The following is a 45,528-nucleotide window of genomic DNA, read 5'->3' as shown; positions in this document are numbered from 1 at the left end:
TCGCTTCTCCAACAGGTAGGGAACGTAATCGCTTCTCCGGGGGAACCCCTTGTATCGAGGTGAAGGGCCCGGACGGGGACGAACTGCACCACGGGACGCCGAACGCGCCCGTGACGAGCCCTTCCCAAGGCCCTGAAGCCCTCAGTGCCCTGCCTGGCCCATGTACGGGTAGGTCCAGTCCAGGTCGGGGTTCATGTTCTCCTTGATGTAGCGGCCGCTGACCCAGCGCTGGAGGGCGAGCGGGGAGCCGGTCTTGTCGTTGGTGCCCGACGCCCGGCCGCCGCCGAAGGACTGCTTGCCCATGAGCGCGCCGGTCGGCTTGTCGTTGACGTAGGTCATCCCTGCCGCGTCGCGCAGGACGCTGAGGGCCTCGGAGATCGCCTTCCGCTCGGTGGCGAAGACGGAGCACGTCAGGGCGTAGGGGCTGGTGGTGTCGGCGAGGGTGAGGATCGAATTCCAGTCGGTGCCGGCGTCGTCGTAGACGTGGATGGTCAGGAACGGGCCGAAGAACTCCTGCGACATGGTGAAAGCCGTGGGGTCGTCGGTGACGAACACCGTCGGGTCGACGAACCAGCCGGTCTCGCGGCGGACGTTCCCGCCGGCCAGCAGGCGGTGGCTGTCGAGGTTCTTGGCCCGGTCGATGGCCTGTTCCAGGCGCTTGGCGGACGTTTCGTCGATGACCGCGCCGAGGAACGTCTCGTGCGCGGTGACGTCTCCGACCCGCAGGTTCGCGACGGTGTCCGTGAGGGGGCCCTCCAGCTTCCGCCACAGGCTGCGGGGGATGTAGGCGCGGGAGGCGGCGGAGCACTTCTGGCCCTGGTACTCGAACGCGCCGCGTACCAGGGCGACCAGGAGGGCTTCCGGATCGGCCGACGGGTGGGCGACGATCGCGTTCTTGCCGCCGGTCTCGCCGACCAGCCGGGGGTAGCCACGGTAGGTGTCCAGGTGCTGGGCCGCGGTCTTCCACAGGCTGCGGAAGACGGCGGTGGAGCCGGTGAAGCTCACCCCGGCGAGGTGCTCACTGGCCAGGGCCTGGGAGGCGATGGACTGCCCGTCGCCGTGGACGAGGTTGATGACGCCGGGCGGCAGGCCGGCCTCCTCGAAGACCCGCATGACGACGTCGCTGCTCAGGGCCGACTTCTCCGACGCCTTCCAGACCACCGTGTTGCCCATGAGAGCGGGTGTGGAGGGGAGGTTGCCGGCGATGGCCGTGAAGTTGAACGGGGTGATCGCCAGGACGAATCCCTCCAACCCCCGGTGGTCCATGATGTTCCACTGGCCCGGGTCCGAGGTGGGCTGCTGGTCGTAGATGGCGGCCGCGGAGTGGGCGTTGTAGCGGAAGAAGTCCGCGAGTTCGCAGGCCGCGTCGATCTCGGCCTGGTGGAAGGTCTTGGACTGGCCCAGCATGGTGGTGGCCACCAGCTCGTCGCGGTACTTGCCGGTCACCAGGTCGGCCGCGCGCAGGAAGATCGCCGCCCGCTCCCACCAAGGCGTCCTCGACCAGTCGTCGCGCGCGGCGAGCGAGGCGTCGATGGCCGCCCGCACCTGCTTGTCCTCGGCGGGCGTGATGTAGCCCAGGACGCGCGCGTGCTCGTGCGGTGAGACCACCGCGGCCTGCTGCCCGGCGAAGAAGCGCTCGCCGTTGATCACATGGGGCAGCTCGCGCACCTCCCCCCTGATCCGGTCGATCTCGGCGCGCAGCCGGACCGCTTCGGCGGAGCCGGGAGCGTAGTCACGCACGGGTTCGTTGGCGGGCGCGGGCACACGGACGCTGCCGGTGATGGCGGCGGTCTGATTTGCCATTGCAGTCCTCGATCGTCGTTCGGAGGGTCATCATTCCGAGCCATGAATGAGCTGGCTAGAAGTTGAACTGAAATTTTTGAGCGACCGTACTTACACTGAGCACATGCGTCAAGGGACAGAAACGAACGGGGCCGCCGACGGAGCCGCCGTGGGCAGGCAGCGGACGGCCGGCGGGCTGCGCCTGGTCGACCAGGCGTATCTGCGACTGCGGGACGACATCGTCACCGTGCGGCTGCGACCGGGAGATCCGCTGGACGAGAAGGCACTCAGCCAACAACTCGGTGTGGGCCTGACACCCGTGCGGGACGCGCTCAAGCGGCTCACCCTGGAGCGGCTCGCGGTCATCTACCCCCGGCGGGGCACGTTCGTCACGGACATCAACATCAGCGACGAGCGGTGGCTGACCGAGATCCGTATCGAACTGGAAGGGCTGGCCGCCGCACTCGCCGCGGAGCGCGCGACCGCCGAGGAGTGCGCCGCACTGACCGCGCTCGCGGGCACCCTGGAGGACTCCTCGGACCTGTCCCTGGACTACGTCTCCGCCGACACCGAGATCCACCGGGCCATCTACGCCGCGGCCCACAACCCGTACCTGGAAGCCGGCCTGAACCAGTACGCGAACCTGGCGCTGCGCATCTGGCACTACGGCATCCAGCGCATGCGTCCGCGCACACCGCGCTCCTGCTCACAGAACGAGGTCGTCGAGGCGATCTGCGCACGCAGGCCCGAGGCTGCGCGCAAGGCCGCCCAGAACCATCTGCTGGCCTTCTCCATGGAGGTGCGCTCGCTGCTGTAGCGCGCGGCAGCGATCCCTTCGGCGACGGTCCGCCGGGCAGCGGCCCACCGCCGTGCGGCCCCGTACCGTTGCCGCAACTTGGGATTGAACTAAAATTTCAGATCGCTTACCCTGCAGAGCCTCGGGTTGCTTGTGAGAACTCCTGCCTCCCGCTCCTTTCCGCCCAGCCTTTCGGGCCGGCCCTACGTGATCAGGGGATCGATGTGATCAGTGACCTGCTGCTGCGTGCAGCGCAGAACAAGAAGCTGGAGAACCTCGTCAGCGGCCACCCGCTGACCAAGGGCCTGGTGCACCGCTATGTCGCCGGTGTCAGCTGCGAGGAAGCCATCCGCGTGGCGCGGCAGATGAACGGCGAGGGCATCGACGTGAGTCTCGACCTGCTGGGCGAGCAGGTCGAGGACCTCGCCGAGTCGACCGCGGCGACCGACCAGTACATCGAGACCGTACAGGCGATCGCCGAGCAGGCGCCCGGGGCGACGGTGTCGGTGAAGCTGTCCCAGCTGGGCATAGCCGTGGATCCGCAGGCGTGCGCCAAGAACCTCGACCGGCTGCTGGAGGCTTCCGCGGCCGTCGGTGTCGAGGTGGAGGTCGACATGGAGCACAGCTCCGTGGGACGGCCCACCCTGGAGGCCTTCCGGGAGGCCCTGCCGCGTCACCCGCACACCCGCGTGGCCATCCAGGCCGCCATGCGCCGCACCCCCGAGGACCTGGAGTCCTTCACGGACATCAAACCGCGTCTGCGGCTGGTCAAGGGTGCCTACGACGAGCCGCTGAGCAGGGCGCTGCGCGACCGTAAAGAGATCACCGCTCAGTACCTGTTCCTGACGGACTGGATCCTGGCCCACTGTCCGGATCCGGCGTTCGGCACACACGACGACGTGTGCATCGTGCATGCCAAGAAGGCCGCGGCGGCCGCCGGGGTCGACAAGCGCGATTTCGAGTTCCAGATGCTCTACGGCGTCAGGCGCGATGTGCAGCGGCAGTTGGTGCGTGAGGGCTACCGCGTCCGGGTCTACGTGCCCTTCGGCACCCAGTGGTACCCGTACCTGATGCGGCGCATGGCCGAGCGCCCGGCCAACCTCCTGTTCTTCCTCCGTTCCGTGGTGGGCCGCTGACATGGCACCGGACCTCGACGTCGCCGTCGTGGGCGCCGGGCTGACCGGCGCCGCCACCGCCTGGGCCCTGAGCCGCGCGGGCCACTCGGTCGCCGTGTTCGACGCCCACGGCTTCGGACACGACAAGGGCAGTTCACACGGAACCTCCCGCATCTTCCGCCGCATCTACCCCGAGGCCTTGTACGTCGGGATGACCGGCCGCGCGCTGGACGGCTGGCGGAAGCTGGAGGCGGACAGCGGTGCGCGCCTGCTCGAGGTGCGCGGCGGCATCGACCACGGCAGCCGCCGGGACCCCCAGGCCCTTGCCGCCGTCGCGGCCGAGCACCACCTCGACCATGAACTGCTGTCGCAGGCCGAGGCCCAGGAGCGGTGGCCGGGCATGGTCTTCGACGGGCCGGTTCTCTTCCAGCCGGACGCGGGCGTCGTCAACGCCGACGCGAGCATCGCGGCCTTCCTGGACGTGGCACGGCGCAACGGGGCACGCCTGGTGCCTCACGCACCCGTGGAGAGGATCGAGGTCCGCGACGATCACGTCCTGGTGCACGCCGGGGAGTCGGTACGAGCGCGCCGCGTCGTCCTGGCCGTCGGCGGCTGGCTTCCGGAACTCCTCGACGCCTGGGACCTCGGCATCCCGCTGCCGCCCGTCCAGGTGACACAGCAACAGGTCTTCCACTTCCGCCAGCGCGATCCGCAGGCGGTGTTCCCCGTCCTGGTGCACAAGGACGACCACCAGATCTTCGGCCTCCCCTCCGGGGACGACGGCGGCCCCCAGCCCGCGATGAAGATCGCCCGGCACGACGGGGGCACACCCACCACGGCCGGCACCCGAAGCGGCGCCATCGACCCGGCCGGCCGTCAGCTCATCGTGGACTACGTCGGCCGGTGGCTGCCCGGGCTCGACCCCGAACCGGTGGCCGAGGGCACCTGCCTGTACACGATGACCGAGGACGACGACTTCATCCTCGACCGCCAGGGCCCCGTCGTCGTAGCGTCCCCCTGCTCGGGCCACGGCGCGAAGTTCGCTCCCCTGCTGGGCGAGATGATCACGGATCTCGCGCTCGGACGGGCTGAGACGCATCCACGGTTCGCTCTCCGACGCGACCTGCCGAGGAACACCGGATGAGTGATCCGACACCGACGCCGCGCGTGCATCCGTCCCTGCCGGCCGACCAGGTCTACGCCGCACCGCACCAGTCGATCACCAACGGCACCATGCCGGCGGGGACCCGGCTACGGGTGCGGGACGTCGCGGCCGACATGGGCACCCGCGTAATGCCCGTGCGCGAGGCCATCAGGAGGCCGCAGCGCCATGACGGCACCGTCGAACGCACCGGCCCGTTGGGCGACGACGCCTTCGACGTGCCATTGCGGACAGGCGATGACCCGTTGTGCCACGTGCGGTGAACTGCGGTCCCCCCTGACGCCACCCGCCAACAGAACCGAGCCGACCACGGCTCACCCCTGAGCAAGGAGAACCCGCACATGCCACAGGAAGTACGAGCCGTCGTCGCACGCGCGGCCAAGGAACCCGTCACGGTCGAGACCATCCTCGTGCCCGACCCCGGCCCCGGCGAGGCAGTGGTCCGCGTCCAAGCCTGCGGAGTGTGCCACACCGACCTGCACTACCGCGAAGGGGGCATCAACGACGACTTTCCGTTCCTGCTCGGGCACGAAGCGGCAGGAATCGTCGAGTCCGTCGGAGACGGCGTCACGGACGTCGAGCCGGGCGACTTCGTCATCCTCAACTGGCGTGCGGTCTGCGGGCGGTGCCGTGCCTGCCGCAAGGGCAAGGCACAGTACTGCTTCAACACCCACAACGCGACCCAGAAGATGACCCTCTCCTCGGGTCAGGAACTGTCCCCGGCCCTGGGCATCGGCGCGTTCGCCGAGAAGACCCTGGTGGCCGCCGGACAGTGCACCAAGGTCAACTCCGCCGTCTCACCCCAGGTGGCCGGGCTGCTCGGCTGCGGGGTCATGGCCGGGATCGGCGCGGCGATCAACACCGGCGGGGTGAGCCGGGGCGATTCGGTCGCGGTCATCGGCTGCGGCGGCGTCGGCGATGCCGCCATCGCCGGCGCTCACCTCGCCGGGGCGTCGACCATCATCGCCGTGGACCGTGACGCGCGGAAACTCGACAAGGCCGAGGAGTTCGGCGCCACCCACCTCGTCGACGCCCGCCACGTCGACCCGGTGGAGGCAATCCGCAACGCCACCGACGGCTTCGGCGCCGACGTCGTGATCGACGCGGTCGGACGCCCGGAAACCTGGGAGCAGGCGTTCTTCGCCCGCGACCTCGCCGGGACCACCGTCCTCGTCGGAGTCCCGACCCCCGACATGACCGCCCCCGGGATCCCGCTGCTGGAGTACTTCGGCCGTGGGGGCGCTCTCAAGTCGTCCTGGTACGGCGACTGCCTGCCCTCGCGCGACTTCCCCATGCTGGTCGACCTGCACCTGCAAGGACGCCTCCCCCTGGAGAAGTTCGTCAGCGAGGAGATCGGCATCGACGGCGTCGAGGAGGCATTCGAGAAGATGCACCGCGGCGAGGTACTGCGCTCGGTGGTGGTCCTGTGACCTCCCGGCCGAACCAGCCCGAAGGCATCGAACACCTCGTCACCTCGGGCACGTTCTCCCTGGACGGCGGAACCTTGGAGGTCGACAACAACGTCTGGCTCCTCGGCGACGCCAACGAGGTCATCGTGATCGACCCGGCACACGACGACGCGAAGATCGCCGCCGCCATCGGCACACGCCGCGTCGTCGCCGTCGTCTGCACCCACGCCCACAACGACCACATCAACGCCGCCCCCGCCCTGGCCGACCGGACCGGAGCACCCGTCCTGCTCCATCTGGACGACCTGATCCTGTGGCGGCAGACGCACCCCGACCGAGCCCCGGACGGATACCTGACCCACCATCGCCGCCTCACCGTGGCCGGCACAGAACTCGTCGTCCTGCACACCCCCGGACACGCTCCCGGAGCGATCAGCCTCCACGCACCCGAACTGGGCACGGTCTTCACCGGCGACACCCTCTTCCACGGAGGGCCCGGGGCCACGGGGCGCTCGTTCTCGGACTTCCCCACCATCATCCGGTCCATCCGCGACGAGCTGCTCGCCCTCCCCCCGGAAACCGTCGTCCGCCCCGGCCACGGCGCCTCCACCACCATCGGCGCCGAATCCGCCGACCTCCAGAAGTGGATCGACCGGGGGTACTGACCCGGAACGGCCACAGCCGGCTGGGCGGTGCGGTGAGGCCCCGGCGTCACAGTGTGGTGCGCAGGTGGCTGACGGTGACGAAGTGGTAGCCGCGAGCGGTGAGGGTGCGCAGGATCTCGGGGACGGCCGCGACGGAGGTGGGGTGGGTGGGGACGTCCGGAGCGGGGATGCGCGACGCGCTCAGGTCGAGCGAACGGCTGGGGTTCGCCGTCTGCCGCTGGGCGCGCTGTCCGAACGCGGACAGCCACGGCGTGATCGTCTTCTCGGGGAGGGCCACCGTGAGGGAGCCGACGGCGGGGACGCCCACCTCGCCGCGATCGAAGTCCACCCCGGAGTCCGCCGTCGGCGGTGAAGGCCATGTCGTCCAGGGCGGCGGCGCGGAAGTCCCGCTCGGAGAACCTGTCGTCCAGGGCGGCGGCATCCCTCCCTCTGCGATCGTCGGCCGCCGCACCCGTGCACCGTGCTTTCACCATGGCGCCGTCTGGGACAGCAACTGGTCTGAGGCCGGGGCGTCCGACAGACGCCCCGGCCTCCTGACACATTGCCTTCCGAAACGGTTCCGGTGAAGCGGTATTAGGCGGTGTCAGGCCGTATTACAGGCCGATGTCTTCGAGCCACTGGCCCGTGGTCCGGGGGCTGATGCCCAGCAGATTCTGAGCTGAACGTTCCGACGCGATCGAGCGGTTCGGCAGCGCGCTCATGGCCTGGTACGCTCCCGCGACGTCGGCGGCGGGCCCCTCCCCGATCAGCGGCGCGACGGAGACACGGAACTCCTCGGGAGTGATCGACTCGAAGACCACCTCCCGCCCCAGCCAGGCACCGAACGCCTCGGCCAGGTCCGGCCCGGTGACCGCCGGATACTGCCCGACCTCGACCACCCCGGTCACCTCCGGGCGCCCGAACAGCGCGACCGCCACGTCGGCGATGTCCAGGTGCGACGCCCACGAGACGGCGAAGTCGGCCCGCATCGGATAGGGCAGCACACCCCGCTCACGCACCGCATCGACGACGTACGGCATGAGCAGGTTCTCCAGATATTGCGTGGGTGCGATCACCGCATGCGACACCCCGGTATCGGCCAGGCCGCTGACCAGTACCGAGGCCGCGCCGTCGTCGGCGGGGCCGATCGGGGCACCGCTGGTGGAGAACACCACACGAGTCGGCCGGGCCGCGCGGACGGCGGCGACGATGTTGCGCGCATAGGTCCGGCGGTCCTCTTCCGAGGCCAGGGGCAGGTGGACGAACACGCCCTGGGCGTCCCGGTAGGCCTCGGTCAGATCCGCGGCGGAGGAGTAGCCGACGGCCACCACCCGGGCGCCGTCCACGATCGCGTGCTCGTTGCGGGTCAGGGCGGTGACGGACCGGCCCGCGGCGGCGAGCGCGGCAACGACAGGGGCACCCTGGGCGCCGGTGGCGCCATGAATCACATAGGTCATGGCCCCTATTAGTGCACACGATGCACCGGTTACATCAACTGCACTAATGGAGTAGGCTCCAGAAAATGACCAACCCCTGCCTCCCCGAGTGCGGCGTCGCTCGCTTCCTCACCCTGCTCAACGGCCCCTGGGCGACCCTCATCGTGCGCGAACTCCTGCACGGCCCCCACCGCTTCACCGAACTGCGCACCGCCCTGCCCGGCATCAGCCCGCACACCCTCACCAGCCGACTGCGGCAGTTCGAAGCCCACGGCATCGTCACGCGCACCACCTACGCCGAGATCCCCCCACGCGTCGAGTACCGCCTCACCCCCCTCGGCGAAGGACTGCGCGAGGTCCTCAACGCCATGGGCACCTGGGCCATGTCGGTTCCGGATGCCGAGCCTCGCAGCACTTCGTGACGCGACACCCTCGTACCGTGATGCATCCATGGAGGATTGTTCTACGGAAGATGAATTGTGGTGGGCCTGAAGCAGCTGTACCACGATCTGGTGCGGTTCGAGACCGAGCTGTGGGATGCCGTTGACGCACGGCTGCGCGCCGAATGCGATCTCCAGCTCACCTGGTTCGAGGTGATGCGGCTGCCAGCCCGGCGTCCGGGATGCCGGATCCAGGACATCGCGGAGGAGTTCGCGATCACGGTCGGCGGTACGAGCAAGGTGGTCGACCGGGTCGAGGCGGCCGGGTACTGCCGACGCCGCACCAATCCCGACGACCGCCGCTCCTCCCTCGTCGAACTCACCCCCGCCGGCACCCGCCTGACCAACAAGGCGACGGAAGTCTTCGAGGCGGAGTTGGATCGCCGGGTCGGTTCCGTGGTCCCCGAGCAGGCACTGGAACAGTTCGCCGTCACCCTCAGCGCCCTCAGAGCCGCCGGGCAGGCCATGACCAAGTAGGAATCCGCCCGACAATTCCAGCCCCCGGAGACCTCAGGGCCCAGGTTCGCGAGAACCACTCCCCCTCGGGCGGCGCCTCGTCGTCCAACCGGTCACCGAGCCCATCGTCCGCCACGCCGTCAGCCGCCATTCCGAGGCCGGGCTGCACGGACGCCGTCGACGCCATGTTCTCCAAGCCCTATAACGTCACGTCCCGCTAACCTCACGTCCCGCACCGCCGCACATCTGGCGGGCGCTCACGGCGAGCATTTCCGTGAGCCGATGGAGGGCGGGGCCTGCTGGGGCGCGCCCAGGTCCGGGCCCGGGGCTCAATCGGCAGGCAGGGCCTCCCGCATAGCCTTTGCGGTGGCAGTCGGGTCATAGTCCTCGGGGACGCCCTCGACCAGGATGATGTCGCCCTCGATGTGCCGCGAGCGCAGCGGTGCGATCTCCTGGTAGGCAGGTGAGTCCCACCAGGCCCGCGCCTCGGCGATACCGGGGAAGCCGATCATCACGACGTGCCCGGGCCATTGACCCTCTTTCACCTCGTGCTGCGTCACGTGCACGAGGAAGCGGCCGCCGTACGGCTCGAAGGTGGCGGGGATGCGCTCGATGTACTCAGCGATCTCCGGGTGCGGGGCGGCCTCTCGCAGGTGAGCTATGACGTAGGCGGGCATGGCGTCCTTCCGGTCGGTCGGGCTCCGTACGCAGATGATCGTGGCATCCGGATGCGCCGGGGTCGATGACCTGGCAGGTAATCGACCCCGGCCCGCAGTGCGGACCTGCCGCCTCGGTCGGCAATACGCCGCAGACTCCTGCGCCCGGCGGCTGCCCTGCGTATGTAGCTCGGGGTTGCGCAACCGTTCGAGCACCAAGGAGCCCCCGTTGCCGCAGCCCTGTCTGAGTGCGCCCGTCGCGTCCAACTCCCGCGTGTCGCCGTACTGCAGCCGAGGCTCACCGGCGAGAGGCCCGGGCGCCTCAGCGGCCCGCTTCTCGGGCGGTCCTCGACGCACTCGCGGGTCCGTGCCAGCGGCCGTGGATACGACTGGCCCATGCCTGATGCCGCCGTGCGTGCTCCTCAGCGGGAATCGTCGGGCGTGGGTCGACACCGCCGAGCAAAGCCCCTCCTCGCGCAAGCGACTCGCCGCCGTGGGCATCCCTACTCTCCATGGCCGGACCGCCACCCTGCGGCAACTCGTCCTCCAGGTGCCGCCCGTTGCGGGGATGCTCGGCTATCACGCCGTTCACACCGAGGCCGTCGCCGCGCAGGCCGGAGGCACCTGGAAGAAGTATGCTCCCGGCGACCACGCGCGTCGAAGCAGTCACCTCCTTAGAACTACGCGTCAGGCGAACGGCCCCTCGTCCGAGGAGACCTCATCCCACAGTGGTGACCATGCCGAACCGAGTAGCGGTCCTGTCCGACATTCACGGAGTCCTGCCCGCTCTGGAGGCTGTGCTCGCCGAACCAGAGGTGAGCGCCGCCGATCGCATCGTGCTCACCGGCGACATCACCGCCGGCCCGCAACCGACCCAGGTGCTCGACCGGCTGACCTCTCTCGGCGACCGCGTCGTCTGGATCAGCGGCAACGCCGACCCTGAACTCCTCGAATACCGCCGCGGCCAACGCGACTCGATCCCCGATCCGATCGCTCCCTGGGCCGCCGAACAACTACGCGAAGACCACATCGACCTTCTCGGCCGGCTGCCGCAATCACTCTCTCTGCCAGTACACGGCCTGGGGAAGGTGCTGTTCTGCCACGCCACCCCCCGGGACGATGAAGAGGTCGTCCTGGTCGACTCACGCCTCGACCGCTGGCGAGAAGTCCTCAGCGGGCTCGACACCGATATCCGCACGGTGGTCTGCGGGCACACACATATGCCGTTCGTCCGCCTCGCCCACGGCCGACTCGTGATCAACCCCGGCAGCATCGGCATGCCCTACGGACGGGCCGGGGCCCACTGGGCGCTTCTGGGCCCCGGCATCGAACTACGCTCCACAACCTTCGACATCCAGGCAGCCATCACCCAGGTCACCCAGGACTCCTCTTACCCCGAAATCGCCGAGTGGGCCGACTACTTCCTCCACACGCGAGCAACCGACGCAGACGCTCTCGAAGCCTTCGCCCCTCGGGACGGGCGCAGCCACGCACCGTGACACCGTGCGCCCACCAAAGGCCGCACACCCCAGAATTCCGACTACTCGATCAACGACTCCTACCCCTACGGTCCCCCGACCGGCGTCGCAGCGGGGAGGCCGGCACGTCGCACGCGCCGGGGAAGACCACCGGCCGCCTGTGAGGCGCGGCTACCGATGGCCGAGTGCCGTCACTTCCCGTCCTGAGTCGGTTGCGGCGAGGTGGCGGGGCTGAACGCAATCGCCGGCCGGCGCGAGATACCGACGGTCTGCCAGGCGGCGGAGTACAGGATCAGGGCGACCGCGAACGAGGCATCCGCTCTCTTGGCGGCCCCGGTCAACACGCCTTCGGCGAGGGTGCCCCACGGAGCCTGGACCGTTTTGGAGGGATAGGTGGTCTCGCTCGCGCCGTCGCCCAGGTCGACGGTGGCCGGTTGGCTGTAGTCCACTTCGGTCGCATAGCGGTAGGCGTTGAAGGCGTCACGGGCGTTGACGGCGCCGCCCAGCACGGGTGCCGCAACCAGCAGAGTCACCACGCTCCACCGCATGACGGGACCCAGGCGGGCAGCGATGCCGGTGTCGCCGTGGGTGCGCAGACGGCCCCGGCGCCGCCAAAGATGCCGGCCGACGGCCGCCAGGCCGAAGGCGGTGCTCGTGTACTGCAGCAGCCGGGCGACCGTCAAACCTCCCAGGGCCGAGGCGCGCAGCGGCTGCAGATGGGTCACCAGGAAGCCGTCGCCGTGGGTGAAGGAGTCCCATGCCAGGTGGGAGGCGATACCGATCAGGGCGGAGAGCAGCAGCCACATGGCGTACCGGGCCTTGGCTCGCGGGCCGGTTGTCCACTCGGGTTCCGGGAGGCGGAGGCCGGATGGGAGCAGTAGAAGTCGCCGGCCTGGTCGCCCTCGACGACGACGTAGGCGCCGACCTTGTCACCTTCGGCGACCGTGTCGACGACAGTGAGGGTGAGGCCGGGGAAGGCTTCGACGTGCTTCTTCTCCGCGTCGATGAATCCCTCAGCGCCGGGTCGGGGGGTGTCGATCTGGGGCGGAATACGAAGTCGGGGTGGAACAGGCCGGTGAGCGTCGAGTAGTCCGCCTCCTCCAGGGCCTGGTAGAAGCGGTGCACGAGGTCGGTGTTGGTCTCGGTGGACATGGCTGCCCTTACCTTTCTGATTGGCGGCGCCGGGCGGGGCGCCGTGCATACGTGAGGGAGGTGCCGGTCGCGGCCCGGTGTTGTGCCGGGCCCCGACCGGCCTGGGCAGGAGGTCCCGCGTGCGGGACCGTGCGCTGCCGGTGGGGTGGGGTGGAGCCGGCCAACCGACTCAGGCGCGCTGACCCCAGTCGAGGCGGTCGCTCAGGCCGGCGGCGACGTAAACAGCCTCCAGGTCGTCGCGGCCTTCGGTGAAGTGGGCCCAGCTGTCGTAATGGACGGGCACGACACGGCGGGCGCCGAGGAGGCGGGCGGCCTCGGCGCTCTGGGCGCTGTCGAGGACAACGCACTGGCCGTCGAAGAGGATGCCGGGGAATCGGGGTGCGCCGGCAAAGAGCAGGGCGGTGTCGATCTGAGCGAAGCGTGCAGCGATCTCCTCGACGAGGGAGAGGTGGGCATTGTCGCCACTGACGTACACGGTGGGCAGGCCCTCGCCGGTCAGAACGAAGCCGACGACCTCGCCGGCGAAGGGTTCGACCTCCTCACGCTTGCCGGGCCCGTGCACGGCCGGCACACCGGTCACGGTGACCGTGCCCCCGCCGGGTCGGTCCAGCTCGATGGACTCCCAGTCGGCCAGGCCCCTGGCCTTCTGCCCGAGGCGTCGGCCGCCACCGGGGGTGGTCAGCGTGAGCGGGACATCAGCGAGCAGGGCCCGGCCGGAGTCATCGAGGTTGTCGGCGTGCTCGTCGTGAGAGAGCAGCACCACATCGACGCGTCCGAGATCGGCAGGGGTGCCGGTGGAGGGCGCGGTCTTGGTCAGGACCGGGCCGTTCGGCACCTGGTAGTCGCCGGGACCGTCGAAGGTCGGGTCGGTCAGGAAGCACAGGCCGCCGTACTCGAACAGGGCGGTGGGACCGCCGAAGACGCGGACCGGGAACTGCTGGGCGTCGTGCTGGGACATGCTCATCACTCCTCATTTCTCACGGAAACATTTTCTAGTTGCCGTGATGTCACGGTAGGCAGGGATCACGGAAAAGCGCAAGCGCTACCATGAGAACGTGGATGAAACCCTGGCCGCCGCCGCACAGGCCGCCCTCCCCCCGACCCCGGGCGCCGACCGGCACCGCTCGCTCGACTTCGCCGACACCGCCGCGACCCTGCCCGCCGGCCAGAGCTACGACCTGCTCGCCGCCCCCGAATCCGCCATGTACTGGCTCGCCGCCCACGACCTGACCACCCCGGACGTGCAGCTGTACGAGGCGTGCGCCCGGCGGATGCGCACCCTGCGCGGCCACATTCGCACCTTGTTCGCCTCGCGCGTCGACGGCGGCACACCACCCAGAGAGTCCCTGCAAGCGGTGAACGAGGCGCTCACGGCCGTACCCACGGCGCCCCTGCTCGCCTGGGACGGGGCGCAGGGGCTGCGCCGTGTTCATGCGCACCCCACCGACCAGGCCGTGAACCACGCACTGGCGACCCTGGCCGCCGACGCCGCCGACTTGCTCACCGGCCCGGACGTCGACCTCCTCGCCGCCTGCGGCTCCGCACCCTGCGACCGGTTCCTCCTGCGCACCCACGGCCGACGCCACTGGTGCTGCACCCGTTGCGGCGACCGCGTCCGCGCCGCCCGCGCCTACGCCCGGCGCCACGGCACCCCGGCGTGACACACCATCCTCTCTATCCTCACGGAAAATATCCAAAACTTCCGTGATGTTCTACGAGGTGATTCCGGCGCCCCGGCCGGACAGGACCCGGAGAGGACGCCCCGCCATGACACTCTGTCTGCTACTGACCGTCATGGTCGCCTCGCGAGCGTCTCCGACACCGCAGTCGGCGTGCACCTGCTGTCCTGCATCGCCGCCATCGACCACGGCGCCCGCCGCGGCATCGACGTCCACCCCGTCCAACGCCCGCCGGGCGCCAAGGGGTTCACGGTGATTCCGCGACGGTGGACCATTGAGCGGAGTATCGGCCGGCTCGTGCAGCACCGCAGACTCGCCCGCGGCTACGAGGCGCACCCGCATCGCTCCGAAGCCGTGATCCACCTGACCATGACCGATCTGATGACCCGACGCCTCACCGGCGAAGCCACCCTGAGCCGGCGCGGAACCTGACCCGGGATCAAACGCAAATCAGCGGACCAAATGCTCAGTCAGGCCGTGTTGCAAAAGGCTGAGGGCTGGGAGCGGCGCGTCACCTGACGGTGTCGGCCAGCGGGAAGGTGACGCCGGTGAGCTGCTCGGAGACCGTCCACAAGCGGCGTGCGAAGTCGCTGTCGCGGGCGCTTCTCGAGCGGCCGACCAGCTTCGGCGCGCCGTGAGCCTGCAGGAAGCCGCTCGGGCCGGCATAGCTGTTGCCCGGGATGTCCGCCGCGGCCGCGTACAGGGTGGGCAGCGCGCCGTCGTCGTCGCTCTGGGCGAACAGGTTCAGGATCCTCCGCTGGAACGACTCGATCCGGGGTCGCTTGCCTGGCAGGCGCAGGAGGTCCGTGGCCGCCACGCCGGGGTGCGCGGCGGTCGCGAGCACCGGCGAGCCGACCTCGGTGAGTCGGCGTTGCAGTTCGGCGGTGAACAGCAGGTTGGCGAGCTTCGACTGCCCGTACGCCGCCGTCCCCCGGTACCGTCGGCGCTCCCAGTTGAGGTCTTCGAAGTCGATCGAGCCCATTTTGTGACCGTTGGAGGAGATGGTGACCACCCGCTCTCTGATCCGTGGCAGGAGCAGATTGGTCAACGCGAAGTGCCCCAGGTGATTGGTGCCGAACTACAGCTCGAAGCCTTCGTCGGTGCGGCCGAGCGGTGGGTTCATCAGGCCCGCGTTGTTGATGAGTAGGTCGACGGGCTCGTCGAAGTCATCGGCGAACGCGCGGACCGAGGCGAGGTCGGCGAGGTCGAGTCGGCGGACCTCGGGGTCGCCGGACATCGTCGCGGCAGCCTCGTGGCCCTTGGCGAGGTCTCGCACGGCCAGCACGATGCGCGCTCCCCGGGCCGCGAGCGCGCGGGCGGTGGCGCGGCCGATGCCGCTGTTCGCGCCGGTGACGATGACGGTGCGGCCTGTCATGGCGGGGACATCCGCGAAGGAAAATGTAGACATGAGCAACAATGTAGGCGCCGACAACAATGTCGTCAATGACGACAAGATCGCATAAGATCCGACCGTGCCGGAAATGAACAAGCGGCCCTACCACCACGGGCAACTCCACTCGGCCCTGCTCGCCGCCGCCGAACGCAGCCTGCGCGAGCACGGCGTGGAGCAGCTCTCCCTGCGCGAGCTGGCCCGGGAAATAGGTGTCAGCCATGCTGCCCCGCGGCGCCACTTCCCGGACCGGCAGGCCCTGCTCGACGCCCTGGCCGAGGCGGGCTTCGAGCGCATGAACGCGCAACTGCGTGTGGCGTTCGCCGAAGCGGGAGACGACTTCGCGCCGCGCCTGCGGGCCACCCTGGCGGCGTACATCCGATTCGCCACCGAGGACGCGGCGCTGCTCGAGTTGATGTTCACCAGCAAGCACCGGCCGGGCGCCGACCGCGTGGTGGCGGCGGCCGGCCCGGCCTTCACGCTGATGTACGAGCTAATCGCCCAGGGGCAGACAGCGGGGGAACTCGCCGCCGGCGACCCCGAGCGGGTAGGCATCGTCCTGTTCGCCACGATGCAGGGCATCGCCATGCTGATCAACGGCGACATGGTCAAACCGGAGCTGCTCGACGGCCTCGTGGAGACCGCAGTCGAGCAACTCGTGCGGGGAGCACGCCCGGCCTGACGGGCAAAGCCTCAGGCGGCGCCGAGGAGCGCGGCGAGAATGGCTCTCTCAAAAAGAGTGACCAATCCCTGCCTTCCCGAGTGCGGTGTCGCCCGGTTCCTCGCCCTGCTCAACGGGCCGTGGGCCACCCTGATCGTGCGCGAGCTCCTGCGAGGGCCCCACCGCTTCACCGAGCTGCGCGACGGCCTGCCCGGCATCAGCCCGCGCACTCTGACCAGCGTGGCGGCACTGGCGGGCGTGGCCGCCCTCGTCGGGTTCGGGACCCGGCGGGCCGCCGTGAACTGACCCGGGCGCGCGCGGACTTGGCATCGATGTCACGGGAGTCCGGCGTACGGATGGGGCAGGTGGGACAGGAGAGCGGCGAGGTCGTTGTCACGATTACACAGCGTGAGGCAACCATTCAGCCGTTCGATTCGTATAACTCCCTGGAAGGAGAGCGGCCCGGCCGTCGGGTGTGACGTCGGAGCGTCACTATCCGCTTGACCGGTTGGCCCCGAACGAGGAGAGACGATGCGACTGTTCGCGCTCAACTATGCTCGCCCCGCTGAGCAGTTGGAGGTCAGCGCTCCGTATATCTATGACTCCGGACTGCAGTTGAACGTGCTCGCCGACGGACGGATAGCGGCCCACGACTACGCCCTGTTGCGGGAGTTGGGGGCCACCACCTCCACCGCGGGATCGAAGACACACTTCGACGACTGAACACGGACCCCCGACAATGACCGTTCTTGTCCTGACGAGCGAACAGGATGTAACGGCTGACATGGTGGTGGCCGAGCTCAACAGGACCGGCGTCCCGGTGGTCCGGCTCGATCCCGCCGACCTGCCCGGAGGTGTCGCTCTCTCCGGCGAGTACGTGCACGGCGTCTTCCACGGGCATCTGTCCGCCGGCGGACGCCTGGTGAGTATGAGCGGCCTGCGCTCGATCTGGGTGCGCAGGCCGGGCGTTCCGGCCACCCGGGCCGCCGAGCAGTCCGCCTGGCTGACCGAGGAGTCCGCGCAGGCGCTGTACGGCATGCTGCGCGCCACCCGCGCCCGCTGGATGAACCATCCGGACGCGGCCCGGCGCGCCCGTCACAAGCCCTGGCAGCTCCACCACGCCCAGCGCAGCGGGCTGCCCGTGCCGGCCACGCTGATCACGACCTTCCCGCAGGCCGCCCGCGACTTCGCGGAGCGCTACCCCGACCTGGTAGTCAAGCCCGTCTCCGGCACGCACCCCCAGGAACCCCCCAGGGCGGTGCCGACCAGCCGTATCGCACCCGACGCGGACTTCACCGCCGTGGCCTTCGGTCCGACCCTGCTGCAACGGCGGATCGCCAAGCGCGCCGACATCCGCCTCACCGCCGTCGGCGACCACGTCCTGGCCGCCCGCAAGGCGATCGCGCCGGACGCGGACCCGAACGAGGTGGACGTCCGCTTCGCCCGCTCCGCCTCGCCCTGGCGCCCCGTCGACGTCCCGCCACGTACCGCCGCGGCCGTGCGGACGTACCTGCGGGATGCCGGACTCGCCTACGGAGCCTTCGACTTCGCGGAGGACGCCGACGGGATCTGGTGGTTCCTGGAGTGCAACCAGTCGGGCCAGTTCGGGTTCGTGGAGATCGAGACGGGCCAGCCCATCGCCCGCACCATCGCCGAATGGCTGGCGGACCACGAGCCGGAACAGGAGCCGCACGACAACGGCCGGATACGAACGGCTCCTTGACGGCTCGTTTACGGCGGGACGGTCCGGCCGCCGTCTTGCCTTTCCCCAGGTCTCCCCTTTCCCCGGGTCTCCCCTTTCCCCGGGTCTCCCCCGGTCCCTCCCCTTCGAGCGCGCTCCATCCGGCACACTCCCCTCATGGAGATTGCCGAGCACATTCAAAGCCTGGACAGGGAGGGCCGACTGCTGGCCGTCGCCGCCGAGCAGGCCGGTACCGACGCCAAGGTGCCGACCTGCCCCGGCTGGCAGGTGCGTGATCTACTGCGGCATACGGGGACGGTGCACCGCTGGGCCAGGGCGTTCGTCGCCGAGGGACACACGTCGTACCAACCGAGCGGGAGCGAGCCGGACCTCGACGGCGCCGAACTCCTGGACTGGTTCCGGCAGGGTCATCGCCGGCTGGTCGACACCCTGGCCAACGCCCCGACCGACGTGGCCTGCTGGACCTTCCTGCCCGCGCCCTCCCCACTGGCCTTCTGGGCGCGGCGGCAGGCGCACGAAACGGCCGTCCACCGCATCGACGCGGAGTCCGCACGCGGCGGAACGCCCGGCGAGACCGCCGTGGACTTCGCGGTGGACGGCATCGACGAACTCCTCCTCGCCTTCCATGTGCGCGGGAAGAGCCGGGTACGTACGGAGGAGCCACGCGTGCTGAGGGTGCGGGCGACGGACACGGACGCCGTGTGGACCGTATGCCTGTCGCCCGAACCGCCCGTGAGCGAACGGGGCGGGACGGCGGACGCCGACTGCGAGGTGGCCGGTCCGGCGGCTCGGCTGTACCCGGCACTCTGGAACCGGCTGCCGTTCCCGACCGTCACGGGCGACACCGCGCTCGCCGCGCTGTGGCAGGAGAAGTCCGGCATCATCTGGGGCTGAGCGGACCGCCCCCGTCGCCGTGCGGGCCCGCCCCCGTCACTGACCGCCCCGTCACCGGCCCGAGCCGCCCGCCGGCAGGCGGGCATCGCCATCGTGGGGCTGCTGATCTCCCTCACGCGCGTACGCACCCGCCGTACGCGGCAGTCCGAACAAGGGGGACACCTCCCAAGTGTGCGCCCGGCGCGGTTCGTTGTCCCGCCGGGCGCACGTCTGTGAGACTGCCGGTATGACCATCAACGGGGGACGACGTACGCAGACCCAACGGGACGCGATCACCGTCGAGATCGGATACGCGCTGTGCAGCGCGGCGTTCGCGGCGGCGGTCGTCTTCGGGGCGGTCGCGGGTCCGGCGCTGCTGTTCGAACTACCGGATGCCGTGGGCGACTTCCTGCTGCGTACGGGCCTGGTGCTGGCGCCCGTTCTGTTCCTCGCACGGACGGTGAGTGTGCTGGTCCGCTTCCATCGGGGGCCTCAGCCCAGCCAGCCCGGCCGCACCAACCCCGACTCGTAGGCGAGAACCACCAGTTGGGCCCGGTCGCGGGCGCCCAGCTTCACCATCGTGCGGCTCACGTGCGTCTTGGCGGTCAGCGGGCTGACGACGAGACGGCGGGCGATCTCCTCGTTGGACAGGCCGATGCCGACGAGGGCCATCACCTCCCGTTCCCGCTCGGTGAGTTCGGCGAGCGAGGCGGCGGACTCGGGCTCCTTGGAGCGGACCGCGAACTCGGAGATCAGCCGACGGGTCACTCCCGGCGAGAGCAGCGCGTCGCCCTCGACCACCGCCCTTACGGCGCGCAGGAGTTCGTCCGGCTCGGTGTCCTTGACGAGGAAACCGGAGGCCCCGGAGCGGATCGCCTCGAAAACGTACTCGTCGAGTTCGAAGGTGGTCAGCATGACCACCTTGACGTCCTTCAGGGCCTCGTCGTCGGTGATCCTGCGGGTCGCGGCCAGGCCGTCGAGCAGCGGCATACGGATGTCCATCAGGACGACGTCCGGGCGCAGTTCGCGCACGGTGCGCAGCGCTTCCTCACCGTCGGCGGCCTCCCCGGCCACCTCGATGTCCGACTGCGCGTCGAGCAGCGCCTTGAAGCCTGCCCTGACCAAAGACTGGTCGTCGGCGAGCAGTACGCGGATCACAGGTCCTCCTTGACCTTCGGCTTCTGCGGCTTCAGTGGCAGCACGGCGAGCACCCGGAACCCTCCGTCGCGGCGTGGCCCCGCCTCGATCGTGCCACCCAGTGCGGCGGCCCGCTCCCGCATCCCGGCGAGTCCGTTGCCGCTGCCGCCCGCGTCCGCTCCGGTCGCGGGCCCGTCGTCGTCGATCCGCAGCCGCAGTCCGCCGCCCGCGCTGTCACCGTCGTCGTACGCGATCCGCACGCGCGCGTGCCGCGATCCCGAGTGCCGTACGACGTTGGTGAGGGCCTCCTGGACGATACGGAAAGCGGCCAGGTCGGTCCCGGGAGGGAGCGTCGGGGCCTCGCCGTCGACCTCGACGGTCAAGCCCGCCCCCGCCGCCTGCTCGACGAGCTCGGGGAGCCGGTCGAGTCCCGGTGCCGGGGCGCGCGGGACGTCGCCGGGGGCGCGTAGCGTGTCGAGCACCTGGCGGACCTCCCCCAGCGCCTCTTTGCTGGCCGCCTTGATGGTGGTGAGCGCGGTGCGGGCCTGCTTCGGGTCGGTGTCGAGGAGCGCGAGGCCGACGCCCGCCTGGACGTTGATCACCGAGATGCTGTGCGCGAGGACGTCGTGGAGTTCGCGGGCGATCCGCAGCCGCTCCTCGTCGGCGCGTCGCCGCGCGGCCTGCGCCTGCTCCTCGCGCTCGCGGGCCCACTGCTCCCGGCGCACGCGGGCGAGTTCCGAAAGCGCGACGATCGCCGCGATCCAGGCGGCGACCACGCCCTCCTGCCCCCAGGACGCGGCGGAGTCCCCGGACGGCGGCAGCCACCGGTACAGCCAGTGCGCCACCAGCACGTGCCCCGCCCACAGCATGCCGACCGCCGCCCACGCGGCCCCGCGGTGCCCGGCGACGATCGCGCTGAAACAGCCCAGGGCCACGGCCAGGAACACCGGCCCGTACGGATACCCGGCGCCCAGATAGATCATGGCGGTCGCGGCCGTGCCGAACGCGACGAGCACCGGATGCCGCTGCCGCCACAGCAGCTGGCCCGCGCCCACGAGCAGCAGAAGTCGCGCGAAGACGTCGAGGGAGGCGCGCTCGCCCGCTTGAGCCTCGGCGGCGAAGTTCGAGCCGATCAGCACGAAGGCGGTGAGCAGTGCGGTGGAGCGCCATGGCCATCGGGGACCTGCGCCGTCCCCGGCGGGCGGGTTCCACCAGGGCGGCGGCCCGCCCCACGGCGGGTTTCGCCAGGGTGGCCCGCCCCACGTCCTGCGCTGCTCTTCCATACTGGCCACGCTAGACGCCACGGGCCGCCCACGGCGTCGGCCGAGCGAGGTGATCACACGTACTCCCCGCGAAGTACGCCCTCGCCGGTTCCCGGGCGAGGGCGGGGTTGCCGGTGCCGCGGTGCTCGGGCGGGTCGTCGCCCGTGCCACGGACCTGCTTGGTGCCGGGTGAGCTCCAGCGCGAGAGGTCCGGGTACGGCCCGGGTGCCCGCGCCGTACCCGGCGGTGGAGCGGCTGTGCGCCGGGGCCGAGAAGCGGCTCATCGTCCTGGAGGAGCGGCTTGCCGTGGCCATGGGCGTGCGATACCCGGGCCCGGGGTCCGCGCCGCGCTGCGCCGCGCTCACCGCGTGCCCGGGTCCCGCGTCAGGACCCCGCCTTGCCGACGGTGCCCGTGCCGGTGGGCTGGGGGAACACCAGGCCGACGTGGTGGGCGAGTTGGTCGGCAGCGTGCCGGAAGAACGTCTCGCGGTCCTCGACGACACGGTGGAACTGCCCGAACAGCTCGAAGTTGACCAGCCCGTACAACTGCGCCCACGCCTGCACGAGCACCACGACCACCGCCGGCGGCAGATCGGGGGCGAGGTCCTCGGCCATCCGCCGCGCCTCCGGCGCGAGTTCGGCGGGCAGCTTCCACTGGGCCACCCCCTTGCCCCGGTGTGCCTCCCGCACGATCCGGATCAGCAACTGCCCGACCCGCGAGGCGGCGGGCACGGTCGTCTCCGGCGCGACGTACCCGGGCACGGGCGAACCGTAGATCAACGCGTACTCGTGCGGATGTCCCAGGGCCCACGCCCGCACCGCCTCGCACACCGCGGTCCACTGCCGCGCGGGCGCCGAGTCGGTGACCTGGGCGTGCGCGGCTTCGGCGGCCTCGCCGAGGGAGTCGTAGGCGTCGATGATGAGCGCGGTGAGCAGGTCGTCGCGGCTGGGGAAGTAGCGGTAGAGCGCGGAGGAGGCCATACCGAGTTCACGCGCCACGGCACGCAGTGACAGCTTGGCGGCGCCCTCGGCGGCGAGTTGTCCGCGCGCCTCGTCCTTGATCGCGGCGGTCACTTCCATCCGGGCGCGGGCGCGGGCTCCTTGTGTGGTGCTCATGCGGAGCAGTCTGCCATACGTCGAGAGCGGTGCACACAAAAGAGAGCATCGAACAAAAAAGAGAGCACTGCTCTTGCTTTTGATCAACGATCTCGCGCACACTGCTCTCAAGCGAGAGCAGTGCTCTCTCAAACTCTTCGAACCGTGGGAGTCACCATGTCGTCGTCATCGCCGTACTACCTCAAGGGCAGCCCGCTGAACGTCCGCCTCAACAGCGTCATCGGCTGGCTCGCCCGGCACGGGATCAGCATCGCCGGCACGGCCGAGATGTCCGTACGCGGCCGCAAGAGCGGGCAGATGCAGCGCATCCCGGTCAACCCGCACACCTACGAGGGCACGCGGTACCTCGTCTCGGCCCGCGGCCACTCCCAGTGGGTGCGCAACATGCGGGTCGCCGGCGGCGGGGAGCTGCGTGCCGGACGCAAGGTCCGCGAGTTCACCGCGGTGGAGCTTCCCGACGAGGAGAAGCTCCCGGTCCTGCGCACCTATCTGGAGAAGTGGGGCTGGGAGGTCAACCAGTACTTCAACGGCGTCACGGCCAAGTCCAGCGACGAGGAACTGATCGCGGCCGCTCCCGACCACCCGGTCTTCGGGATCACGGTCAAGTGACCACGAGTGACCACGTGACCGTCCCCGCCGCTCCTCGGGTCGCTGCCGTCTACCGGTCGAACGCGGTCAGGGCGCGTCCGGCCATCGGATGGGTACGGACGATCTCGCCCAGGGACGTCGAGCCGCGGGTGATGTCCATGAAGGCCTTCCAGGCGGGACGGAAGCCGGTCAGGGCCGCGTGGAAGAGACCGGGGCGCCGTTCGAAGGCCGTCAGCAGCCGCTTGCCGACGCTCATCTCGACGCCCAGCCCCGCCTTGATCGCGAACGCGTAGTTCAGGGCCTGCCGCCGCGTGTCCACCGCGTCGTGGGCCTCGGCGATCCGCACGGCCCACTCCCCCGCGAGCCGCCCCGACCGCAGCGCGAACGAAATACCCTCCCGCGTCCACGGCTCCAGCAGGCCCGCCGCGTCGCCGCACACCAGCACCCGCCCCCGGGACAACGGCGAGTCGTCGGCCCGGCACCGCGTCAAGTGCCCGGAGGAGACGCTCGGTTCGAAGCCGGCGAGGCCGAGCCGTCCGACGAAGTCCTCCAGATACCGCTTGGTCGCGGCGCCTTCACCGCGTGCGGAGATCACGCCGACGGTGAGCGTGTCGCCCTTGGGGAAGACCCACCCGTAACTCCCGGGCATCGGACCCCAGTCGATGAGCACCCGTCCCTGCCAGTCCTCGGCGACGGTCTCCGGCACCGGGATCTCCGCCTCCAGGCCGAGGTCGACCTGGTCGACCTTCACGCCGACATGCGCCCCTATGCGGCTGGCGCTGCCGTCCGCGCCGACGACGGCCCGCGCGAACAGGGTCTCGCCACCCTGCAGGACGACGGCGACCGTGCGCCGGTCCGGTACGACCGACCCGTGCTGTTCGACGCGTGAGACCGTGACGCCGGTCCGCAGGTCGGCGCCCGCCTTCTGCGCGTGCTCGACGAGCTGCTGGTCGAACTCGGGCCGATTGATCAGCCCGAACAGCATCTGCTTGGAACGGCGGGTGCGGGTGAAGCGCCCGTTGTTCGAGAACGTGACCGCGTGCACCCGGTCCTTGAACGGCAGATCGAAGCCGGGGGGCAGCGAATCGCGCGAGGGGCCGATGATGCCGCCGCCGCACGTCTTGTAGCGGGGCAGCTCCGCCTTCTCCAGCAACAGCACGCGCCGCCCCGTGACCGCCGCCGCGTAGGCGGCCGAGGCCCCCGCGGGTCCCGCGCCCACCACGACGACGTCCCACACCCGCCGCACGTCGTCCGCCGAAGAGTTCTCGCTGCTCACGATGGTCTACTGCTCCCGCTCCAGCCGCCTGCCGCATCTGTCTCACGCATCCTACGGGCGGGCTTCGCCGCAGTCCGCTGTGGGAGGATCGGCGGCGTACGCCCCACATCAGAACGCGCGTACGCACCCTCGTACCCAGAAGCGACCAGAAGCAACCAGAAGTACCCACAGCCACAACGTCGCACCCACAAGGAGCGTGCCCATGTCGTCGAACCCGGTCGCCGGGACCATCGCCTCGCTGATGCCGAGGGCGAAGGAGGAGCTCACCGAACTGGTGGCCTTCACATCGGTGGCGGACTTCGACCAGTACCCCAGGAGCGAGAGCGAGGCCGCCGCGAACTGGATCGCCGACGCCCTGCGCGCCGAGGGGTTCCAGGACGTGGCCCTGCTCGACACCCCGGACGGCACACAGTCCGTCTACGGCTGTCTGCCCGGCCCCGAGGGCGCGAAGACCGTCCTCCTCTACGCCCACTACGACGTGCAGCCGCCGCTGGACGAGGCCGCCTGGGTCACGCCGCCGTTCGAGTTGACCGAGCGGGACGGCCGCTGGTACGGGCGGGGCGCGGCCGACTGCAAGGGCGGCGTGATCATGCATCTGCTCGCGCTGCGCGCGCTCAAGGCGAACGGCGGCGTGCCCGTCACCGTCAAGGTGATCGCCGAGGGTTCGGAGGCGCAGGGCACGGGCGGCCTGGAGCGCTACGCCGAGCAGCACCCGGAGCTGCTCGCCGCCGACACCATAGTCATCGGCGACGCCGGCAACTTCCGCGTCGGCCTGCCCACGGTCACCTCGACGCTGCGCGGCATGACCATGATGCGCGTCCGGATCGACACCCTCGAAGGCAACCTGCACTCGGGCCAGTTCGGCGGCGCCGCCCCCGACGCGCTGGCCGCCCTGATCCGTGTACTGGACTCACTGCGCGCCGAGGACGGTTCGACGACCGTCGACGGGCTCACCGGTGACGCGTCCTGGGACGGCCTGAGTTACGACGAGGCGCAGTTCCGCGAGGACGCCAAGGTGCTCGACGGCGTCGGCCTCATCGGCTCCGGCACCGTCGCCGACCGCATCTGGGCGCGCCCGGCCGTCACCGTGCTCGGCATCGACTCCCCGCCGGTCGTCGGCGCGACCCCGTCGGTGCAGGCGAGCGCCCGGGCGCTGATCAGCCTGCGGGTCCCGCCGGGCGTGGACGCGGCCGGGGCGACCAAGCTCCTCCAGACCCATCTGGAGGCCCACACTCCGTGGGGCGCCCGGGTGAGCTGCGAACACGTCGGCCAGGGCCAGGCGTTCCGCGCCGACACCTCCAGCCCGGCGTACGAGGCGATGGCGGCGGCGATGGCCGTCGCCTACCCGGGCCGGCAGATGCAGTACGCGGGCCAGGGCGGTTCCATCCCCCTGTGCAACACCCTCGCCTCCCTCTACCCGGCCGCCGAGATCCTCCTCATCGGCCTGAGCGAGCCGGAGGCCCGGATCCACGCGGTCAACGAGAGCGTGTCCCCTCAGGAGTTGGAGCGCCTGTCGGTGGCGGAGGCGCTGTTCCTGCGCAACTACGCGGCGAGCTGAGCGCGTCACGGTCACTGCACCGGCACACCGGCTTCCAGGTAGAGCGCGGCTCCCCGCTCCCGTGCCCGCAGCGCCCACCGCAGCCGTTCGTACCGCACGGGCGGGAGCAGTTCGGCGGCCTCCTCCTCGGTGACGAAGCGCCAGTCGCGCAGTTCGGGGCCGGGGAGGACCGGTCGCTGGCCGCCGGTGGTGTCGAGGCGGCCGCCGTCGTAGAGGAGGCGCAGGCCGCCGTATCCCGGGGGCGCGGGCGGTTCCCAGTCGACGACGAGGAGCCGGAGTACGGCGTCGAGGTGGATGCCGGTCTCCTCGGCGACCTCGCGCACGCCCGCCCGGGCGGGTGCCTCACCGGGTTCGACGACGCCGCCGGGGAACTCCCAGCCCGCCTTGTACGTGGGGTCGACGAGCAGCACGCGGTCGTGCTCGTCGAACAGCAGAACTCCCGCCGCCAGGGTCTCGGCGGTGGGTTCGGGGGTCTGCACGATGTCGCACACGGGGGCTTCTCCGGTGCGTACGGCGTCGGCGACGCGCCGGGCGGTCTCGTACGCGGTGAGGGTGCTGGTGTCGACGAGGTGGGCATCGGCGGTGAGCCAGCCGCCCAGGGCGGTGCGGTAGGGCTCGATGTGGTCGTACGCCCACTGGCGCACGCGCATCTCGCCGTCGGGGAGGTCCGGGGGTATCTCCCGGCCGGCTATTCGCTCACGCAGGATCGTTTCGGCCGGGGCGAGGAGCACATGGCGGACAGGGATACGGCGCGCGGCGAGGCCGCCGAAGATCTCGTCGCGGTAGTCCTGGCGCAGCAGGGTCATCGGGACGACGAGCGTGCCGCCGAGCTCGGCGAGCAGGGCGGCCGCGGTGTCGACGACGAGCCTGCGCCAGCTCGGCAGGTCCTGGAAGTCGCCGACCTCGGCGAGGTGCTTGGCGGGCAGCAGGTGTGTGAGCGCGCCGCCGATGACCTCCGGGTCGAAGAGCGTGCTGTTCGGGATCAGTTCGATCAGTTCCCGTGCGGTGGTGGTCTTCCCCGCACCGAACGCACCGTTGATCCAGACGATCACGGTTCCCCCTCTTCTGTTGGGCCCCCTGTGGCTTGCCCGCTCCACCCTGCCACGGAAACCAGCCCCTGATGAGGGGAGCTGAACGTACGGCGCCGGGTTCCCCACCACCCGGTGGGGAACCCGGCGCCGCTTGCGGGAGCCGTCAGCCGTTCCGGCTGCTCCGGCCCCCCTCACCGCCCAGGGCGTTCTCGTCGACGGCCAGGCTGTCGCTGGCGACCGTCTTGTCGAGGGTGCCGAGGGTGTCCTGAATTCCCAGGCCGCCGAGGGCGTCGGTCTTGGCGAGGGCGTCGGCGTCGAGACCGTGGGACGGGGTGACCGCCGCGACGACGAACCCGGTGGCCAGGGAGGCGATGGCGAGCATGCTGCGCTTCTTCATGCCCCGTCCAACTGCGAAACCGGACGAGGGTCACGGCCCACCCCGCGCCAATCCGCACGCACCCCTTCCCTTCCACCACGACAATCCGGAGCGACGGTACGACGGTCGCCTCGACCGACGCGCCGACGGACGCCCCGTCCGCGCAGCCGGTGTCGGCCGACGTGAGCGGTGCGCGGGTGGTGTCCCGCGTCGTCACGGACGGCGGGGGACGGGATCGCCTCGGACCACGGGAACGGGGCGGGAGGCAGGCACACACCGGCTGCCGTCGCCCCGGTTACGCCACCGTGGCGCTCGGCTTCCGTGCCAGCGCCGCGGCTGCCGCGCCCACCAGCCCCGCGTCCGTGCCCATCTGCGCGGGCGTGATCGTCAAGCCCTGTACGAAGGACAGCGTCGCGTAGTCCTTCAGGGCCGCGCGCAGCGGGGCAAAGAGGACGTCGCCGGCCTTGCCCACTCCCCCGCCGATGACGGCGATGTCGATCTCGACGAGGGTCGCGGTGGCCGCTATGCCCGCCGCCAGCGCCTGGGCGGCCCGCTCGAAGGACGCCACGGCGACCGGGTCACCGGCTCGGGCGGCGGCGGCCACCGCGGCGGCCGAGGTGTCGCCGTCGGGGCCGGGCCGCCAGCCGCCGTCCAGGGCGCGGCGGGCGATGTTGGGGCCGCTGGCGATGCGCTCCACACAGCCCCGGGAGCCACAGGGGCACTGGTCGCCGTCGAGGTCGACGCTGATGTGCCCGATGTGGCCCGCGTTGCCGGTGGGGCCCGGGTGCAGTCGCCCGCCCAGCACGAGGCCGCCGCCGACGCCCGTGGACACGACCATGCAGAGCGCGTTGTCGTGGCCGCGGGCCGCGCCCTGCCAGTGCTCGGCGGCCGTGATCGCCACGCCGTCGCCGATCAGCTCGACGGGGAGCCCGTCCGTGGCGGCCCTGACCCGGGCGACCAGCGGGTAGCCGCGCCAGCCGGGCACGTTGACCGGGCTCACCGTGCCCGCGGAGGCGTCCACCGGGCCCGCGCTGCCGATGCCGACCGCCGCCGCCCTGCTCCACAGCGGGGTGGCCGTCAGTTCGCCGATGACGTCGTCGACGGCCCGCATCACGGTGTCGCCGTCCTCCTGAGCCGGCGTCGGGCGCTGCGCGCGCACCAGTATCCGGCCGTGACCGTCCACCAGCGCTCCGGCGATCTTGGTGCCGCCGATGTCGAGCGCGGCCACGAGGTCGGTGTGCATCAGAGTCAGTTCTCCCGCCGCTGTGTCCGTCCGGGCCCCGTCCGTCAGCGGTACCCGGAATTCCCGGCCCTCGCGTCGACGGCGGCCGGATCTCCGGCCGGAAAACCGGCAGCACGATGCTCGCCTGGTGGGGGGCGCAGGCCGGAGAATGTGGTGGACAGTCTCTCCCGGCCGTGACAACGTTGTCCAGGCTCTATGCTCGACGCCACATCTCCGCATATCTTCATCAGCACGGCAAGACGCACACAGCCCCGTGGCCGACAGGACAGGACAGCGCATCGTGGCCGAGACCGCCCGACGAGCAGACCGCCTCACAGACCGCCTCTCCGGGGCCCGCTACGGCAACCGTCCGACGATGAAGGACGTCGCGGCACATGCCGGCGTGGGCCTCAAGACGGTGTCCCGGGTGGTCAACGGCGAGCCGGGCGTCACTCCGGACACCGAGCGCCGGGTCCAGGAGGCGATCGACGCGCTGGGCTTCCGCCGCAACGACAGCGCCCGGGTGCTGCGCAAGGGCCGTACCGCCAGCATCGGCCTGGTCCTGGAGGACCTCGCGGACCCGTTCTACGGCCCGCTCAGCCGCGCGGTCGAGGAAGTGTCCCGCGCCCATGGGTCCCTGCTGATCAACGGTTCCAGCGCCGAGGACCCCGACCGCGAGCAGGAACTGGTGCTGGCGTTGTGCGCACGCCGGGTGGACGGCCTCGTCGTCATTCCGGCCGGTGACGACCACCGCTACCTGGAGCCCGAGCTCAAGGCGGGCGTCGCCACGGTGTTCGTGGACCGCCCGGCCGGGAAGATCGACGCCGACGCCGTCCTGTCGGACAGCTTCGGCGGGGCCCTCGACGGCGTCGCCCACCTCATCGCCCACGGTCACCGCCGGATCGGCTTCATCGGCGACATGCCCCGCATCCATACCGCCGCCGAGCGGTTGCGCGGCTACCGGGCGGCCATGGAGGACGCGGGCATACCGGTCGAGGACACCTGGATGTCCCTCGGCGTCACCGACCCCCAGCGAGTGCGCCGCGCCGCCGAGGACATGCTCTCGGGCCCCGCGCCGGTCACCGCGGTCTTCGCGGGCAACAACCGGGTGACCGTCACGGTGGTACGCGTCCTCGCCGAGCACTCCCGCCCGGTCGCCCTCGTCGGCTTCGACGACTTCGAGCTGGCCGACCTCCTCCAGCCGGGCGTCACGGTCGTCGCGCAGGACGCCGCACAAATGGGCCGCACCGCCGCCGAACGCCTCTTCCGCCAGCTCGACGGCACCCTCCTCACACCGGAGCGCATCGAACTGCCCACCCGCCTGATCACCCGCGGCTCCGGCGAACTCCCGCCCGCGGACTGACCCATGACCGACACGGACCCTCGTACGCTCGCCGCGCTCGGCCTCGCCGTGGCGCCACGCGAGGACCCGCTGAGCTACCCCGGCGCATGGCCGACGGAGTCCGGACTCCTCGACGGCAACCGGCTGCTTCCCCTCACCGACGCGGTGTACGAAGCCCGCGTCCCCGTCCTCTCCGTCGGCTCCAACGCCTGCCCCGCGCAGCTCGTGCACAAGATGGCGGAGCACGGGGTGCCGTGCACGATCCCCCTGGTGAAGGCACGGGTCACGGGCATCGAGGCCGGTGTCTCCGCCCACATCAGCCTGGCGGGATACGTGTCCGCCTCGCCCTTCCACGCGCCCGGCCGCACCCGCGAGCTCTTCGTCACCTGGCTGGACCCCGCCCAGCTCGCCGTCGTCGACGCCAGCGAGGGTGTCGGTTCCCCGACGGGCGCGTACGACCGCGTACGGCTCCCGTCGTCCGGCTTCCGTGTCGAGCTGGAGTCGGGAGAGGTCCTCGACAGCGCCTGGATCTACGTCAACCGGCGGGGCGTCCTCCACAACGGCGACGGGGCGCCGCGCGGGCATCCCGGCGAGCGTGCGCTGCTCACCGAGCTTCTCGTCGAGTCGGCGGGGCTGAGGGAGCTGTTCGGTGTCACGCCCGAGGAGTTCTGCGCCCGGGCACAGGGTGACCGGGCGCTGTGCGCCCGGGGGACGCGGTTGTTCGCCGAGGAGAAGCGGACGACGGCTTCCGGTCTGGAGCGGTACGTACGGCGGGACGGGCGGCCGTAGCGGACCGGCGCGGCCCGGAGTACGGCCTCAGCAGACCGGGAGTCCGGGCACCGGCTGGTCGTTGTCGCCGCCCTTGAGGTAGACGTCGCTGACGTACACGTTCGTGTTGCCGCTGTCGTCGTCCGTCTTCGCCCACCAGACGTTCGTCCACTCGCCGTAGGTCTCGCGGCGGCCCAGGTTCTGCTGGCAGTAGAAGTAGTTGGTGCCCGCGTTGAGGATGCCGGCCTTGGTGCCGGAGGCCGTATAGGAGTCGGCGGTGCGCCAGACCTCGCAGTTGTACTTGCCTCCGCCGATCGCATGGCAGCTCGGAGCCGGGGCCGGGTCGTCACCGCCTGTGGTGCCCCCGCCTGTCGTGCTCCCGCCGGTTGTACCTCCCGTCGTGCTGTCACCCGACCCTCCGCCCGTGGTGCCGCTGCCGGCCGGCTTCGACGAGGGCGAGGACGACGGCTCGGGGGCCGGGTCGGTCTCCCGGCTCGGCTTCTCCTGCGGGCTCGGGGACCTCTTGTTCTTGTCGCCCTGTTCCGTGGGTTCGCCGTCGTCCTCGGAGAGGTCGATGGAACCCCAGCTGACGTCGTCCGAGGGGGTCGCGCCGTCGGAGGGACTCGCCGAGGACCGGGCTCCGGTGCTGGTGCCGTCGTCGCCGCCGTTCAGGAGGGCAACCGTGACGCCGGTCGAGGCGAGGACGGCGGCGACGGCCGCGGCGGCGAGGAGGGCACGGCCCTTGCGGCGGCGGGGAGTCGGCTCCGGGGCAGGCTCAGGTGCTGGGGCGGCGAACCCTGGGGAGCCCTGCGCCCCCGGCCCGGCAAGTACGTTCCCCACCGGCGGCCCGAACCCCGCACCGCCGCCCGGCGCCGGACCGAACCCCGGCGGCACCGACGGCACGCCCCGCTCCGTCGCCTCCCGTGGCGTCGGTGCGGGCCCGTGCAACCCGGTCGTCGGGGTGTCCCGCTCGGGTGCCCCGGCCACCGCTTCGAGCAGGTCCCGCGCCCGCTCGGCGTCCGGCCGCTGCTGCGGCTGCTTGTGCATCAGCTGCTGGAGGACCGGCCCGAGGGGTCCCGCGCGCCGGGGTTCCGGCAGCGGCTCGGTCACGATCGCGGTCAGCGTCGACCAGGTGGACGTACGACGGAAGGGAGAGTCCCCCTCGACGGCGGCGTACAGAGTGGCGCCGAGCGCCCAGATGTCCGAGGCGGGACCGGGGTCGTTGCCCTGCGCACGCTCGGGGGCCAAGTAGTCGAGCGAGCCGACGAGTTCACCGCTGCGGGTCAGATGGGTGGTGGAGCCGTCGCCCGGGTCCTCCATGGTCGCGATGCCGAAGTCCGTGAGGACGACCCGCCCCGAACGGTCCAGCAGGATGTTCCCCGGCTTCACATCCCGGTGCAGTACGCCGACGGCGTGGGCGGCGGCCAGGGCGTCCATGACCTTGGCTCCGATGGAGGCCGCCTCGCGCGGGTCGAGGGGGCCGCGTTCCCGCAGGACGTCGTCGAGGGAGGGGCCGTCGACCAGTTCCATGACGATCAGGGGGCGGCCGTCGACCTCGGCCACGTCATGGACGGCGATGACTCCGGGGTGCCGCACACGGGCCGCGGCCCGTGCCTCGCGCTGCATGCGCAGCCCCAGGTCGGCGAGTTCGGGCGCGGCGGCGTCCGTATAGGTGCGCAGTTCCTTGACAGCGACTTCGCGGCCGAGCACCTCGTCGTGGGTTCTCCAGACGACGCCCATGCCGCCGCGGCCGAGCTGCGCCACGACCCGGTAGCGCCCGGCGAGCAGTCGGCCGATCCCGTCGGTCTGTTCGTTGTCCCCCGAAGACACCGCTGTCCTGCCCCGTTCCTGTGACACACCAATGAGGTCCGTACAGACTAAGGGGCGGCAGTGACAGCCGTGGCGGTCCGCTCTACTTCGCCGACGCCGAGACCGTCAGGTCCGCGCGCCGCGGTGCCGCGAAGCCCTCCAGGTCCGCCCTGGTCAGCCCCGTCGCCGTGGTCACCTCGTCGATGTCGAGGGCGCCGCAGTCCAGGCCGCGCAGGAGATGGCCGCTGAGCGCCTTGGCGGTGGCGGGTTCGTCCATGACGTCTCCGCCGGCCCGGTTGGCGTACCGGGAGAGGCGGGCGGCGGCCTGTTCGAGGCCCTCGCGGTAGAAGGCGAACACGGCCGCGTACCGGGTGGGGAGGTGGCCGGGGTGCATGTCCCAGCCCTGGTAGTAGGCGCGGGCCAGGGCGCGGCGGGTGAGGCCGTGGTGGAGCCGCCAGGCGGCGTGGACCTTCTCCGTCGTACCGACCGGGAGGACGTTGGTGGAGCCGTCCGAGACGCGTACGCCCGTGCCCGCGGCCGCGACCTGCATGATCGCCTTGGCGTGGTCGGCGGCCGGGTGGTCGCCGGCCTGGTGCGCGGCGGAGACGCCGAGGCAGGCGCTGTAGTCGAAGGTGCCGTAGTGCAGGCCGGTGGCGCGGCCCTCGGCGGCCTGGATCATACGGGCCACGGTCGCGGTGCCGTCGGCGGCGAGGATGGCCTGGCTGGTCTCGATCTGGATCTCGAAGCCGAGCCGGCCGGGCTTCAGTCCGTGCGCCTTCTCGAAGGCCTCCAGCAGCCGGACCATGGCGGTGACCTGCTCGGCGTACGTCACTTTGGGGAGGGTCAGGACCAGCCCGTCGGGCAGGCCGCCGGCCTCCATCAGGCCCGTCAGGAAGATGTCGAGCGTGCGGATGCCCCGGTCGCGTACCGGCGCCTCCATGCACTTCATGCGGATGCCCATGTACGGGGCGGCCGTCCCGGTCGCGTACGCCTCGGCGATCAGCCGGGCCGCGCGGGCGGCGGTCTCGTCCTCCTCGGCGTCGGGGCGGGGTCCGTAGCCGTCCTCGAAGTCGACGCGCAGGTCCTCGACGGGTTCGCGCTCCAGCTTGGCGCGGACGCGGTCGTACACGGGCTCGGCGAGGTCCTCACTGAGCCCCAGTACGGCGGCGAAGGAGGCGGCGTCCGGGGCGTGCTCGTCGAGGGCGGCGAGGGCCTGGTCTCCCCAGGAGCGGATGGTGTCGGCGGCGAACACGTCACCGGGGACGTACACCGTGTGGACGGGCTGGCGTGTGCCGGGGTCTCCGGGGTAGCGGCGGTCCAGCTCGGCGTCGACCCGGGCGAGGGAGGCGCTGATCTCCTCACTGACGGCGCCCGAGAGGCTCGTCGTCACCTTCTCCTGCCGGCCCTGCCCCATCCCATAGCCTCCAGCTTCCGCACTGCGGAATCAACAATCCGTAGAACGAAGTTATCCGTGGATCTTGCCGGGGGTCAACACCCTCTTCATGTGCGATTCACCATGGCCCCCGCAGACGCGCCTGCTTCTTCCGTATTCAAGTACGCACCCTTCATCCTGACTCCCAAGGGGAGGAGACACCGCGTGCCGAACGACGGAAGAGTGACGCGCCGCCAAGGACTGAGGTCCGCCGCGGCCGCCGCCATCGCCGTACCACTGCTCACGACGGCGGGGTCCACACAGCAGGCCTCCGCCGGTGAGCACGCGGGCGCGTTGAACGTCATGACGTTCAATCTGCGCTTCGCGAGCACCACCGGCGATCAGCGCTGGTCCGTACGCCGTCCCGTGATGGTGGAGCTCCTACGGCGCGAGCGACCCCACGTCATCGGCACCCAGGAAGGCCTCTACCAGCAGCTGCGCATGATCGAGCAGGGCATCGGCCCGCACTACGACTGGATCGGCACCGGTCGCGGGGGCGGCAGCAAGGACGAGTTCATGGCGATCTTCTACGACACCCGAAGACTGGAACCGATCGAGTTCGACCACTTCTGGCTCTCCGACACGCCGTACACGATCGCCTCCAACACCTGGGGAGCGGACTGGCTGCGCATGGTGACGTGGGTCCGCTTCAGCGATCTCGCCGACGAAGGGCGGGAGTTCTACGTCCTCAACACCCATCTGGACAGCGTCAGCCAGTACGCGCGCGAGCGGTCCGCGGAGATGATCGGCGCGACGATCGCCGGTTTCGACCGTTCGTTACCGGTGGTGGTCACCGGCGACTTCAATGTCGCGGCCCACGACAACCCGGTGTACGACGCCCTGTTGGACGCCGGGCTCGTGGACACCTGGGACACGGCGGGGGCGCGCAGTCCGCTGTACGGGACGTTCCACTCCTATCGGTCGCTGGACCCCGGCGGCAGGCGGATCGACTGGATACTCACCACGCCCGGGGTGACCACGCACTGGGCGTCGATCAACACCTTCTCGAAGAACGGCCAGTTCCCGAGCGACCATCTGCCCGTGCAGGCCTCGCTGGGGCTGGGGTGAGGCACCGCTGAGACGGGTCGAGGCCCCGCGACCGTGCGGACGGTCGCGGGGCCTCGTACGCCCGGAGTCGCTCAGCCCTTGCGGGTCTTGACCTCCTCGGTGAGCTGCGGGACGACGTCGAAGAGGTCGCCGACGACGCCGTAGTCGACGAGGTCGAAGATCGGGGCCTCGGCGTCCTTGTTGATGGCCACGATGGTCTTCGAGGTCTGCATGCCGGCCCGGTGCTGGATCGCGCCGGAGATGCCGGAGGCGATGTACAGCTGCGGGGACACGCTCTTGCCGGTCTGGCCGACCTGGTTGGTGTGCGGGTACCAGCCCGCGTCCACCGCGGCACGGGAGGCGCCGACGGCCGCGCCGAGGGAGTCGGCCAGCGCCTCGATGATCGCGAAGTTCTCCGCGCCGTTGACGCCACGGCCACCGGAGACCACGATCGCGGCCTCGGTCAGCTCGGGGCGGCCCGTCGACTCACGCGGGGTACGGGCGGTGACCTTTGTGCCGGTCGCCTGCGCGGAGAAGGAGACGGCCAGCGCCTCGACCGTGCCCGCAGCCGGGGCAGCCTCCACGGCGGCCGAGTTCGGCTTGACCGTGATGACCGGGGTGCCCTTGGCGACACGGGACTTGGTGGTGAACGCGGCGGCGAACACCGACTGCGTGGCCACCGGGCCCTCGTCGCCTGCCTCCAGGTCGACGGCGTCGGTGATGATGCCCGAGCCGAGGCGCAGCGCCAGGCGGGCGGCGATCTCCCTGCCCTCGGTGGAGGACGGCACCAGGACGGCGGCCGGGGAGACGGCCTCGTAGGCGGCCTGGAGGGCGTCCACCTTGGGGACGACCAGGTAGTCGGCGTACTCGGCGGCGTCGTGGGTGAGGACCTTGACGGCGCCGTGCTCGGCGAGGGCCGCGGCGGTGTCGGCGGCACCCGCGCCGAGGGCGACGGCGACGGGCTCGCCGATGCGGCGGGCCAGGGTCAGCAGCTCCAGGGTGGGCTTGCGGACGGCACCGTCCACGTGGTCGACGTAGACGAGGACTTCAGCCATGGGACTTCTTCTCTCCTGCTTGCGAAAGATGAGGGACGGTCAGCGAACTGCGGGCCTCAGATGAACTTCTGGCCCGCGAGGAACTCAGCGAGCTGCTTGCCGCCCTCGCCCTCGTCCTTGACGATCGTGCCGGCGGTACGGGCCGGACGCTCGGCCGCGGAGTCGACCACCGTGTAGGCGCCCTCCAGACCGACCTCCTCGGCCTCGATGTCCAGGTCGGACAGGTCCCAGGACGCAACCGGCTTCTTCTTGGCCGCCATGATGCCCTTGAAGGAGGGGTAACGCGCCTCGCCCGACTGGTCGGTGACCGACACGACCGCCGGGAGCGATGCCTCCAGCTGCTCGCTGGCGGTGTCGCCGTCACGGCGGCCCTTGACCGTGCCGTTGGGGCCACCCTCGACGGACACCTCGGACAGCAGGGTCACCTGCGGCACACCCAGCCGCTCGGCCAGCAGCGCGGGCACGACGCCCATGGTGCCGTCGGTGGAGGCCATGCCGGAGATCACCAGGTCGAAGCCGGCCTTCTCGATCGCCTTCGCCAGCACCAGCGAGGTGCCGATGGCGTCGGTGCCGTGCAGGTCGTCGTCCTCGACGTGGATCGCCTTGTCGGCGCCCATGGAAAGGGCCTTGCGGAGCGCGTCCTTGGCGTCCTCCGGGCCCACGGTGAGGACGGTGATCTCGGCGTCGTCGGCGTCGTCGGCGATCTGCAGCGCCTGCTCGACCGCGTATTCGTCGAGCTCGGAGAGCAGACCGTCCACGTCGTCCCGGTCGACGGTCAGGTCATCGGCGAAGTGCCGGTCGCCAGTGGCGTCGGGCACGTACTTCACAGTGACAACGATCCTCAAGCTCACGCCGGCTCTCCTACTGCATCGTCTCTTCTGGGCTGCCTTCTTGACAGGCAGCATAGGCGCCTGAAGCGGCCGATCCCCGTCGGGGCGACCCGCGCTCCGACCGAAATATTACTCGCCAGTACACCCATTCACTGCCCACTGAGCAAGCGCTTTGAACTGTGACCTTGACAACGCTGCGTAATCGCATGGGAATCGACGCGAAACTCCGTCCGCGTCAGTCGCGCAGGCCGTGGAAGCGCCCCTGGTGGTACAGCAACGGACGCCCCACGCCCGACGGATCGCCGACGACGACCTCGGCCAGGACGATCCGGTGGTCGCCCGCGGGGACCCGGGCCACCACCCGGCAGACGAGCCAGGCGAGCACGTCGTCCAGGACGGGAACTCCCTCCGGGCCGTTACGCCACCTGGTGGGCGCCCCGAACCGGTCGGCCCCGCTGCGCGCGAAGGTGGCGGCCAGCTCCTGCTGATGCTCGCCGAGTATGTGCACGCCCACGTGAGCGGCCTCGGATATCACCGGCCAGCTGGAGGCGCCGGTACCGATGCCGAACGACAGCAGCGGGGGCTCGGCGGAGACCGAGCTGAGCGAGGTGGCGGTGAAGCCGACGCGGCCGCCGGCGCCGTACGCCGTGATCACGGCGACTCCGGCCGCGTGCCGTCTGAAGACGGAGCGCAGCAGGTCCGGGGAGCCGACTTGCGGGGAGCCGAGTTGCGGGGCGGCGAGGCCGGGTCTGGCCGTCATGGGGGCATCCTTCTGCGGGAGCGGTCGAGCGGGTCCGTGGCCGTTCAACAGCTCGGACAGCACGCGCTCGCCGTGCGGGCGAGGTCCACGTGCACGCGCTCGAAGAGAAGGATGTCCCTGGGCATACGGTCAGACTGACGATAGGTGGCGTGTGCAGTCAAGTGCGTTCCGTTATCTGGGAGATGTATCACCGATGACCTCGGAGGCGAGGGTCAGACCGCTTCGCCGAGCGCCGCGATCACGTCCGCCTTGCGCGGCTGCCCCGTCGCGCGCCGTACGACCCGCCCGTCCGCGTCGAGGACGAGCACGGTGGGCGTCTTGAGGATGCCGAGCCGACGGACGAGGTCGAGGTGCCGCTCGGCGTCGATCTCCACGTGGGAGACCCCGGGCACCATCCCGGCGATGTCGCCGAGCACTCTGCGAGTGGCCCGGCAGGGTGCGCAGAACGCGCTGGAGAACTGGACGAGTGTGGCCCGTTCGCCGAGCCCCTCCCCCAATTCGGCCGCGCCGAGCCGCTGATCGCCGTCCCGCACGCGCACTACCCGCCTCCCGCTCCGCCGCCGCTGCGGCACTCCGCACGCCGCCGCGATCACCAGTACGACGGCCATGACCTGCTCAGCGTTCGTCAGCGTTCGGGAAACCGCAAAGATTCCCAGCCCCCAAGACGCCACGAAGTAAACGCCAGGTAAGAGTCCGAGGTCGATCATGTGGCCGAACGTGACGAGGATCTCGCCGTTCACCGGCACGAGGACTGGCTACTCGACCGTTCTTGGGGCACGATCTGCGAGATGCCGTAAAACCTACGGCTGCGTAACTTTCCCGCCGGGAGCCCCCTTCCCAGGCAGAGAGAAGGGTCCACTCCGTCCATGGCTGAGCTTGCCTACCGTCCCGCCATCGGTCTCGCCCTGACGCTGTTCAAGGCCTGGGACCTGAAGATCGACTGCAAGGGGTCGGAGAACATCCCGCGCTCGGGCGGCGCCGTGCTGGTGAGCAACCACATCAGCTACCTGGACTTCATCTTCGACGGTATGGCCGCGCTGCCGCAGAAGCGTCTGGTGCGCTTCATGGCGAAGGAGTCGGTGTTCCGGCACAGGATCTCCGGCCCGCTGATGCGCAACATGAAGCACATCCCCGTGGACCGCAAGCAGGGTGACGCGGCCTACTCGCACGCGCTGGAGTCACTGAAGTCCGGGGAAATCGTCGGCGTCTTCCCCGAGGCCACGATCTCGCAGTCGTTCACGCTGAAGTCCTTCAAGTCGGGCGCCGCCCGCCTGGCCCAGGAGGCGGGCGTCCCGATGATCCCGATGGCGGTGTGGGGCACTCAGCGGCTGTGGACCAAGGGGCAACCGCGCAACTTCAAGCGCAGCCACATCCCGATCACCATCCGGGTCGGCGAGGCGATCGAGGCGTCCCGCGACAAGTACGCGGGCGTCATCACCCGGCAGCTGCGCGGGCGGGTCCAGGAGCTCCTGGAGGCCGCCCAGCGCGCCTACCCCGTACGCCCCAAGGGCCCGGACGACACCTGGTGGATGCCCGCCCACCTCGGCGGCACGGCCCCCACCCCCGAAGAGGTACGCGCGGCCGAGTCGCGCTGAGCCGGCTCACTCGGCGGCGTGGACGGTGATCCGCGCCCCGGGGCTGAACTTCTCCAGCAGTTCGGCGAGTTCGGCCCCGGCCCGTTCGACGTCCGGCACCGGCATGGGCGCCAGGCTCTCCAGCAGGAAGACCGCCGCGGTGGACTCCTCGGTGAGGCGGGTGCGCGGGCCCTGGCGCCAGTTCCAGCGGCGGCAGGTCACGCCCAGTTCGTCGCGCCAGACGACCTCACCGGCGTCGGGGTGTTCGACGACCTCCTCGCCGGCCGCGACGGTCGTGAACTCCTCGTCGCCGGTGGCGCGGACGAGCCGCATCCCGCCCTGGATCCGGTCGAGGTCCTCGCCGCCGGCCGGGATCAGATGGGCGACGCTGATCGCGTTGTAGAGGTCGACCAGGACGTTGATCCGGGGCAGCCCGGCGTCCGACAGTGCCCGCTTGGCCAGCGCCTCGGCCGAGTTGCGCGTGCGTGAGGGCTTGGCTCCGAACGCCGTGTAGGTCTCGCGCCAGGCCGCCATGTGCGGGTCCTCGTGCGGGGCGCGCCCGTCCAGTCGTACGGCCAGACGGCGGGCCGCGTCGTCCAGCAGTGCCGAAGTGCCGTCCGTGCTGGGCCCGTTGACGAGTCCGTACGCCTCGACGGCGACATGCGTGAAACCGGGCGCGAGGGCACGCACCTCGTCGGACACGGTGAGCGTGAGAGTCATCGTCTGACGTGCCTGCCTTGCCTCAGAGTTCGGTGGGGAGCGTCTTGAAGAGGTACGGCCGGTCGGGCGCGGCCTTGAGGGCGCCGAGTACGGCCGGGTGGGGTTCAGCGTACAGGACCGGGTAGTCCAGCTCGTTGGACCCGGGGTCGGGGACCCAGGCCAACCGCTCGCCGTTCAGGGAGAACTGGGCGTCCACGCCCGGCTTGTTGCCCCGGGGGTCCTGCCGGTGCCAGGCGCCGTTGAACCGTACGGCGACCAGACCGTGCACCACCTCGAACTTCTGATAGCACAGCGCCGTCGGGATGTCCTCGGCCCGCAGCAGCGCGGCCAGCGCGTGGGCCTTGGCGTAGCAGATGCCGGTGCCCTGCTCCAGGACGTCGGAGGCGCGCCAGGTGACGCGGAGATCGCCGGAGTCCTGCGAGTGTGGGATGGTGTCGCGCACGAACTCGAATGTCGCCTGCGCATAGACATACGAGTCCGCCGCCTCCTTCGCGAGGCGTGCGGCCACTTCCCGTACGACCGGGTGATGATGGTCGATGACCTCGTCAGCGGCCAAGTAGGCGGACAGATCGGGGGTTTGCTGGATCAGCTCCATGCCCGCAGAGCATAGGTATGCGATCACCTGAGAGTCAATTACTTTACGAATAGCCGCATACTTATGCGCATGTGTGGTCAGGTGGCTGGGTGGCCTACCGCGCCATCTCCTCCTTCAGCGCCGCCACGAACCCGTCCACGTCGTCCTCGGTCGTGTCGAAGGCGCACATCCAGCGGACGTCGCCCGCGGCTTCGTCCCAGAAGTAGAAGCGGTACCGCTTCTGCAGGCGTTCGCTCACGTCGTGCGGGAGCCGGGCGAAGACGGCGTTGGCCTGCACCGGGTGGAGGATCTCCACGCCGTGCACCGCGCGTACGCCCTCGGCGAGCCGCTGGGCCATCTCGTTGGAGTGCCGGGCATTGCGCAGCCACAGGTCCTTGGCGAGCAGGGCCTCCAACTGCACTGAGACGAAACGCATCTTGGAGGCGAGCTGCATGGACAGCTTGCGCAGGTGCTTCATATGGCTGACGGCGTCCTGGTTGATGACGACGACCGCCTCCCCGAACAGCGCCCCGTTCTTCGTGCCGCCGAGGGAGAGGATGTCCACGCCGACCGCGTTGGTGAAGGTCCGCATCGGGACGTTCAGGGAAGCCGCCGCGTTGGCTATCCGGGAGCCGTCGAGGTGCACTTTCATGCCGTGGGCGTGGGCGTGCTCGCAGATCGCGCGGATCTCGTCCGGTGTGTAGAGGGTGCCCAGTTCGGTGCTCTGGGTGATCGAGACGACCTGCGGCATCGCGCGGTGCTCGTCCTCCCAGCCCCAGGCCTGCCGGTCGATCAGCTCGGGCGTCAGCTTGCCGTCGGGCGTGGGCACGGGGAGCAGCTTGAGGCCGCCCATGCGCTCGGGGGCGCCGCCCTCGTCGACGTTGATGTGCGCGCTCTCGGCGCAGATCACCGCGCCCCAGCGGTCGGTGACCGCCTGGAGCGCGACGACGTTGGCGCCGGTGCCGTTGAAGACCGGGAACGCCTCGGCGGTCGCGCCGAAGTGGCTCCGGATGATCCGCTGGAGGTTCTCGGTGTAGTCGTCCTCGCCGTACGAGACCTGGTGCCCGCCGTTGGCCAGGGCCAGGGCGGCGAGCACCTCGGGGTGGGCCCCCGCGTAGTTGTCGCTGGCGAAGCCGCGGGTCTCCGGGTCGTGATGGCGGCGCGCGTCGGTCTTCGGAGGGTTCACGGCTTCTCGGTCAGCCACAGACGGTTCCCGTTCACTTCGGCGGCGGGCCGCTCCCAGACGCCGGCGATGGCCTCGGCCAGCTCCTTGACGTCGGTGAAGCCCGCGAACTTCGCGTTGGGGCGCTCCGCGCGCATCGCGTCGTGCACCAACGCCTTCACCACCAGGATCGCAGCCGCGGACGTCGGGCCCCTCCCGCCCCCGGCCTTGCGGAAGTAGTCGGCCAGCGCCAGGGTCCACGCCTCGGCGGCGGCCTTGGCGGCTGCGTAGGAGGCGTTGCCCGCGGTGGGCCTGCTCGCGCCCGCGGCGCTGATCAGGATGTACCGGCCGCGGTCGCTGCGCTGCAAGGCCTCGTGGAAGGCGAGGGAGGTGTGCTGCACGGTGCGGATGAGCAGCAGTTCGAGCAGGTCCCAGTCGTCGAGACTCGTCTTGGTGAAGGTCTCGCTGCCGCGCCAGCCGCCGACGAGGTGGACCACGCCGTCGACGTGCCCGAAGTCCTTCTCGATATGGGTGGCCCAGTCGCGGGTCGACTGCGGGTCGAGCAGATCGACCGTGTCGCCGATGACCGTGGCACCGCCGTGCGCGTAGCGGGCCGCGTCCACGGCCTCCGCCAGCCGCTCGGGATCGTTGTCCGCGCCGACGACGGTCGCCCCCGCGTCGGCCAGCCTGAGCAGCGTCGCCCGGCCGGCGGGTCCGCCCGCGCCGGCCACCGCGATCACCGCACCGCTGAGAGCCCCGTTCCCCATGGTCCTCGCCTGCCCCTCTTTGTCGCTCGTTCGCCCACGGAGCGCTCCAGCCGGTGTCGAAGCGCCGACCGTCACGCGGCGACCTGCTCGGCACTCTCCGCCGTGATGCCCTTGGTGGAGGCGATCACATGCTTCAGCTTCTTGGAGAGGGCCTCATAGAACATGCTCAGCGGAAACTCGTCGGGAAGCACGTCGTCGACGAGCTTTCGCGGCGGCCGGCTCAGATCCAGGGCGTCCGGGCCCTTGGCCCAGCGGGAGCCGGGGTGCGGGGCGAGGTAGGTGGAGACCAGCTCGTACCCGGCGAACCAGTGCACGAGCTTCGGGCGGTCGATGCCGTCGCGGTACAGCTTCTCGATGTCGGCGCACAGCTGGTTGGTGATCTGCGGGGCGCGCTGCCAGTCGATGGACAGCTTGTTGTCGGTCCAGCGGACGACGTCGTGCTGGTGCAGGTAGGCGAAGAGGAGCTGGCCGCCGAGGCCGTCGTAGTTCCGTACGCGCTCGCCGGTGACCGGGAAGCGGAACATGCGGTCGAAGAGCACCGCGTACTGCACGTCACGGGCCTGCGGGACGCCGTCGGCCTCCAGTTTCACGGCCTCCTTGAAGGCGGTGAGGTCGCAGCGCAGTTCCTCCAGGCCGTACATCCAGAACGGCTGGCGCTGCTTGATCATGAAGGGGTCGAAGGGCAGGTCGCCGTGGCTGTGGGTACGGTCGTGGACCATGTCCCACAGGACGAAGGCCTCCTCACAGCGCTTCTGGTCGCCGACCATCTCGCGGATGTCGTCGGGCAGTTCGAGCCCGAGGACGTCGACGGCGGACTCGGTGACCCGGCGGAAGCGGGCGGCCTCGCGGTCGCAGAAGATGCCGCCCCAGGAGAAGCGCTCGGGGGCCTCGCGCACGGCGATGGTCTCCGGGAAGAGGACGGCCGAGTTGGTGTCGTAGCCGGAGGTGAAGTCCTCGAAGGTGATGCCGCAGAACAGCGGGTTGTCGTAGCGGGTGCGCTCCAGCTCGGCCAGCCAGTCCGGCCAGACCATGCGCAGCACGACCGCTTCGAGGTTGCGGTCCGGGTTGCCGTTCTGCGTGTACATCGGGAAGACGACCAGATGCTGCAGGCCGTCCCGCCGGTCGGCCGCGGGCTGGAACGCCAGCAGCGAGTCGAGGAAGTCGGGGGCCCCGAAGCCCTCGTCGGCCCAGCGGCGCAGGTCCTTCACGAGCGCCTTGTGGTACGCGGCGTCGTGCGGCAGCAGGGCGGAGAGCGCCTCCACCGCGTCGACGACCCGGCGTACGGCAAGCTCGGCGTCCCCCTGAGCCGGGGCGCCCTCGGCATCGAAGTCGATCGACCCGTCCTTGGACTGCCATGGCCGGATCTGCTCCACGGCATCCTTGAGCACGGGCCAGGCCGGGTGTTCCACCACCCTGCCACCAGGAGGAACCTGCTCCTCCGCACCCACCTGCACAAGAATTTCCGTCATGACCCATCCTCCACGGGAGAACCTCGCGTAAGGACACCGTATGTAGCCGAGGATCATTCCCGCAAGACGAGTAATCGGGAAGTTATCCTGTGTGGCCCCTATCTTCACCGGATTTCTTCCTGCAGGACACCGTCAAGGCGACGTTTTCCACTCTTTCGCTAGGAGCCGACGCCCACCGGAGTCAACGCCCGCGGGACTCGCCCACCCAGGGGTGACCGGATCGTGGCGGCGCGAGCGGAAACGGTCCTGTTCCCCCGTGTCGGACGGTCCGTACGAGCCCGTGCACGAGCGGATACATCGCCGGGCCGGACGACTACGCTGCGGCCTTGCCGCGTGGAGGCAGCCCTTTTCGACGTTCCGACCACGCGGACCGAGCCGCCGTCGACGGAAGCGAGTCAACCTTGAACTTCCTCACCATCGGTCATCGCGGAGTCATGGGTGTCGAACCCGAGAACACCCTCCGTTCCTTCGTCGCCGCCGAGCACGCGGGCCTCGACGTCATCGAACTCGATCTGCACCTCAGCAAGGACGGCGCGCTGGTCGTCATGCACGACCCCGACGTCGACCGCACGACGGACGGCACCGGGCCGGTCGCCGACAAGACCCTCGCCGAGCTGCGCGCCCTCGACGCGGGCCGGGGTGAGCGCGTTCCGACCTTCGAGGAGGTCGTGGACGCGGTGAAGGCACCGCTCCAGGCCGAGATCAAGGACGTGGCGGCGGCGCGGGCACTGGCCGAGGTCATGCACCGGCGCGACCTGGCGGGACGGGCCGAGGTGCTGTCCTTCCACGACGAGGCGATCGCCGAGATCGCCCGGCTCGTCCCGGGCGTCCGCACGGCGCTGGTCGCCAGCCACTACGGCAACGATGTCGTCGAGCGCGCCACGGCGGTCGGCGCCGCAACCGTCGTCCTCAACATCCGGCGGCTGACGCTGGAGCTCGTCGAACACGCGCGCAAGGCGGACCTGAGGATCATCGGCTGGGTGGTGAACACCCAGGACCAGCTGCGTCTCGTGCGGGCCCTGGAGCTGGACGGCGCGACCACCGACTACCCGGAGATCAAACGCACCGGCCGCTTCACCGCGTGAACGTCACGACGACCGTCACACCAGCGGCTTGACCAGCAGCTCGAACCGCAGGTCGTCGCGCTGTGGGACACCGAAGCGCTCGTCGCCGTACGGGAAGGGGGCCATCTCTCCCGTACGGCGGTAGCCGCGCCGCTCGTACCAGGCGATGAGGTCCTCACGTACGGAGATCACGGTCATGTGCATCTCCTTGGCACCCCAGGTCTCGCGCACGGTCCGCTCGGCCTCCGCGATGATCACCTTGCCGAGCCCCGCGCCCTGGAGCTCGGGCCGGACGGCGAACATCCCGAAGTAGGCCTGGTCGCCACGGTGTTCGAGCTGGCAGCAGGCGGTGATGGTGCCGTCGCGCTCGACGGTGAGCAGACGGCTGTCGGGCGACTCGACGATCTCCAGCACGCCGTCGCGGTCGGTGCGCTGCCCCTGGAGAATGTCCGCCTCCGTGGTCCAGCCGACCCGGCTGGAGTCCCCGCGGTACGCCGACTCGATCAGCGCGACGAGGGTGTCCACGTCGGCGTCGGTGGCGTCACGGAAGGTCAGTTCGGTGGCAGCGGTCTCCATGGGGCAACTCCATCGCATCGTGACGCGGCTCGGGCACCGACGAGAGTAACTCCAAGCCGACTAGTGCCCTGCGCCAGAAATCACGAGACTAAGTCTGCTTCAGGTTTCAGTGGTCGGCGGGTTGATTTTGGTGAGGTAGTCGGCGAGGGAGTTGAGGATCTCGTCGGCGGTCTTGGTCCAGG

The 45,528-nt window shown here is 70.5% G+C and carries 50 protein-coding genes and 2 pseudogenes; 24 read left to right on the top strand and 28 right to left on the bottom strand.

Annotated elements, in window-relative coordinates; all coding sequences use genetic code 11:
• Positions 1-141: 141 nt before the first annotated feature.
• A complete protein-coding gene (pruA, locus tag ACWD3C_RS37990; protein WP_451151426.1) occupies positions 142-1,782 on the bottom strand; it encodes an L-glutamate gamma-semialdehyde dehydrogenase in 1,641 nt (546 codons plus the stop codon).
• 124 nt (positions 1,783-1,906) lie between these two features.
• Between pruA and ACWD3C_RS37985 the strand changes: the two genes are divergently transcribed.
• The 6 genes from ACWD3C_RS37985 (at position 1,907) to ACWD3C_RS37960 (ending at position 6,929) form a co-directional block, all read left to right on the top strand.
• Complete coding sequence (locus ACWD3C_RS37985; protein ID WP_451151416.1) at positions 1,907-2,599, top strand: GntR family transcriptional regulator; 693 nt, start codon at positions 1,907-1,909, stop codon at positions 2,597-2,599.
• Between the two features lie 203 nt (positions 2,600-2,802).
• Entirely contained in the window at positions 2,803-3,714 is a 912-nt protein-coding gene (locus ACWD3C_RS37980) for a proline dehydrogenase family protein (protein ID WP_451151414.1), read from the top strand.
• Between the two features lies 1 nt (position 3,715).
• Positions 3,716-4,837, top strand: a complete 1,122-nt coding sequence (locus ACWD3C_RS37975) for an FAD-dependent oxidoreductase (protein WP_451151412.1) — start codon at positions 3,716-3,718, stop codon at positions 4,835-4,837.
• On the top strand, positions 4,834-5,118 hold the full coding sequence (locus ACWD3C_RS37970; protein ID WP_451151410.1) for a GntR family transcriptional regulator: 285 nt from the start codon (positions 4,834-4,836) through the stop codon (positions 5,116-5,118). The genes ACWD3C_RS37975 and ACWD3C_RS37970 overlap by 4 nt, the downstream gene beginning before the upstream one ends.
• Before the next feature lie 78 nt (positions 5,119-5,196).
• The gene (locus ACWD3C_RS37965; RefSeq protein ID WP_451151408.1) at positions 5,197-6,285 is read left to right on the top strand and encodes an S-(hydroxymethyl)mycothiol dehydrogenase; all 1,089 of its coding nucleotides are present in this window, start codon (positions 5,197-5,199) and stop codon (positions 6,283-6,285) included.
• Positions 6,282-6,929, top strand: a complete 648-nt coding sequence (locus ACWD3C_RS37960) for an MBL fold metallo-hydrolase (protein WP_451151406.1) — start codon at positions 6,282-6,284, stop codon at positions 6,927-6,929. Before ACWD3C_RS37965 ends, ACWD3C_RS37960 begins: the two co-directional genes overlap by 4 nt.
• Positions 6,930-6,975: 46 nt before the next feature.
• Here ACWD3C_RS37960 and ACWD3C_RS37955 read toward each other — a convergent pair whose 3' ends face one another.
• Together ACWD3C_RS37955 and ACWD3C_RS37950 are read right to left on the bottom strand one after the other, a co-directional pair.
• The gene (locus ACWD3C_RS37955) at positions 6,976-7,257 is read right to left on the bottom strand and encodes a hypothetical protein (protein WP_451151405.1); all 282 of its coding nucleotides are present in this window, start codon (positions 7,255-7,257) and stop codon (positions 6,976-6,978) included.
• Between the two features lie 265 nt (positions 7,258-7,522).
• A complete protein-coding gene (locus tag ACWD3C_RS37950) occupies positions 7,523-8,365 on the bottom strand; it encodes an SDR family oxidoreductase (protein WP_451151403.1) in 843 nt (280 codons plus the stop codon).
• Between the two features lie 65 nt (positions 8,366-8,430).
• On the opposite strand from ACWD3C_RS37950, the gene ACWD3C_RS37945 reads away from it, so the two are divergent.
• A complete protein-coding gene (locus tag ACWD3C_RS37945; RefSeq protein ID WP_451151401.1) occupies positions 8,431-8,766 on the top strand; it encodes a winged helix-turn-helix transcriptional regulator in 336 nt (111 codons plus the stop codon).
• Between the two features lie 60 nt (positions 8,767-8,826).
• Entirely contained in the window at positions 8,827-9,261 is a 435-nt protein-coding gene (locus ACWD3C_RS37940; RefSeq protein WP_451151399.1) for a MarR family winged helix-turn-helix transcriptional regulator, read from the top strand.
• Between the two features lie 308 nt (positions 9,262-9,569).
• Here the strand turns inward: ACWD3C_RS37940 and ACWD3C_RS37935 are convergent, their stop codons facing one another.
• Positions 9,570-9,917, bottom strand: a complete 348-nt coding sequence (locus tag ACWD3C_RS37935) for a DUF1330 domain-containing protein (protein ID WP_451151397.1) — start codon at positions 9,915-9,917, stop codon at positions 9,570-9,572.
• Positions 9,918-10,633: 716 nt separating this feature from the next.
• On the opposite strand from ACWD3C_RS37935, the gene ACWD3C_RS37930 reads away from it, so the two are divergent.
• Entirely contained in the window at positions 10,634-11,395 is a 762-nt protein-coding gene (locus tag ACWD3C_RS37930) for a metallophosphoesterase family protein (RefSeq protein ID WP_451151395.1), read from the top strand.
• 170 nt (positions 11,396-11,565) lie between these two features.
• On the opposite strand, the gene ACWD3C_RS37925 is transcribed toward ACWD3C_RS37930, so the two are convergent.
• From ACWD3C_RS37925 to ACWD3C_RS37915, 3 genes are all read right to left on the bottom strand, one after another.
• Positions 11,566-12,252: a DUF4184 family protein gene (locus tag ACWD3C_RS37925; RefSeq protein WP_451151424.1), complete on the bottom strand. Its 687-nt coding sequence runs from the start codon at positions 12,250-12,252 to the stop codon at positions 11,566-11,568.
• Positions 12,156-12,575 (bottom strand): ester cyclase, encoded by a 420-nt coding sequence (locus ACWD3C_RS37920; protein WP_451151393.1) that lies wholly within the window; start codon positions 12,573-12,575, stop codon positions 12,156-12,158. Before ACWD3C_RS37920 ends, ACWD3C_RS37925 begins: the two co-directional genes overlap by 97 nt.
• Positions 12,576-12,695: 120 nt before the next feature.
• Entirely contained in the window at positions 12,696-13,490 is a 795-nt protein-coding gene (locus ACWD3C_RS37915) for an MBL fold metallo-hydrolase (protein WP_451151391.1), read from the bottom strand.
• A gap of 91 nt (positions 13,491-13,581) precedes the next feature.
• On the opposite strand from ACWD3C_RS37915, the gene ACWD3C_RS37910 reads away from it, so the two are divergent.
• Together ACWD3C_RS37910 and ACWD3C_RS37905 are read left to right on the top strand one after the other, a co-directional pair.
• A complete protein-coding gene (locus ACWD3C_RS37910; RefSeq protein WP_451151389.1) occupies positions 13,582-14,187 on the top strand; it encodes an ABATE domain-containing protein in 606 nt (201 codons plus the stop codon).
• Positions 14,188-14,296: 109 nt separating this feature from the next.
• A pseudogene (locus ACWD3C_RS37905) lies at positions 14,297-14,637 on the top strand (transposase); the annotation flags it as partial.
• A 79-nt stretch (positions 14,638-14,716) separates the two neighbouring features.
• Here the strand turns inward: ACWD3C_RS37905 and ACWD3C_RS37900 are convergent.
• Positions 14,717-15,613: pseudogene (locus ACWD3C_RS37900) on the bottom strand (oxidoreductase).
• A 73-nt stretch (positions 15,614-15,686) separates the two neighbouring features.
• Between ACWD3C_RS37900 and ACWD3C_RS37895 the strand changes: the two are divergent.
• From ACWD3C_RS37895 to ACWD3C_RS37870, 6 genes are all read left to right on the top strand, one after another.
• Entirely contained in the window at positions 15,687-16,277 is a 591-nt protein-coding gene (locus ACWD3C_RS37895; RefSeq protein ID WP_451151422.1) for a TetR/AcrR family transcriptional regulator, read from the top strand.
• A 39-nt stretch (positions 16,278-16,316) separates the two neighbouring features.
• Positions 16,317-16,562: a winged helix-turn-helix transcriptional regulator gene (locus ACWD3C_RS37890; RefSeq protein WP_451151387.1), complete on the top strand. Its 246-nt coding sequence runs from the start codon at positions 16,317-16,319 to the stop codon at positions 16,560-16,562.
• A 225-nt stretch (positions 16,563-16,787) separates the two neighbouring features.
• Positions 16,788-16,979, top strand: coding sequence for a putative ATP-grasp-modified RiPP (gene tgmA / locus ACWD3C_RS37885; protein WP_451151385.1), 192 nt, complete (start codon positions 16,788-16,790; stop codon positions 16,977-16,979).
• Positions 16,980-16,995: 16 nt separating this feature from the next.
• Positions 16,996-17,979, top strand: a complete 984-nt coding sequence (tgmB, locus tag ACWD3C_RS37880) for an ATP-grasp ribosomal peptide maturase (protein WP_451151383.1) — start codon at positions 16,996-16,998, stop codon at positions 17,977-17,979.
• A 135-nt stretch (positions 17,980-18,114) separates the two neighbouring features.
• Positions 18,115-18,852, top strand: a complete 738-nt coding sequence (locus tag ACWD3C_RS37875) for a maleylpyruvate isomerase family mycothiol-dependent enzyme (protein WP_451151381.1) — start codon at positions 18,115-18,117, stop codon at positions 18,850-18,852.
• Positions 18,853-19,078: 226 nt separating this feature from the next.
• Positions 19,079-19,363, top strand: a complete 285-nt coding sequence (locus tag ACWD3C_RS37870; protein WP_451151379.1) for a DUF6332 family protein — start codon at positions 19,079-19,081, stop codon at positions 19,361-19,363.
• On the opposite strand, the gene ACWD3C_RS37865 is transcribed toward ACWD3C_RS37870, so the two are convergent.
• The 3 genes from ACWD3C_RS37865 to ACWD3C_RS37855 form a co-directional block, all read right to left on the bottom strand.
• Positions 19,324-19,989: a response regulator gene (locus ACWD3C_RS37865; protein ID WP_451151377.1), complete on the bottom strand. Its 666-nt coding sequence runs from the start codon at positions 19,987-19,989 to the stop codon at positions 19,324-19,326. The two genes, ACWD3C_RS37870 and ACWD3C_RS37865, sit on opposite strands and share 40 nt — an antisense overlap.
• Complete coding sequence (locus ACWD3C_RS37860) at positions 19,986-21,251, bottom strand: sensor histidine kinase (protein WP_451151420.1); 1,266 nt, start codon at positions 21,249-21,251, stop codon at positions 19,986-19,988. Before ACWD3C_RS37860 ends, ACWD3C_RS37865 begins: the two co-directional genes overlap by 4 nt.
• A 363-nt stretch (positions 21,252-21,614) precedes the next feature.
• A complete protein-coding gene (locus tag ACWD3C_RS37855) occupies positions 21,615-22,346 on the bottom strand; it encodes a TetR/AcrR family transcriptional regulator (RefSeq protein WP_451151375.1) in 732 nt (243 codons plus the stop codon).
• A gap of 156 nt (positions 22,347-22,502) precedes the next feature.
• Here ACWD3C_RS37855 and ACWD3C_RS37850 point away from each other — a divergent pair, with 156 nt between their 5' ends.
• Positions 22,503-22,955: a nitroreductase/quinone reductase family protein gene (locus ACWD3C_RS37850; RefSeq protein ID WP_451151373.1), complete on the top strand. Its 453-nt coding sequence runs from the start codon at positions 22,503-22,505 to the stop codon at positions 22,953-22,955.
• A gap of 49 nt (positions 22,956-23,004) precedes the next feature.
• On the opposite strand, the gene ACWD3C_RS37845 is transcribed toward ACWD3C_RS37850, so the two are convergent.
• Entirely contained in the window at positions 23,005-24,210 is a 1,206-nt protein-coding gene (locus ACWD3C_RS37845; RefSeq protein ID WP_451151371.1) for a geranylgeranyl reductase family protein, read from the bottom strand.
• Between the two features lie 202 nt (positions 24,211-24,412).
• Here ACWD3C_RS37845 and ACWD3C_RS37840 point away from each other — a divergent pair, with 202 nt between their 5' ends.
• Positions 24,413-25,768: a M20/M25/M40 family metallo-hydrolase gene (locus ACWD3C_RS37840; protein WP_451151369.1), complete on the top strand. Its 1,356-nt coding sequence runs from the start codon at positions 24,413-24,415 to the stop codon at positions 25,766-25,768.
• A gap of 11 nt (positions 25,769-25,779) precedes the next feature.
• Here ACWD3C_RS37840 and ACWD3C_RS37835 read toward each other — a convergent pair whose 3' ends face one another.
• The 3 genes from ACWD3C_RS37835 to ACWD3C_RS37825 all read right to left on the bottom strand — a co-directional run bounded on the left by ACWD3C_RS37835 (position 25,780) and on the right by ACWD3C_RS37825 (position 28,418).
• A complete protein-coding gene (locus tag ACWD3C_RS37835) occupies positions 25,780-26,820 on the bottom strand; it encodes an NUDIX hydrolase (protein WP_451151367.1) in 1,041 nt (346 codons plus the stop codon).
• Between the two features lie 142 nt (positions 26,821-26,962).
• Positions 26,963-27,196, bottom strand: coding sequence for a hypothetical protein (locus tag ACWD3C_RS37830; protein WP_451151365.1), 234 nt, complete (start codon positions 27,194-27,196; stop codon positions 26,963-26,965).
• 274 nt (positions 27,197-27,470) lie between these two features.
• Positions 27,471-28,418 (bottom strand): ROK family protein, encoded by a 948-nt coding sequence (locus tag ACWD3C_RS37825; RefSeq protein WP_451151363.1) that lies wholly within the window; start codon positions 28,416-28,418, stop codon positions 27,471-27,473.
• A gap of 280 nt (positions 28,419-28,698) precedes the next feature.
• On the opposite strand from ACWD3C_RS37825, the gene ACWD3C_RS37820 reads away from it, so the two are divergent.
• Positions 28,699-29,760, top strand: a complete 1,062-nt coding sequence (locus ACWD3C_RS37820; RefSeq protein ID WP_451151361.1) for a LacI family DNA-binding transcriptional regulator — start codon at positions 28,699-28,701, stop codon at positions 29,758-29,760.
• A gap of 3 nt (positions 29,761-29,763) precedes the next feature.
• Positions 29,764-30,528 carry a hypothetical protein gene (locus ACWD3C_RS37815; RefSeq protein ID WP_451151359.1) on the top strand — a complete coding sequence of 255 codons (765 nt, stop codon included), beginning with the start codon at positions 29,764-29,766 and terminating at the stop codon, positions 30,526-30,528.
• 27 nt (positions 30,529-30,555) lie between these two features.
• On the opposite strand, the gene ACWD3C_RS37810 is transcribed toward ACWD3C_RS37815, so the two are convergent.
• Positions 30,556-32,337 (bottom strand): serine/threonine-protein kinase, encoded by a 1,782-nt coding sequence (locus tag ACWD3C_RS37810; protein ID WP_451151357.1) that lies wholly within the window; start codon positions 32,335-32,337, stop codon positions 30,556-30,558.
• An 82-nt stretch (positions 32,338-32,419) separates the two neighbouring features.
• Complete coding sequence (locus ACWD3C_RS37805) at positions 32,420-33,730, bottom strand: DUF6986 family protein (protein ID WP_451151355.1); 1,311 nt, start codon at positions 33,728-33,730, stop codon at positions 32,420-32,422.
• Positions 33,731-33,913: 183 nt separating this feature from the next.
• On the opposite strand from ACWD3C_RS37805, the gene ACWD3C_RS37800 reads away from it, so the two are divergent.
• Entirely contained in the window at positions 33,914-34,816 is a 903-nt protein-coding gene (locus tag ACWD3C_RS37800; RefSeq protein ID WP_451151353.1) for an endonuclease/exonuclease/phosphatase family protein, read from the top strand.
• Positions 34,817-34,887: 71 nt separating this feature from the next.
• Here the strand turns inward: ACWD3C_RS37800 and ACWD3C_RS37795 are convergent, their stop codons facing one another.
• From ACWD3C_RS37795 to ACWD3C_RS37775, 5 genes are all read right to left on the bottom strand, one after another.
• Positions 34,888-35,850 carry an electron transfer flavoprotein subunit alpha/FixB family protein gene (locus tag ACWD3C_RS37795; RefSeq protein WP_451151351.1) on the bottom strand — a complete coding sequence of 321 codons (963 nt, stop codon included), beginning with the start codon at positions 35,848-35,850 and terminating at the stop codon, positions 34,888-34,890.
• A gap of 56 nt (positions 35,851-35,906) precedes the next feature.
• Positions 35,907-36,701: an electron transfer flavoprotein subunit beta/FixA family protein gene (locus ACWD3C_RS37790; protein WP_451151349.1), complete on the bottom strand. Its 795-nt coding sequence runs from the start codon at positions 36,699-36,701 to the stop codon at positions 35,907-35,909.
• Positions 36,702-36,915: 214 nt separating this feature from the next.
• Positions 36,916-37,440: a flavin reductase family protein gene (locus ACWD3C_RS37785; RefSeq protein WP_451151347.1), complete on the bottom strand. Its 525-nt coding sequence runs from the start codon at positions 37,438-37,440 to the stop codon at positions 36,916-36,918.
• A gap of 44 nt (positions 37,441-37,484) precedes the next feature.
• Entirely contained in the window at positions 37,485-37,565 is an 81-nt protein-coding gene (locus ACWD3C_RS37780) for a putative leader peptide (protein ID WP_451151418.1), read from the bottom strand.
• Positions 37,566-37,652: 87 nt separating this feature from the next.
• Positions 37,653-38,048 (bottom strand): TlpA family protein disulfide reductase, encoded by a 396-nt coding sequence (locus ACWD3C_RS37775; protein ID WP_451151345.1) that lies wholly within the window; start codon positions 38,046-38,048, stop codon positions 37,653-37,655.
• Positions 38,049-38,306: 258 nt separating this feature from the next.
• On the opposite strand from ACWD3C_RS37775, the gene ACWD3C_RS37770 reads away from it, so the two are divergent.
• Complete coding sequence (locus tag ACWD3C_RS37770; RefSeq protein ID WP_451151343.1) at positions 38,307-39,035, top strand: lysophospholipid acyltransferase family protein; 729 nt, start codon at positions 38,307-38,309, stop codon at positions 39,033-39,035.
• A gap of 6 nt (positions 39,036-39,041) precedes the next feature.
• On the opposite strand, the gene ACWD3C_RS37765 is transcribed toward ACWD3C_RS37770, so the two are convergent.
• From ACWD3C_RS37765 to ACWD3C_RS37745, 5 genes are all read right to left on the bottom strand, one after another.
• On the bottom strand, positions 39,042-39,734 hold the full coding sequence (locus tag ACWD3C_RS37765; RefSeq protein ID WP_451151341.1) for a B3/B4 domain-containing protein: 693 nt from the start codon (positions 39,732-39,734) through the stop codon (positions 39,042-39,044).
• Between the two features lie 22 nt (positions 39,735-39,756).
• Positions 39,757-40,329 carry a transglutaminase domain-containing protein gene (locus ACWD3C_RS37760; protein WP_451151339.1) on the bottom strand — a complete coding sequence of 191 codons (573 nt, stop codon included), beginning with the start codon at positions 40,327-40,329 and terminating at the stop codon, positions 39,757-39,759.
• A 94-nt stretch (positions 40,330-40,423) separates the two neighbouring features.
• A complete protein-coding gene (locus ACWD3C_RS37755; RefSeq protein ID WP_451151337.1) occupies positions 40,424-41,494 on the bottom strand; it encodes a threonine aldolase family protein in 1,071 nt (356 codons plus the stop codon).
• Positions 41,491-42,237 carry an SDR family NAD(P)-dependent oxidoreductase gene (locus ACWD3C_RS37750; protein WP_451151335.1) on the bottom strand — a complete coding sequence of 249 codons (747 nt, stop codon included), beginning with the start codon at positions 42,235-42,237 and terminating at the stop codon, positions 41,491-41,493. The genes ACWD3C_RS37755 and ACWD3C_RS37750 overlap by 4 nt, the downstream gene beginning before the upstream one ends.
• A gap of 71 nt (positions 42,238-42,308) precedes the next feature.
• Complete coding sequence (locus tag ACWD3C_RS37745) at positions 42,309-43,706, bottom strand: DUF6421 family protein (protein WP_451151333.1); 1,398 nt, start codon at positions 43,704-43,706, stop codon at positions 42,309-42,311.
• A 401-nt stretch (positions 43,707-44,107) separates the two neighbouring features.
• On the opposite strand from ACWD3C_RS37745, the gene ACWD3C_RS37740 reads away from it, so the two are divergent.
• A complete protein-coding gene (locus ACWD3C_RS37740; protein ID WP_451151331.1) occupies positions 44,108-44,791 on the top strand; it encodes a glycerophosphodiester phosphodiesterase in 684 nt (227 codons plus the stop codon).
• Positions 44,792-44,806: 15 nt separating this feature from the next.
• On the opposite strand, the gene ACWD3C_RS37735 is transcribed toward ACWD3C_RS37740, so the two are convergent.
• A complete protein-coding gene (locus ACWD3C_RS37735) occupies positions 44,807-45,346 on the bottom strand; it encodes a GNAT family N-acetyltransferase (RefSeq protein WP_451151329.1) in 540 nt (179 codons plus the stop codon).
• Positions 45,347-45,528 lie beyond the last annotated feature (182 nt).

The organism is Streptomyces sp. NPDC002845 (assembly GCF_053591955.1).
The sequence above is the reverse complement of the archived record's forward strand: the minus strand, read 5'-3'. Positions and strand labels throughout refer to the sequence as shown.

Coding starts and splice junctions, on each gene's coding strand:
- ACWD3C_RS37785 (WP_451151347.1), bottom strand. CDS start 37,440: ATGACGGCCAGACCCGGCCTCGCCGCCCCGCAACTCGGCTCCCCGCAA.
- ACWD3C_RS37825 (WP_451151363.1), bottom strand. CDS start 28,418: ATGCACACCGACCTCGTGGCCGCGCTCGACATCGGCGGCACCAAGATC.
- ACWD3C_RS37840 (WP_451151369.1), top strand. CDS start 24,413: ATGTCGTCGAACCCGGTCGCCGGGACCATCGCCTCGCTGATGCCGAGG.
- ACWD3C_RS37975 (WP_451151412.1), top strand. CDS start 3,716: ATGGCACCGGACCTCGACGTCGCCGTCGTGGGCGCCGGGCTGACCGGC.
- ACWD3C_RS37930 (WP_451151395.1), top strand. CDS start 10,634: ATGCCGAACCGAGTAGCGGTCCTGTCCGACATTCACGGAGTCCTGCCC.
- ACWD3C_RS37770 (WP_451151343.1), top strand. CDS start 38,307: ATGGCTGAGCTTGCCTACCGTCCCGCCATCGGTCTCGCCCTGACGCTG.
- ACWD3C_RS37775 (WP_451151345.1), bottom strand. CDS start 38,048: ATGGCCGTCGTACTGGTGATCGCGGCGGCGTGCGGAGTGCCGCAGCGG.
- ACWD3C_RS37815 (WP_451151359.1), top strand. CDS start 29,764: ATGACCGACACGGACCCTCGTACGCTCGCCGCGCTCGGCCTCGCCGTG.
- ACWD3C_RS37985 (WP_451151416.1), top strand. CDS start 1,907: ATGCGTCAAGGGACAGAAACGAACGGGGCCGCCGACGGAGCCGCCGTG.
- ACWD3C_RS37895 (WP_451151422.1), top strand. CDS start 15,687: ATGAACAAGCGGCCCTACCACCACGGGCAACTCCACTCGGCCCTGCTC.
- ACWD3C_RS37780 (WP_451151418.1), bottom strand. CDS start 37,565: ATGCCCAGGGACATCCTTCTCTTCGAGCGCGTGCACGTGGACCTCGCC.
- ACWD3C_RS37795 (WP_451151351.1), bottom strand. CDS start 35,850: ATGGCTGAAGTCCTCGTCTACGTCGACCACGTGGACGGTGCCGTCCGC.
- ACWD3C_RS37875 (WP_451151381.1), top strand. CDS start 18,115: ATGGAGATTGCCGAGCACATTCAAAGCCTGGACAGGGAGGGCCGACTG.
- ACWD3C_RS37830 (WP_451151365.1), bottom strand. CDS start 27,196: ATGAAGAAGCGCAGCATGCTCGCCATCGCCTCCCTGGCCACCGGGTTC.
- ACWD3C_RS37870 (WP_451151379.1), top strand. CDS start 19,079: ATGACCATCAACGGGGGACGACGTACGCAGACCCAACGGGACGCGATC.
- ACWD3C_RS37970 (WP_451151410.1), top strand. CDS start 4,834: ATGAGTGATCCGACACCGACGCCGCGCGTGCATCCGTCCCTGCCGGCC.
- ACWD3C_RS37935 (WP_451151397.1), bottom strand. CDS start 9,917: ATGCCCGCCTACGTCATAGCTCACCTGCGAGAGGCCGCCCCGCACCCG.
- ACWD3C_RS37745 (WP_451151333.1), bottom strand. CDS start 43,706: ATGACGGAAATTCTTGTGCAGGTGGGTGCGGAGGAGCAGGTTCCTCCT.
- ACWD3C_RS37945 (WP_451151401.1), top strand. CDS start 8,431: ATGACCAACCCCTGCCTCCCCGAGTGCGGCGTCGCTCGCTTCCTCACC.
- ACWD3C_RS37735 (WP_451151329.1), bottom strand. CDS start 45,346: ATGGAGACCGCTGCCACCGAACTGACCTTCCGTGACGCCACCGACGCC.
- ACWD3C_RS37920 (WP_451151393.1), bottom strand. CDS start 12,575: ATGCACGGCGCCCCGCCCGGCGCCGCCAATCAGAAAGGTAAGGGCAGC.
- tgmA (WP_451151385.1), top strand. CDS start 16,788: ATGCGACTGTTCGCGCTCAACTATGCTCGCCCCGCTGAGCAGTTGGAG.
- ACWD3C_RS37760 (WP_451151339.1), bottom strand. CDS start 40,329: ATGGAGCTGATCCAGCAAACCCCCGATCTGTCCGCCTACTTGGCCGCT.
- ACWD3C_RS37965 (WP_451151408.1), top strand. CDS start 5,197: ATGCCACAGGAAGTACGAGCCGTCGTCGCACGCGCGGCCAAGGAACCC.
- ACWD3C_RS37805 (WP_451151355.1), bottom strand. CDS start 33,730: ATGGGGCAGGGCCGGCAGGAGAAGGTGACGACGAGCCTCTCGGGCGCC.
- ACWD3C_RS37855 (WP_451151375.1), bottom strand. CDS start 22,346: ATGAGCACCACACAAGGAGCCCGCGCCCGCGCCCGGATGGAAGTGACC.
- ACWD3C_RS37915 (WP_451151391.1), bottom strand. CDS start 13,490: ATGAGCATGTCCCAGCACGACGCCCAGCAGTTCCCGGTCCGCGTCTTC.
- ACWD3C_RS37765 (WP_451151341.1), bottom strand. CDS start 39,734: ATGACTCTCACGCTCACCGTGTCCGACGAGGTGCGTGCCCTCGCGCCC.
- tgmB (WP_451151383.1), top strand. CDS start 16,996: ATGACCGTTCTTGTCCTGACGAGCGAACAGGATGTAACGGCTGACATG.
- ACWD3C_RS37850 (WP_451151373.1), top strand. CDS start 22,503: ATGTCGTCGTCATCGCCGTACTACCTCAAGGGCAGCCCGCTGAACGTC.
- ACWD3C_RS37750 (WP_451151335.1), bottom strand. CDS start 42,237: ATGGGGAACGGGGCTCTCAGCGGTGCGGTGATCGCGGTGGCCGGCGCG.
- ACWD3C_RS37950 (WP_451151403.1), bottom strand. CDS start 8,365: ATGACCTATGTGATTCATGGCGCCACCGGCGCCCAGGGTGCCCCTGTC.
- ACWD3C_RS37890 (WP_451151387.1), top strand. CDS start 16,317: ATGGCTCTCTCAAAAAGAGTGACCAATCCCTGCCTTCCCGAGTGCGGT.
- ACWD3C_RS37860 (WP_451151420.1), bottom strand. CDS start 21,251: ATGGAAGAGCAGCGCAGGACGTGGGGCGGGCCACCCTGGCGAAACCCG.